Below are 57,671 nucleotides of genomic sequence, written 5' to 3'. Positions count from 1 at the left end.
GTCACTCAACACGCGGAGACTCCGGGACTGGGTGACAAAGTCGAGTCTCACTAAATCACCATGGATTTTAAGTTTCGCGAACACCACAATCACCGAAGAAAACGATCCTCAATTTAAAGTAAAACGCGATGGTGGAAATTTTGATCAGTTCACTGGCGCGACTATTACCCCGCGAGCAGTGGTGAATTCTGTGTCAGATGCAGGCTGGTTTGGTAAAACGAACTTCGACCGCTTATTCCATGCACCTAACGCCTGTAAAGGAGAATCGCATGAGTGATGTCAATTCCATTATCCGAGAAGGGCTTTGGAAAAATAACCCAGCCCTTGTACAACTTTTAGGTTTGTGTCCGTTACTGGCGGTTACCTCAACTGTAACCAATGCGTTAGGCCTTGGCTTTGCGACGATGTTAGTGCTAATTGGTTCTAACTTAACAGTGTCACTTGTGCGAAATTGGGTGCCTAAAGACATTCGTATTCCTGTTTTCGTCATGATCATTGCCGCTTTTGTTACCGTAATCCAACTGCTCATGAATGCCTACACGTTTGGCTTATATCAATCGTTAGGTATATTTATCCCACTGATCGTTACAAACTGCGTGATCATAGGCCGTGCTGAAGCGTTTGCATCCAAAAATACCGCGCCACTGTCCGCATTGGATGGCTTCATGATGGGGCTTGGGTTTACTGCCGTATTATTTGTACTCGGTGGCATGCGCGAGTTGATTGGGCAAGGCACCCTTTTTGATGGTGCAAACCTGTTATTAGGAGACTGGGCGACTGTTTTACGTATCGAAGTGCTGCATTTTGACAATCAGCTTCTTGTCGCCATTTTACCACCAGGTGCATTTTTGGGATTGGGTTTGTTAATCGCGCTTAAGAATATCTACGATGCTAAACAAAAAGCCCAAATAGCGAAAGCGGAAGTAGAAAAAGCACCAAGAGTCCGCGTGACAAGTTTAAGTTAAGGTAACGCCGTGAATAAAGACAAAAGAATCGAGATCCTAACGCGTCTCAGAGATGAAAACCCAAATCCTGAAACTGAGCTGGAATATACCTCGCCTTTTGAGTTACTTGTCGCCGTCACCTTATCTGCACAAGCAACGGACGTAAGCGTCAACAAAGCGACAAGAAAGCTCTTTCCTGTCGCAAATACACCTGAGGCAATCGTCGCGCTGGGTGTCGATGGCCTAAAAGAATACATCAAAACCATCGGTTTATTTAATTCGAAAGCCAACAATGTCGTGAAGCTCTCACAAATTCTTGTCGAGCAACACAACTCTGAAGTACCTGAAAATCGCGAAGCGCTCGAGGCGCTGCCTGGCGTTGGTCGTAAAACGGCCAATGTGGTCCTTAACTGCGCTTTCGGCTGGCCTACGATTGCTGTCGATACCCATATTTTCCGCGTATCCAACCGCACCAACTTTGCCAAGGGCAAAGACGTGGTGGAAGTCGAAAAGAAACTCGACAAAGTCGTGCCTAAAGAATTTAAAGTGGATGTCCATCACTGGCTTATCCTACATGGTCGCTACGTGTGTACCGCCCGCAAACCTAAATGCGGTAGCTGCTTAATTGAAGACTTGTGTGAGTTTAAAGAAAAAACAGATTGCTGATATTTTTCTTTCAAATACATTCATATAGCTAAATTTCAGTAAGCAATCACACCAAAGTTCCTGATGTAGTGGTTTTAACAATAGCAGACGATGGTCTCTTTAAACTATACATTGCGCAAGACCTGCCCCGATGAGTTCCTATTCGAAAGCGATTATCACCACAATTATGTCGCACACTCGAATCGAACTCGGGCACGATTCACAGCGCGTTATTCCCCTCTAACTTGGATTTTTTCTACATTCGTAAACTGCGACGTCGCGGGCGTATCTGTCAGTGCGAATTCAATCGCGGCATAATTGTTACGAATTTTTTGAGCCGGTTTTGTATAAAGCCATTTTTGAACGCCTAAAATTGCACTTGCGTCAAAAAGCCCATCTTGATCCGATGCTACGACCTGAATATCTGACACGTTACCATCTTGCTCGATACTGAAATTCACTAAAACCGTACCTTCTATCCGCTTTTTAATGGCGTATTTTGGGTAAAGTGGTACTGCTCTCTTAACTGGTGTGACCGCAGCATCCGTTTGATGTGCAATTGATTGAAAAGTAACAAAGCTAAATAGCAGCATTATAGTCATTGATATATAACGGGTAGCTGCTTTTTTAAAAAGGTTTACACATTGCATTATGTCTTTAATCCTATGTAATAATTGAAAATTTGTAATAAAACAGAGTTTCCGTAGTGAGCTGATTTGCACATTGAATCAATTAGATTACATGCGTAATCAAAATAATGATTACGTATGTAATCCTTATGGTCAAGTTAATTTTTTTAAAACACGGGTTGTTGCAGGATACGTAAACGAGATAATTGAGTAACGTTACGAGACCAGCACGTCGCTTTGATGAATACGTAAATCCGCTTTGCTAAGCAAATATGCAATGAATTGATTCAAGTATCTGTAATAATAAGAGGCAGAAATGAGGAAAACGCTCTATCAAACACCTTGATAACCAACCTAAAGCTGTTTTAAAACGTGTTGGAATAGATTTAGGCGATTTTACCTTAGTCAATGAGAAATTCCAGGTCACGAATTAGGTAGTCAAATGGTCAATCTTTTACCTACAATTTTGTATGCTTGCATGATTGGTATGACATTGCTGGCATTGTTAGATGTTGTTAGAAGACCGAAAGAAAAACAATATCAACGCCTGACTGGGTTGCTCACCTTGTTACTAATTCATTTGGCTGGCGAGCTCTTCATTTATTCCGGAGCATTTGTATACGCACCTAGCCTTGCGGGTTTTGAATTGCCGTTTAGATTACTGCTTGGCCCTGCTCTTTACTTTTATGCTCATGCAAGTATGTCCCCTAATGAAAAAATTGACCGCCGATTAATCTATTTTGCCCTTTCAGGGCCTTTGGTCGTTTGCATTAGCTTATTGCCATTTATTTTCATGCCAAGTCCTACTGAAAAATTAGCGTTAGCCAATCCCGAAACACGTAACCCTGACTTGTGGCAAATTGCTGTCTTCACCTGCGTTACCACAACCGCCATTTTCATTACCTATACCATGCTGTTTCTGAGGTTTACGTTCAACCTTCACAACAATCATATCCAACAGCTCATGGAACGCTATTCCGATATTGAAAAGCGCTCCTTGGACTGGCTAAAAAGCATGCTCTTTGTTTGGGGATTTATATGGTCAATGTACGCTATCCAATATTCATTAGGCGCGCTCGGCTGGACCTTATTAGGGTTTGAAAAAGTCTTGCCGCTTTGCGAAACTTTTGCGCTCGCGCTATTTATACAAAGTGCATTAAACCAAAAGCCGCTGAATGAATCTGAAAAAGGTTTACCTGAAACAAAACAAGCCCGAACTTCGTTACTGAGTACGAAACACATGGCGGACATCGCTGATAAGCTAACTCAAGCTATGCAAGAAGACAGACTGTATCTAAACGAAGATCTTTCACTAAATAAATTGTCTGAGCACATCTCGGAATCCGAAAATCACATATCAGAAACGCTTTCCCAATTTATGCACACGAACTTCTTTCAATTTGTTAATCGCTTTCGAATTGAAGAAGCGAAGATTGCACTCTCGGTATCGAAAAAACTCGTCACAGATATCGCTTTTGACGTCGGCTTCAATTCAAAATCAACATTTAATGCGGCTTTTAAAAAAGCGGTTGGAATGACGCCGAGTGCATATCGCAAAAATAACTAAAACATTTAGACGAATGGGCCTATTTGGACGATTGCACACGTAAAAACCGGTAATTTTCTCTTATCGAATAAGAATGATGAGGAATTCCCCATGTCTAACCAACTTGCCGCTCGGATCATCGGCATATTAATCCTGATATCGACCAGCTCTTACATGGTTGCGGATGATGTATTCGTCACCCCTATCTTAAGTGCGACTAATTACTTAGAACTGGCCTACCTAAACAAGAACTCGACGTTAGCAACTGCTGTGTCACTGTTCTTTATCAACTCAGTAGCCATCATTGCGGCAGCTATCGTCCTGTTCCCCTTAGTAAAACAAGTCAGTGAGCGTAGTGCACTCACTTACCTAACTTGTCGGGTAGTTGAAGGTATTTTATTGCTGCTCGCGGCCGCTGCGTTGCTGTCTATTGCAAACTTAGGCAAAGAAATGATGGAAGCGAGTTCTACCAACTCAGAATGGTTAAACTCGATGGCGATGGTTGCCCGTCGTGAACGCTATACCCTATTTCAATTCGCGATGCTTGCACTGGCCTTGGGTAGCATAGTGCTCAATTTAACTTTTTACCGCTACAAAATGATCCCAAAAGTACTCTCGGCCTTAGGCGTAATAGGTTACACGTTTTTGCTCGTAAAGATGGTAGGCGACTTGTTCGCGGTAAATTTAGGTGGAGGATACTTGTATGTTCCCGGTGCACTGTTCGAACTTTTACTACCTTTCTGGCTACTATTTAAGGGTATTCAACTACCGTCCAACGCGCAAAGCACGAATTAAGTAAGACAAATGGAGAGCGTTCGCTATTATCGATGCTCTCTATCCTACTTTCGTTAATAAACCGATACGGATTAAAACGAGTGCGCCCATTTATTGCCATAATGCGCTAAGCGCTTCAATGACGACATGATAGCGAGCTGGAAGCTGTCTATTTTTCTTCGTCACTTTGAAAAGGGTTTCCAAAACGACGTGATTTGACTGCATTATTTTAAGTTTATTCGCATGATGGAAGCTATCTAGCGCACTTTTTGGCAAAACTGTAAAACCAATCCCTTGTGCAACTGGTTCTAAAATTTGGCCAATTTGGTTAACGGCGCCAACAACCGGAATGGCATCGATATGGAGACGCTCAAGCCCTACTTCACCGCAGTTTGCAAAGTACAAAGACAAGTAATGTTCTGCATCGGGATGAGACACCAACCCCAAATGTTGGAGTAATTCCGACTTATTTTCAGACAGTTCGGTCTCGCTAGGTACAATCAGACAGAGTTCTTCCTGACCTAATATGCTCGAATCGAATAAATGGGGGGTGCTAATGTCAGTGACAATTCCTAAGTCGATATTTCCCTGTTTTACTTCGCTTAATATTTGATAGTTTGGTGCTGCTTTTAACTTCATGACCAACTTTGGATGTAGCGATTGGAGTTTCAGTAAAATGGGATAGAGTACTAGCGCGACAGAACCAGAACATGCAATCGAAATTTCACCGCCAAATGGGTCGTCACGCGAAAGCGCGTCAAGCATGCGCTCTTCGTTAAGTGCCAAGTTGACCGCATATTCATACACCAACAAGCCTTGTTCTGTAATTGAAAATGACTTCTTATCTCGCTTAATTAAACTATGGCCGCACGCTTGTTCTAATTTGCTGACATGTTGGCTAACGCCTGGCTGGGTCATAAACAATTTCTCAGCAGTTTGCGTAAAATGCCCTGTCTCAACAAGTGTTACAAAAGTCTGAAGCCAAATTGGGTTTAGCATGCGTCACCATAATCTTATATTATTAAATTGATTATTAATCATAATTTCAAATAATAATAGCATTTTCCTACACTCCTCTCTGTACCTGCATAGGTTAGATCCAATCAGCACGTTAGGAGCGAAATATGAAAATGAATCACGTCGGAATTATGGTCGGAGATATGGGAAAAGCGGTCGAATTTTACACTCACGTTCTCGGGCTTCGAATTGTAATGAACAACACAAAAGTTGTAGAAGAGCGGGAAACGGCAATTGGCCGCATGTGTATCGCCGTATTTGGTGAAGGGTTTGAAGGCTTCAACATTGCCCACCTAGTCACGACAGATGGTATTGGCGTGGAACTGTTTGAGATGAAAAACAGAGATGAACGTCATGATTTAAATTTTGCACGCTTGGGCATCTTCCATTTTTGTTTACAAACGGATGATTTCGAGCGTGTTATGCGTAAAACAGAAGAATTCGGTGGAAAGGTCAGAATGGACGTCATGCGCTATCACCCTGAAGATGAGAGCAAACCCGCCAAAATGGTGTATTTAGAAGACCCGTTTGGTAATTTGTTCGAGCTTTACTCACATAGTTACGAAGAAACGTATGCGTCTGAATATGAATAACGAGTCGCGTCTTTATTTGATGACAACGTAATAAGTTAAGTTCCTATCCCATTTTTGCATCGAGGTTGATGAACACCAGTAATTCGACCTCTTATTTTTGGTGTCTAGCGGTGAACCTTTTTGATCAATCTCTTAGACTGTATCTGACGTCACAGCCAGTATTGGGAAGTTAAGCACTATAAGATCAGACTGCTTCATGTTCTTAAATTAGCATTCGAAGCCACCCAAAAAACGATAAATTGAAGCAACTTATCGCGTTTCTATCCTACACATAATGCACGGTGCAAAGCGCGCCCCCCAAAGATTCATAAGTGGTGAAGCTTAAAATATCAGTGAAATGGAACGCTATGTAATGGACAAATACGGCTCGGTTATGCGGCAAAAACACATATCTATATGAAGTTAAAAGAAAAAATAAATTACATGGCGAGCCGAGTAAGGCTCGAATAAGTAAAGTCTCGTTTTTTCTGACTACTTTTTTGGTTGCCTGAAGAAAAAACAGTTGGTAACTTGTTGCTATTATTAGAAATAACAAATGATTAGTGAAATAAAATAGGGTTGTGGATAACTTCCTTAACCGAGAATCTCGCTAATACGCTGTTGAACTAAGCCGCTACGCGGAGATCGCCAACCTCACCATTTTCACCACACTTATCTTTGGGTATTCCAACTTATCCGGAGGTAAACATGGACCCATTGATAGAGCAAGTAAGAGTCGAAATCGGTTATTTAGGGTATTCAGAGTGCACCACAAAAAGCTACTGTGAACACGTGCAAAAACTGAGTCGTTATATCAATAAGCCATTGGCTCAAGTCACTGATGAAGAACTCAATGCGTTTTTTAGAACATCAGCGATACGTCGCTTGTCACGCGCCAGCCAAAAGCTACAGATAAACAGCATTTGGTTTTTGTTCAAACACATTCTAAAACGCCCACTAAACCTTGATATTGTGTTGCCTAAAGCTAAGCAGCAAGCGCCAAGTTATTTATCTCGAGAGGACGTTCGGCATTTGGTCGATAGTTGCCAGGATATGCGACTAAAAACACTGATTGTATTGTGTTACGGCTGTGGATTGCGAGCGGGCGAGGTCGTGCGGATTAAAGTGAAAGACATCAGTGGTGAACGTCACACGATTTTAATTGAGCATGGTAAAGGGGATAAATCGCGTTATGTCGTGGTGCCAGAAAGTGTGTTGCAGCTGCTACGACAGTATTGGCGGATGTATCATCCAAGTACGTGGCTTTTTTACTCACGCTGGGTGCGTGACCAAGCGATGTCGGTGTCTTGTTTCAGAAAAGCCTTACTAAAACACGCTAAAGCGGTAGGATTGGAGACACGTTGCCACCCTCATGCACTGCGTCATGCCTATGCGACTCACCAACTTGAATCAGGTATGCCACTGCACCAGTTACAACATCAATTAGGGCATAACAACATAAAAACCACCGAGGCTTATCTGCATTGGCTGCCGGAACTCGGGCATGGTGGTGTGGATTTACTCGCCAATTGGTTTACGTCATGAGCGAGTACCACATTGCCGATATTTTACATGAGGGGTTAGCATCCTACCGACAGCACCATACGATAAGTTACCAACAAATAAGAGCATGTCAGCATATTCAATCGTGTCGCACAGGTAAACTGGGGTATCAAGAGTGGCAATGCGACGACTGTGCCGAGGTTGAACGTATTGGATGCAGTTGTCGAGATAGACATTGTCCACGTTGTCAGGGCTATGCGACACAGCAATGGATAACGAAGCAACAAGCGAGGTTATTACCGTGTCGTTACTTCCACTTGGTGTTTACGCTGCCTCATGAACTGAATCCACTGGCTCAACATCAGCCTAGCATGGTGTACCAAAGCCTATTCCAAGCCGCTTGGGCGACATTGACCCAGTTCGCCGCCAAGAAAGGTCATGGTCAATTGGGCATGACCTGTGTGTTACACACATGGGGGCAAACGCTGAGTCAGCATATCCATTTACACTGTCTAATTCCGGCGGGGTCGATACGACAAGGACGCTGGTGCACGATAGACAACAACTACTTATATCCGGTCAAAGCACTCTCGCGTGTATTTAGAGGCAAAATGCTTGCGGCATTGTACGCTAGAAATAAGGATGTCGTGCACGTTAGCACGCCGACAGAATGGTGCGTTTATAGCAAAGCGTGCCTGACGTACAGTCCTTACTTAGTGAGCTATTTAGCGCGGTATACACGAAAAGGGATGATGTCGGAACATCGACTGGTTGCGGTGGATGAACAAGGGGTGAGCTTCAGTTATCGAGATTATAAGGATGAGGATAAGCGAAAAGTCATGCAGCTAAGCCGAGACGAGTTTATCCGGCGGTATTTATTGCATGTATTGCCAAAAGGCTTGATGCGAATACGGCACTATGGCTTTTTAGCCAACGCGAGCTATAAACGAGTACAACGCATAGTAAGGTCAATTGAACAAGAAGCCCAATCCTCACCCCAAAGAGAATCGCAACCACCGAGGTTACCGTGTTGGACATGTAAAGTCTGCGGACATGGGCGATTGAGTTTAAAATCGGTGGTCACCGCAAAAAGGCATAATCCAGACGACGTAACCGCGGATATCCGACAGAGTTAGCAGCGTCAACGAGCTGCCTAAATTCAATGAGTTACCCTAATTGAACGGATTGGGATGGGATGTGCTGCGCGGTTTATAAAAAGATTGCTTACAGCCCCTTAATTCGCTGTAATAGAAACATAAAAAACACGACTGAGCGATGCTAGGAAGCGCAAAGTAAGATAAAGGATTGAGCAAATCACCCACTTGCCCCTTAGGCTTAAAAAAGCAAATTCCCATAGCATAAACGATACCAAGCTACGTGCAGGTAGCGCCTCAGTTCAACAAGGGATTATGTGACACAAACAACGTGTCCCATAAATACTAATACGTTAGGGCAATCAGGAATTAGGAAGTTATGGCAACATTTTTGGCGATTTTTAGTATCTTGTCTGGAACAGCATCAATACTTGGCTTAGTCCATGTATTGAAGGGGGAAACAGAAATTGAATTCAAGAATATTACAATTGGAGCATTTCTTTTAGCTGGGGCGGTGTCGTTATATATTCTTTTTATCCCGGGAACATATTTCGAAAATTCGGTAAGCAGTAAATTGCAGCGTTATTCGAAAGAAGGAGCAGAATCAATACTTATTCAGCAAGGTGATTTTTCGTTTGACGGTATGAAAGAGTATGCGGTCAAATTTCCAGAGCCATTTAGTAAAACACCCTTAGTAGAGATTATTAATGTAAATGGTTATAAGTATGCTCCATACGTTGAGAGAGTGACTCAATTTCAAGTTGTCTTTAAAAGAAGTAGTGACGGACCTAGTTGGACACCTCAGTCTTTCCAGAATTTTATCTGGATTGCTAAAGGTGACCCTCTCAATAAATACGTGGCAGCAGGCTCTAACAAGTAGCGGCAACGGACTTGCAAAACTGTCACTCGTTTTGCCAAAAATCCGGCAAAACAAGCGCCAATTTTGCAATCCGTCGCGCTAGGCGTTATATGCACTTATGAATAATCGGGAATCGCTGTTAAACAAGTTAAGGCAGGCTGCTGAGCTGGTTCGAGAAAGTAGTGACGTACATTCAGACTATTTCACCAGTGCAGAATCTTTCGCAGTCGAAATTGAACGTCTAGCTGATTTAGTTTCTAAAAGTAATCACAGTCCCTTGGCGTATTTTCGTGCACTAATTGCAAGAAAGCGGGCTAAGTATACTTGGTGTGCTCCAACTTTTGATTTAGATGATTACTTAGTGGGTACACCACAAGCAGCAGAGTTTGGGAATTCTATCTATGCACTACTTTAATCGTGCATATAACAAGTTAAATCATCGGAAAACCACTCGTCGCGCTCGCGTTTTCCGCTGTTTAAAGCGTTATGTTCTTGGAGGTAAATTGAACATCAATTGGGAAAAAATTGAGAAAGTTTTCAGGTTGTTCTTTCCTGAGTTCTCAAACAAAGTAACTTGGGCTGTAGTCATTGCGGGTATCGGTCTAACTTCAACTTCGTTAGTGCAAAGTATTATCAATGCAGTCTTGGAAACTCAGTTTAATATTAGGATTCTAGGTCCATACGACTCTCTTATCGGTGTCGTCCTTATTGCCTTTGGATTGATTCACAATATATTGTTACAAAGAGAAAAAACTAAAATTGAAGTGAATGGTAAGAGTGAAGTTAATAAAAAAGCCATTGAGCACGACAAGGCTTTGTTCGAGCACCTCGATAGTATATTAGATGACGAGTACTTAATGGGGTTCTTTGAGGGGGTAGAAATAAATCACGCCTATTTTTATAGTAAAGTTAAGCCGCTAACGGATTTTATGTATGAAATTGAAAAGGTTAAAACAGAATTTGTACTTGATCCAATAGCATCGTCTCTCAATCAATTAAAGCCAGTAACACGTCAACTGGACGAGTTTTTTGTCTGTAATTTTGACGCATATGGTCCAGGCAGAGGTGATGACTTCTGGCTATGCCTACATCCTCAATGGAATTGTGACAGAGCTGGGCGTTGGGATGACTTCGAGGACTCAAAAAAATATGATGCAGCCATGAGGGATCTTTTTCAAATAATTGATAATTATAAAGAAATGTATAAATGTTATCGGCTTGCGGTGAAAAGAGAGTTATGCGTTTAGTACGAACATAACAAACGCTTCAAGACGGATTCGCAACGCGTGGCATTTTTTATCATGCGTGGAGTTTAGTGATTTAGGTGGTGTGCAGAAGCAACGTATTGCGTTGCTCACCACTTAAGCGGGCGTAAGGCAACAATTTAATGAGCGAGTTCTCGAAAAATACATAGAATGTTGTGAGCATGGAAAGCAGCAAGCAACCTATGTTTGTCAGCATACAGTGCAAAGCCTTAATGATAGTATTCCAAGAGGTTTCTGGTCAGCAGAAGCCAAGCCAGGGGATACGCGTCCTGATTCATGGTGTAACGATTGCGAAGAAATGGTTAATAAAACCGGTGGAGAATGGAACGATGAGTCCGAGTTATTTGCTGGTGTAAAACTAATATGTGGCGCGTGCTACGATCGGGTTAAGCAGCTAAATCGTAAAGGCCAGAGAAATTGGTGGCAGTTATGGAGGTAAAGCCTTATAACGCGCGCCTCAACAAAAGGACGCAAAACACTTGGCTTGTGCTCCTTCGTCGCTAATTTTAATTAAGCAATGAATACTCCATGATATAAAACACACGTTTTACTTCCGCTCATAACTGCCCCAGTCTAATTCCTTTCATTAATACTTACGGAGCAGATATGAGCTAAACCGTTTTATACGACCAAATACTTACTTAATGTATTTTGCGATAAACTGACCAACGAGTTTTCCTTGGTCGTTTAACAATGTATCCATTTGGTCAATCGACTTCATTGCGGAGACCGCCGTTTCCATCGAGTCATTCGCAAGTCCAGATATTGTCACGGCATTCCCATTGAGTTCATTAGAAACGTTAGACATTTGTTCCGTTGCCGTCGCGATTTGGTAATTAAGTCCAGAGATCTCACTGACGATGGTGTTTATTTCACTCAAACTCGATTTCGTCCCTTCTGAACGTGAAACACATTCCACTGATTTATCAACACCAAGTTGAATAGCCGAAACCGCTTTGTCCGCCTTTTGTTTGAGTCCCGCAATGATGTTGTCGATTTCTTTTGTCGAGTCCTGTGTTCGCTGAGCAAGCGCTCGAACTTCATCAGCAACTACCGCAAACCCTCTGCCCTGCTCTCCAGCCCTTGCAGCCTCAATAGCTGCATTTAATGCGAGTAAATTGGTTTGTTCTGAAATGCCGCGAATAACGTCAACGACGCTGCCGATTGTGACAGTCTGAGCGTTTAAGTCCGCAATGTCTTTTTGCGTTTTGGTAAGCTCATCCGATAATTGGTAATTCATTTCCATGTTGTCATTCACAGCCTGACTACCCTCTTTCACCCGTTTTAAAGCAAGTTCAGATTGTTCTGCAGCTTGCGTGGTGTTGTGAGCAATTTCAGAAATGGTTGCTGACATCTCATTAATAGCTGTTGCAAGCGATCCCGTTTGCGATTGCTGTTCGGCGAGATTAACCCGACTTTTATCACAATCATCAACGGCGCATTTTGCCAGTGTTGCAAGTTCATCACTCGAATCTTTTACACGACCCAGAACGGCTCTTAGCTCAGACTCACGAGCGATCAAGGCAAGCTCGATAGCGGCAATGTCATTGACTTTATTCAAATAGATTTTTTGCATCAGGGCATTGTCATAAACAGATTTGGCTTTTTCTGACAATCGTCTCACGGGTGACAATGCTTTGTATGCAAACGCTACCACCGCACCAAGCAGTGCTGTTTCGGCAATGATTGACCAAGGTTTATCCAGAAAACTAATGGCAATACTTAGAAAGTAGAAGGCAATCAAACTTGCCATAATCTGTGCGGCGAGCGACCAAGAAGCTCTGGTGATACTCTCAAGGCTTTTGCCCTGATTAAGCTGTTGATAGATAGATTCGCTTCGTTCGATTACGTCCCTAGTCGGCTTTGTACGTACAGATTGATATTCAACCGTTTTACCGGATTCGTCCTTAATTGGCGTAACAAAGGCATTAACCCAGTAATAATCTCCATTTTTACAACGGTTTTTTACCATCCCCATCCACGGTTTACCTGCTTGAATATAGTCCCAGAGGTTTTTAAATGCAGCTTTAGGCATTTCCGGATGACGAACAACATTATGTGGCTTCCCTTCTAACTCTTCGAGTGTAAATCCTGCCACCTTGCAAAAATCTGCATTGGCGTATTTTATTTGCCCTTTCGTATTTGTTGTCGACAGTAAGTTGTAGGAAGCTGGATAATCGTTTTCTTTATTCGTTACGGAATTTCTACTCAAAGCCATATTTATTTACTCAAGTTGAAAAGCACGATGATAACCACAAGCTAATCCAAAAGTATTAAAACATTCGTCGCCAAATTGACCAAAATCAAAGCATTAAAAGGATTGACTAGAAAATACACAGGAAGTAGCTATGAGATGAATAAATAAAATTTAGGATCTTTAAAGGGGAATGCAAGGAAGATTCAGAAATTACAAAAACGTTAGAAGGTGTTGAAGTGAGTGGCGTCCCCTAGGGGATTCGAACCCCTGTTACCGCCGTGAAAGGGCGGTGTCCTAGGCCTCTAGACGAAGGGGACAAAAAATCTGCTTAGTGAATTATAATTCACTGATTTTTTGTTAGCGGGAGAGCGAGCTCTGCGAGTTCGACCTTCTACTTTCAAAAAAAAGCGTTTTGTCACTAGGACTGGTTATTTAGACTCTAACCATACGAGTTAATTGGCTTGGCACTTCAAGGAAGTGGCGTCCCCTAGGGGATTCGAACCCCTGTTACCGCCGTGAAAGGGCGGTGTCCTAGGCCTCTAGACGAAGGGGACAACATAAGCTGTCACTAGGACTGGTTATTTAGACTCTGACCATACGAGTTTATTGGCTTGCACTTCAAGGAAGTGGCGTCCCCTAGGGGATTCGAACCCCTGTTACCGCCGTGAAAGGGCGGTGTCCTAGGCCTCTAGACGAAGGGGACAAAAAATCTGCTTAGTGAATTATAATTCACTGATTTTTTGTTAGCGGGAGAGCGAGCTCTGCGAGTTCGACCTTCTACTTTCAAAAAAAAGCGTTTTGTCACTAGGACTGGTTATTTAGACTCTGACCATACGAGTTTATTGGCTTGCACTTCAAGGAAGTGGCGTCCCCTAGGGGATTCGAACCCCTGTTACCGCCGTGAAAGGGCGGTGTCCTAGGCCTCTAGACGAAGGGGACAACATAAGCTGTCACTAGGACTGGTTATTTAGACTCTGACCATACGAGTTTATTGGCTTGGCACTTCAAGGAAGTGGCGTCCCCTAGGGGATTCGAACCCCTGTTACCGCCGTGAAAGGGCGGTGTCCTAGGCCTCTAGACGAAGGGGACAACATAAGCTGTCACTAGGACTGGTTATTTAGACTCTGACCATACGAGATTTTTTCGCTTTTAAGAACACGCTTAAGGACTCGAGCCTTACCGTATATAGCACTTCAAGGAAGTGGCGTCCCCTAGGGGATTCGAACCCCTGTTACCGCCGTGAAAGGGCGGTGTCCTAGGCCTCTAGACGAAGGGGACAACAAAAGCTGTCACTAGGACTGGTTATTTAAACTCTGACCATACGAGTACACTAAAGTGGTGGAGCTAGGCGGGATCGAACCGCCGACCTCTTGCATGCCATGCAAGCGCTCTCCCAGCTGAGCTATAGCCCCTTGCTCGATGTGATTTTTACATCACTTATCGCTGAGTGCGGGGCGCATTCTATGCACCACCACACGCAAAGTCAACAGTTTTTAGCAAACTTTTTGTCAACTGATTCTTCTTTAAACAAAGTGGATTAATTTCATCCTAAATCCCCCCTATTCTACTAACTAATATCAACAATTCAAATAGATAGTACAAAAAGAAAACAACAAAAACGTAAGTCTTTAAAGCAACTATTACGTCCGATTAGATCTATTGTTATTGCAGCAGTGAGTACCGCAATGCTCCTTCGTTTCATATCTCCAAAATCATCACTTAAATTTGCTAATTAGAAATCAAACTAAAAGAAGTAGGGTTTTAACACATCGAAAGTTAACCGACTTCCGCTAATTCTATACATTTATGGGAAAACTAAATTTGAGTTGGTTTTCCTGACCAAGGAGAACATCACAGTAAGTATATTGAAGTAGTGGCGATTCATTCGTTGGTCTTAAATCGGTATTTATGGTATCGCACTATATAGGTAGGCGTTGTGACTCTGCTTAGTTTAATAACGACTACATTAGGTAGTTGCTTCCACATTGCGTTCATCTATAGTGCGAGTAATACAAGAGGTACAATACTATCGAAGTTTAAGTAACCTATGTCGATTCATCTTTTTATAAGCTCCCGACTTAACTTCCCAGTTCATCGCGATGCTTATATAGAAGTGTAATAAAGCGCCGAGGAGCACATCGATAAACTGGTGCATAACATCCAAAGATCTTCGAAATAAATTTGCCCAGCATTACGGAAACCCTCTCCTTTATAAATACAAGTAAAAAGAAGCCCAATGTAAACGTTTATCAAGCTAGAGCGAAGATGGATTACGCTTTGTCGAGACGCAATCATACTCTGTTCCGATTAGCTGCAATTTACAAGCGGACAAACACATACCCTCCCCTTTGCTTTTCGTGGTTTAAAACCAGCCAATATTTCTATATTTCGTACAAGCTGGTCATAAAACCCTCATACGATTCATTTTTGCGAATGTAAGTATTGACACTCTTCGAACTCTCCCTATAATACCGCCCCACACGACGATGCAAATTGTCACAAAATGTGGGTTGTTAGCTCAGTTGGGAGAGCATCGCCCTTACAAGGCGAGGGTCACTGGTTCAAGTCCAGTACAACCCACCACATTTTGCTTTCGTTCGCTATCTAGATGGGTTGTTAGCTCAGTTGGGAGAGCATCGCCCTTACAAGGCGAGGGTCACTGGTTCAAGTCCAGTACAACCCACCAAATGTTTAGGTTAGTTTGGCCTGCATCGCCGCCTTTTACAAAAAAAGGCGAGCTAGTTCAAGCCTTATAAAACCCGACATCATCTAGATAAGTGTTGATCACTATAACTCACCCATTTCTAGATGGGTTGTTAGCTCAGTTGGGAGAGCATCGCCCTTACAAGGCGAGGGTCACTGGTTCAAGTCCAGTACAACCCACCATCATCTAGATAAGTGTTGATCACTATAATTCACCCATTTCTAGATGGGTTGTTAGCTCAGTTGGGAGAGCATCGCCCTTACAAGGCGAGGGTCACTGGTTCAAGTCCAGTACAACCCACCATCATCTAGATAAGTGTTGATCACTATAACTCACCCATTTCTAGATGGGTTGTTAGCTCAGTTGGGAGAGCATCGCCCTTACAAGGCGAGGGTCACTGGTTCAAGTCCAGTACAACCCACCATCATCTAGATAAGTGTTGATCACTATAACTCACCCATTTCTAGATGGGTTGTTAGCTCAGTTGGGAGAGCATCGCCCTTACAAGGCGAGGGTCACTGGTTCAAGTCCAGTACAACCCACCATCATCTAGGAAAAGTGCGAATCACTATAATTTCATCATCTTTTTAAGATGGGTTGTTAGCTCAGTTGGGAGAGCATCGCCCTTACAAGGCGAGGGTCACTGGTTCAAGTCCAGTACAACCCACCATCATCTAAATGCCAATCAGCAAGCATCGCCACTTCTTATAAGGGAAAGGCAAACTAGTACAAATTCAGAAAAACCTGCCATCCACTATATGCCATCCGGAAAGCATCGCTATTTTTTATCATCAAAATTATTCTCTCGTTTAACGTTCGAATGTTTGCTTTCATCTCGTTGTAGGTAATAACAATCACAACAGCTCTACTTTGTCAGAAAAAGAGATGCTGAATTGTCTATTGGTTAATCGAACTAAACGCAACTTCTCTTTTCTATTCCCAAAATCAAATATTGCGTCTAGACTGTTGATATTGTGCTTAAAACTCAGATGTAAGATGGCGTTAGTAAACCTGACTAGTTCGAAAATTTTAATTGTCGAGGAACAGCCTCTTGCACTTAATTACATTAAGCATTCCTTGGAGCGATTGGATTATCAGAATGTTCGCTTCGCGGAAAGTGCCCCAATCGCCAAAGAAATATGTCAGGTTGAAACCTTTGATCTCATTATTTGCTCCTTCGACCTTAGTAAAAAACAAGACGGCTATCAGCTCTACGAAGAACTAAAAGCAAAACGATTAGTTCGCAACATCACCGGTTTTATCTTTGTTTCGGCAGAAACCAGTGGCGCGCTTGTTCACAGCGTATTGGAATTACAACCAGATGACTTTTTGGTGAAACCCTTCACCATCAATGAACTAAAGGCACGAATTGAACGAGTGTTAAAGCGTAAACGGGCGCTTAAAAAAGTACTTACACTCATCGACGATGGCAACGATTCCAAAGCGCTTAAATTCATTAATTCAGAACTAGATAAAAACGATCAAGCCCACACTCCCCTCTTGCTTCGTTTAAAAGGGGATGTGCTCATTCGCTTAAAGCAGTACGAAGAAGCAAAGCAATTTTTCAAATCAGCCTTAGAGTTACAAAAATTTACATGGGCGAAAATTGGTCTTATTGAAGCATTAATTGCCAATAATGAGCACGTACTTGCGCATCGTATGCTTAAAACGCTACTTGAAAAAAGTGAGACTCGGCTGGTCGCGTTGGATTTACTTGGACAACTCGAAATCCGATTAAATCAGTTTGAACAAGCACAAGAGTTTTTAAGTCAAGCATCTGAAATGGCGCCTCGCAATATCACCAGGCAAAAGTCCCTAAGCCGTGTTGCTCAAATAAACCATGACTATGAGCGCAGTTACATTGCACATAAAGATATAGCTACCTACGCTAAAAACTCCATACATGACAGTCCAGAGGTTTATCTCAATGTGGTTCGGGCTGGTATTGATTTCGCGCTGAGCACAGATCAAAGCGAGCAAATCACTCGGATCACTCGGCAAACACAACAATATCTGCAAGATTTAAAGCACCAATTCCCACATGCTGACAATCAAGCACAAATCGATGTGTTAAATGCTCGGTTACATTATCTACGTGATGAAAACCAAAAAGCAAAACGCTTGATGGAACAATTGGAAGATGAAAAGTTTATCCGCTCTATCGATGGAGTCCTTGATAAAGCAAAAGCCTTACATGAACTGGGTTTTCATCACAAAGCACAAGCACTTTTCAATCAAATTATTGATCACTGCGAAAAGCATAATAAAGATGACGACGATGTAATGCTTCACTACATACATCAGCAACAGTCTGAGCGTAAAGACATTACCATGGGTCCTCGTGAGCTAAATAACCATGCGGTTAATCAATTTAATCGAGGCCAAATTGAAGTAGCATTGGAAGCATTTTCTCAAGCATTCCGTATCATGCCAAAGAATGCCAGCATCGCGTTGAACCTATTGCAATGTTTGCTTGATAGCAGTAGTCGTAAGGGTCAAACGTTCAACTCCAATTTAGCTGGACGCTGCGTTAAAACCCTGAAAGAGGCAAAACTAGAGCCAGAACAAGAATCACGCTTTGAAGCTCATCATGGAAAAACTTAAAGAGATGGGGCTTTCGTTAAATTAAGCTGAAAAAAGCGCGTTTAGCGCTTCATCATTCCACTTTGGTTAATGAGAGTGCGTTAACACAATAACGCAGTCCGCTGAGACTCAGGCCCATCTGGAAATACGTGCCCAAGATGGCTGTCGCAAACATTACACACAATTTCAACTCGCTGCATGCCATGCGAGTCATCGCCAATGTACGCCACCATTTCGGGTTTGATTGGCTGAGTAAACGAAGGCCACCCTGAGCGGCTGTCAAATTTTTCAGACGCATCAAACAATAGTTCACCGCAACACGCACATTGATACTGGCCTGGTGTGAAGATAGAGCAACTTTGAGAACTAAATGGGCGTTCAGTTCCCTTTTTCCGCGTGATATAAAACACTTCCGGCTCGAGTTCTCGTTGCCAATCGTCTTGTGTCTTAACTACTTTTCTTGGCGGCTCAGGATTACCATGTTTAATAAAAAGTAAAATCGAATTCCACGTCAGCATCACAGTTCCTTGAATAAACCTTGTTAACTATTTTTTCGGTGGCTCGTGTTCTGGCCAGTCATTAAAAAAGTAGGCCAAATACTGGCTCTTCAACAGATATAAAATCACCCACGCAACCATAACCAACTGTACAGCAATAAAGCCAGAAAATTGATAGTAGGAAAGCTGAGCTTTCCAAAGTAACCACCCTAAATCTAAACAGGCAGTCAGTAACATAGGGTAGCGCATAAACCGCCATAACGTCGCGATTTTCGGTGAACTACTCGGCCTTCTGAATGAATACACTACCGCTGAAATCAACGCGCCACTCGCAATGCCCATGGCAACAAAAAAGTCATGTTTACTATGATAAAAAATAGACATCAAATCGAGTCTCAGGCTGGCGAGAAACCGCAACTAACACCCAAATTAGGAAAGGACGAAGCAGCACAAGCAAACTGAGATTAAACGCAATTGGCGCTCGATAAACCCCGTATTTATCCCAATATTCTGGCCCGTACTGCTTAATCATTGTTTTTTAACCTTCGTGTTTCTGCAACAGCGCAATAAGCGCGTCCTCATCCATTACAGGTACATTTAACTCTTGCGCTTTAGCAAGCTTGGAGCCCGCTTTTTCACCGGCAAACACACCATCGCTATTCTTAGATACGCTGCCAGCAACTTTAGCACCCAACGCCTGTAAGCGCGCTTTGGCATCATTCCGATTCAATTGAGTTAACGTACCAGTTAGCACATACGTAAGCCCTGCAAGTGGCAACGCATCTGCCGATTTCTCTTCTATTTGAGGCCACTGAAGTCCAACTTCAAGTAGTTCATTCACAACTCTCAGATTGTGCGGCTCACTAAAAAAGGCAAATAGATGATTCGCGACCACGATCCCAACATCTGGCACCGTTTGAAAATCATCAATGGAGGCCTGTTGCAACGCATCCAACGTTTTGAAGTGGGTAGCCAAATTCTGCGCCGTCGCTTCGCCAACTTCACGAATACCGAGCGAATAAATAAACTTAGCAAGTGTGGTTGATTTCGCGTTTTCGAGCGCGTCAACGAGATTCTGAGCTGATTTTGGATCCATGCGCTCTAACGTTTCAAAATGTCCCTGACGCAGCTTAAATAGGTCAGCAGGCGTTTGTATAAGTTCACGTTCCACCAGCTGTTCGACAATTTTGTCACCCAGTCCGTCGACATTCAGAGCCTTGCGCGATGCAAAATGTTTAATTGCTTCTTTGCGTTGTGCCGAACACACTAATCCACCTGTACACCGAGCGACAGCCTCACCCTCAATGCGTTCAACGTGAGAACCACACACAGGACACGCGTCAGGGAATTGAATTTCTCGCGCATCACCTGGACGTCGCTCAAGTACAACTTGCGTTACTTGCGGAATAACATCGCCTGCACGACGGATGGTGACCGTATCACCAATCATGACACCCAAACGAGCGATTTCATCACCATTGTGCAACGTGGCGTTTGATACAGTTACACCACCCACAAAAACAGGTTCCAAACGTGCAACCGGTGTAATTGCTCCAGTTCTACCTACCTGAAATTCAACATCCAACAAAGTTGTGAGTTCTTCTTGAGCTGGGAATTTAAAAGCGATAGCCCAACGAGGTGCTCGGGCAACAAACCCCAATCTTGATTGATATTGTTTGTCGTTCACTTTAATCACGACACCATCAATTTCATAAGCCAATTGAGCACGTCGCGTGAGAATATCTTGGTAGTATGCTAAAGCGTCTTTTGCATTTTCCACTAATTTGATTTCTGGGCACACGGGCAAACCAAACTCTTTTAATTGCATCAATTGTGCATAATGTTCGGTATCGAGTTCCATGCCTTCTACTTGTCCCATCGAATAGGCGTAAAAGCTAAGCGGTCTATTGGCCGTTATTTTGGGGTCTAATTGACGGAGGCTACCCGCAGCAGCATTTCGAGGGTTAGCGAACGTTTTGTCGCCTTTTGCAAACGCGGTTTCATTTAGTCGATTAAAGCCCGCGACATCCATAAAAACTTCCCCGCGAACTTCAAGAACCGCAGGGATGTGTTGGCCTCGTAACTTAAGTGGAATGTTGCGAATGGTTTTTACGTTTTCTGTAATGTTTTCACCTACCTGCCCGTCACCGCGCGTGGCGGCTTGAACCAAAACACCCTTTTCGTAAATGATGGATACAGCAAGTCCATCTAATTTCGGTTCGCAGCAAAACGCAATATCATCCGAAATAACTAAACGCTCTTTAAGACGTCGATTGAACGAGGTAAAGTCGGCTTCATCAAACGCATTATCAAGGGAAAGCATTGGAATAGCATGCGTCACCTGATCGAATTTATTTAACGCTTGGCCTCCCACTTTTTGGGATGGTGAGTCAGCGGTTAAAAATTCTGGATGCTCAGCTTCAAGCTTTTTCAGCTCTTTCATTACTCGGTCGTATTCCGCGTCTGGCACCGTTGGATTATCAAGCACGTAATACTGGTAGTTAAAATCTTCTAATTTACTTCTTAGTGTTTGAATTTGTTCTAAAACGGTATTTGACATCTCAACCTCTAATGACAAAAAAGCCACTTGCTGTGCGCAAAGCGGCTTTTAAAATTTTCTATACTGCGCTGAAACTCAACGCGAATTCATACCTAAAGTGCAACAGCATCCAATCATGACACCATTACGCGGCGTATTCTCGAACCTTTTCAACGTAAGTACGAACCATGGCGACCGATAACGGCTCACGATTAGAATCCAGCACTTCTGCACCAAATTCTTCAGCCAATTTTTTAGCTGCACTATGAAGCATGTTAAACGCAGCTAAACTATCGCCTTCGCACGGCAAAGTCATAAATAAACTCACACCTGCAGTGCTAAATTGTTCCATATTATCAATATCAAACGTACCTGGATTAAAACTGTTCACCAAACGGAACATAACAGGTCCATTTCCTGATGGTTCAACATGGCGATTAAAGAAACCTTCTTCAGAGTACTTAAACCCTAGGCTAAGTACGCACGGCAGCAATTTAGAGCCAGCCATCGTTAAGCCTTCTGGCATGCTGATGTGGAGAATAATGAAATCACTTGGCTCAGCGACAGGCTCAGACTCGCTTTCATTTTTTTCAGGTTCAGCCTTGTCTTCGACTTCACTTTCGTGAACCGCAACAGGCTCTTCGTCTACAGCAGTTAGATTTATCTCACCAATTTCTGGCTCGTCATCTCTCGCTGTACTCGTTGTCGAATTAGTTTCAGACGCGATAGCTGGATCGCTCTTTGACGTGCTTTCGCTACGCTCTTTACGACGAACTGACCATAATCCATGGATTAGTAACCCGCCAATGACTAGAGCACTGATAATCAAAAGCGCCCATCTTAACTCTGTAGCCATTACTCACCTTTTGTTGTTGCTTTTGTCTAAGTTTGTGCCATTTGCACAGCTTGTTCAATATCTACAGCCACCATTCTCGATACACCTGGCTCTGCCATAGTCACCCCTGTGAGACGACCCGCCATTTCCATTGCGACCTTATTATGACTGATATAAATAAATTGCACCGATTGAGACATTTCCTCAACTAAACGACAAAAACGTCCGACGTTCGCATCATCCAGTGGCGCATCAACTTCATCCAGCATACAAAACGGTGCAGGATTAAGCCTAAATATTGAAAACACTAATGATAATGCGGTCAGCGCTTTTTCTCCACCACTTAAGAGGTGAATTGTCGAGTTTTTCTTGCCGGGCGGTCTCGCCATGATGGTTACACCGCTTTCCAACATATCATCTGATGTTAATTCTAGATACGCGCTACCACCACCAAACACCTTAGGAAACAGCTCACTGAGGTCGTTGTTAACTTGCTCAAAGGTTTGTTTAAAGCGACTTTTTGTTTCTCTGTCGATTTTCTTAATGGCGTTTTCAAGCATGTCTAGTGCCGCATTTAAGTCATCAAGCTGCGCATCTAAATATTGTTGTCTCGCAAGCGCTTCTTGATGTTCTTCAATCGCCGCGAGGTTCACCGCACCAAGTTCATCTAATTGACTGACCACGTGCGATAGTTGCGTTTGATGCTTAGCTGCATCCGCATCACTTTGGAGCGTCTCTAATACTGCCTTTAACGTCGTATTAAGTTCTGCCAACGGTTCTAGCGCGGCCTGTGCTTTAAGCAGTAACCCTTGCTCTTCGAGTTGTAGGGCTTGGCGCTTGGTTTGAAGCGTCATTTGTTGTTTGGATACATCTTTTAGGCTCGCTTGTTTTTCATCAAGCGTTTGTTTGGCTGAGGTAACTGCTTCGTTGTGCGCTGCAATTTCCTCATCACATTGCTGATGAAGCGCGAGAAGTGCTTCAATTTCAACATCGAGTTCAAGTAACGGTTCGGCGTTCAGTGCTTGCTCTTCAAACACACTTTCAATACGTTCAGCAGCGGTTTGCTGAGCCTCATCCAGATGCGCCAACTTAGATTTCGCTAATGCTAAGTCACTGCTAACTCGTTGTTCTTGTAATTTGCATTCGTGAAGTTGCGCTTGGGCGTCCTGAATTCGTCGCTGTAGGGCATGTTGAGTCGTTTTGACTTCAAGAAACTGCTCTTCTTCTTTTTGCACCGAACCAGTTTGCGATGTCACTTTTTCTTCCGCATCAAAAATGAGTTGTTCAGCCTCAACCAAACTTTCATCGAGCACTTGAAGCTGAGACTCTAAGTCAAGCACTTGTGTATTTAATACGGATCGACGACTCTGAAATTGCGTGACCTGCTCTTGAACCATTGAGATCCGAGAATTATTTGCAGCTATCCACTGAGACACTTCATGCACCGCGGATTTTTCAAGCTCCAAAAGAGCGCATATCTCGTCAATTCGCAGATTGCATGTTGAAACAGACTCAATTAATACCTCTACATCTGATTGCAAAGATGGTTCAAGTGATTGTAACTGGCGCAATGATGCATATTGCGTAAGCCGCCCTTCACCCGTTTTGGGCGCCGCGGTAAAATTCTCACCAAATAATACGCCGTCTGCATTGATAGCTAAAACCCAGTGTTTATCAACGTGCTCTCGACCGCCGTCCGCTAACCATTGCACATCGTTCAAAAGAGACGGAAAAATTCCCGCCTCAATTAAGGTTGCCACAGAACCTTCTTTGGTAGTCTCTTTCAATGGCCAAACGTGATTTAATTCAACATCTGTCGCGACACCAAGATGGTCCAAACCGAGTAACGCGTGTTCAACCACGGATTCATACCCCTGCTTGACGACTAACTGCGCTAAAAAAGATTCACTCCCTTCTTTCGGTTCATCACCGAGCACTTGAATAAGCGTCGCAACTTGAGTTTGCACTTGGTGACGTTGTTGCTCAGCCTTTTGTAGCTGCGCTTCAAGCTCCCCTCTTCGCGCCTGTTCACTCTGCAATTGTTCTTTTAATACTTGCGATTGGCGTTGGTGCTTTGCTAACACTTCCGTTTGTTGTTTATGGCTTTGTTTTAATGCGTCCAACTGTTCGCTGGGATCTTGTTGAGACTGTGTGTATTGCTCCGCTTGCAGCTGCGTTAGACGCTCTTCAAGGAGGTGGTACTTCTGCCCGTTGCTTTGTTTATTGAAGTGAAGTTGTTGCAGCATTTCTTTGCTTTTTTGGAGTGCGGACTTAGCATCAAGAATGCTTGACTCTTGTTCAACAAAAAGGACTTGCTGCTGTTCATATTCAAGTTGCAACTCATCCAGCGCCGCTTCTTGAATTAGGCGCGTCTCGAGTGCTTCTTCCACTTGTTCAACCAAAATTTCAACGTGTTCTTGTTGTGCTCTCGTCAGTTCGGTTGTTTCTTGGGTGGATTGCGTCAATTGAGCAAGCTGAGATTGAAGATTTCGCTGCTTCTCTTGTAAATGGAGTTTTTGCTGCTCAGCACGCGCTAAATCCATCTGCGTTTTATGTTGCTGATTCTTGGCCTGAGTTAATGCATCGTTTGCGATGTTAACCTGCGCTTCTAGCGCGCCCAATACGTCTTCATGGCCACCATGAGCGGATTCAAGAAACGCCAATTCAGCTTCTAGCTTCGCAAGTTGATTCGCTTTCTCAAGTTGTTTTGCATGCAGCGATTGCCACCTCAACACAGCCAATTCGCCTTTTAGCAATCGCTCTTGCGTTTTCAAAAGACGATATTGAGTCGCAGCTTCAGCTTGGCTAGACAGGCGAGTCAACTGAGTATTTAACTCTTGGCGCACATCCAATAGACGCTCTAAGTTATCACGCGTACTTTTGATGCGAGTTTGCGTTTCACGTCGACGTTCTTTGTACTTCGATACGCCCGCTGCTTCTTCGATAAAAATACGTAAATCTTGAGGCTTACTTTCAATAAGCCTTGAAATCATGCCCTGCTCGATAATCGCATAGCTGCGAGTACCAGTCCCGTGCCCAAAAATATATCTGTAATGTCACGACGGCGGCATTTGCTGCCATTGAGATAATAGAGAGATTGCCCGTCTCGTGTTACTACCCGCTTTATAGCAATTTGATTGCGCTCAGCAAACGTACCCGGCAAACGACCTTGGGTATTGTCAAAAGTGAGTTCAACTGAGGCTTGAGAAACAGGCTTACGATGCGTTGAGCCATTGAAAATGACATCGGTCATGGCGTCACCACGTAAGTTCTTCGCAGAACTTTCACCGAGCACCCAACGTACGGCATCAATCACGTTTGATTTGCCACAGCCATTTGGCCCGACAACACACGTCATTTGATCTGGGAATGGGATTTTCGTCGCTTCGACAAACGACTTAAATCCAGCAAGTTTTATACTGCTCAGGCGCATCAGCTATCGTAATCTAGGTTGCGATTATTGTTATTATGGAGGCTCTTACCTTAACTGTGTCGTTTGATATTGTCCACAATGATCCCCGTTGCCATTGCGACATTCAACGATTCCGCGCCACCAAAAGCAGGAATGGTGATTTTATGTGTTACAAGTGCTTCAATTTCAGGACTGATCCCATGAGATTCACTCCCCATCACTAGCACCCCTTTATCAGTGAACACCGTTCTATGAACATTTTCTCCGTTCAGAAACGCACCATAAACAGGCCCATTATAGTGGCTGAGTAGCCCATGCAAGTTGGTTCGAAGTGAATTGACGCGCACGAAACTCCCCATCGTTGCGCTGATGGTCTTTGGATTAAATTGATCCGCACACGTTTCACTTAGCACGATTTGCTTAAACCCGTACCAATCGGCAACGCGGATAATGGTGCCCAAATTACCCGGATCTGATACCCCATCAAGCGCTAGAACCCAACCAGATAAGTCAATTTTTGCTTCTTCAGGAATAGGCACGATGGCTATCGCTGCGTTGTTGCTAACTAACGTGCTGACTTTAGTTAGTTCCTCTTCTTGTGTTTCGATGACATCGATGTGTTTGAGTGCGCTTTGGTTTTGTTCAATAAATTGTGGTGTCGCAAATAACGCATCCAATTTGATCCCCGCAACGAGCAGTTCTAAGACGTTTTTTTCTCCCTGTACGAGATATTGTCCGTATTGTTTACGATACTTTTTTTGCCCTAGAGCGCGAATCAGTTTCAATTGATTTTTCGATGCCATTAATTACTTCTCCGTTTAACCGCACAAGTATAACGTCAACCACTTAATATGCGAAACACAACCTGAAAAGTAACGCTTTTTACCGATGCCATTATTGCAAAATTGTCCCCAATTCGGTAAATTTATGCGCCTATAGCATAGGGAATTTTATAAAATGGATTCAACTACTCACTCTCAACCGGAATCAACACTTGTTGGTGCGAAGTTCACGGGCGATTCAAAAACCTATTTCAATATTTGGATAGTGAATATCTTTCTAACGATAATCACTCTCGGGATTTATTCCGCGTGGGCAACCGTGCGTAACCGTCGTTACTTCTATGGCAATACCTCAATCGCGAATCACCGATTTGAGTATCACGGTAAGCCGATTCAAATCTTGAAAGGTCGTGCGATCGCGTTCGTGCTTTTTGCAATTTACATGGTCTGTAGCGTTTATTTACCACTTGTGGCTGCGCTAATCGCGCTCGTTATCATGATTGCAACACCTTGGTTGGTGAATCAAAGTTTGCGATTTAATCTTGGAATGACGAGTTATCGCAATGTCCGTTTTTCATTTAAAGGGACATACGGCGGGGCGTTCACTAATTTTATTGTTTTCCCATTTCTGAGTGTATTCACGCTCCACTTAATGCTTCCTTACGTAATAAAACGTATCGACATGTATATCCACAATAACATTAGTTATGGGAATCAAGCTGCGCAGGTTGAGCTGTCTACAAAGGAATACTATAAAACCGTGTTAATTTGTGTGATTGCTGGTCTTGGCATGGTGTTGGTTCTGATGCTTATAGGCTTTTTAATGTCTTTAGCTTTAGCGTCTACGGCTGTATTAATACCGGTAGGCTTTGTTGCGCTAAACTTAGTATTTGTTTCCTTTATCGCTGCGCTTTACCAAGGACGTATTCGTAACCACATTTTCAATCATGCCAATATTGGTCAGGTCGCGGAATTGCATTCAAACGTTGACGAATTTGCGTACGCTAAACTACTCGTTGTAAACGCCTTTGCCATTGTATTTTCCTTTGGTTTAGCGTTTCCATGGGCGAAAGTGCGTAAAGCCGAATTCCTTGCACAAGCAACAGGCGTCACCTTTACAAGCGATATCGACCACGTTGTAAACACCATGGTTGAAGAGCAAAGTGCCTTTGGTGAAGAAGCATCTAATTTCTTAGATGTCGACTTATCGATCGGATAAATTTATGACTCCGATATTTGGACGACTATATTTAGTGCGTGGCGGGCAACCGCGACGCGCTGTTGCAACTCTCCAAGGTAAGACGCTCATTCTTAACGTTGATGACGTTGAGACAGATCATTACCCACTAGAGTTCGTCGTATTTGATGACCCGCTACCAGGGGTTCCTGCAAATGTTGTGCTGCCGAGCGGCGATAAATTCGAGCCAGAGGACCACGCATTTCGCTGGCCTACACAAACAACACAAAATGCGCTCGAACGGCTCGAACAAAACAAGCGGTGGATTATTGCATCGCTGATTGGCGTGCCTCTGCTTTTGTGGCTGATTATTGCTTATCTTTTACCCTCATTAGCGCTGTATACTGCCAAACATATGCCCGACCCCATCATTGAGCAAATGGGCATACAGTCGCACGCCATGTTAAAGCGTACCATGCTTGATGAATCAACATTGAGTGCGGACGAGAAAGATGACATTACCGCCCTATGGACATCCACAGTAAAGCGTCTTCAGTATCAACATCAAGCTTTAGGCATCAATCGCTCATATGCGTTGTATTTTTATGATTCTGAAATACTGGGTGCAAATGCATTAGCGTTGCCGAATGGCGATGTTGTGGTGACTGATAAGCTGGTGAGAAGGCTTAAAGAGAATAAAAATGCGCTCGTTGCCGTATTGCTTCATGAGATTGGACATGTTGAACAGCTACATAGTGCTCGTATGGCGTCACAGTCGGCACTCACCGCAATCGCCGCTGCAACCTTGTTTGGTGATTTAGAAAGTCTTGCCGAAGTACTAGTGGGTACAGGCATCACGGTTGCACAGCAACAGTTTTCACAGCAAATGGAATGGGAAGCCGATGCCTTTGCTCTTGAGAATCTCGCGCGCTTAAATATGCCGAAAAGTGCTCTGGGTGATGCACTTGAAACGATTGTTGCAAGTAAAAAAGATGAACACAATTCTATGGAACATTCAGTTTTGGATTCTTACCTATCGTCTCATCCAGATACCTTGGAACGAATAGCAGCATCTCGGCGCTGAGATCGCTTGTCATTTGAGGAGTTCAATCGTAGAGTCTTGGGCAAATTCATATTTAAGGAAAAAGAATGAAACAAGCCGTTACGATTGGACTTGCACAACTCCCTGTTGTTAGAGGGAACATTTCAGAAAACCTCTCGAATCATCTCAATCTAATTGAAACTGCTGCGAAACGAGGCTGTGATCTCCTTGTTTTTCCGGAGCTTTCGTTGACGGGGTATGAACTCGACTTAGCAGAGTCATTAGCACTTGCAGTTGATTCACCTCACCTTAATTCGCTATCAGAAGCTGCTACTAACAACAATATTAACGTACTTGTAGGTGCACCTCTTTGGCAAGATGACCGTCGTAAATCGACGATTGGCGCGGTAGTCTGCTTCTCCGATGGACACCGAGAGTTCTATTCTAAGCAATACCTTCATGATGGTGAAGAACACTATTGCTCATCCGGTGACCAAGACTACGCATTTACACTGAATGGGTTCAATATGGCCGTGGCTGTTTGCGCGGATTTCTGTGCCTCGGAACATTCGGCACGAGCGAAAGCACAGGGAGCTGATTTGTATCTTGTCAGTGCGCTCATTTCAGAAAAAGGCTTTTCAGTTGACTCTGAATTACTCTCTGCCATTGCTGAGCGTAACAAAATGCCGACATTGTTGTGTAATCACATCTCAAAAACCGGCGGCTGGCAAGCTAATGGGCATAATTCAATCTGGAATGCTGAGGGCACAATGGTGTTCAGTTCAAATAATAAAGACAGCGGTATTGTGTGCTGTACAATCACGAGGAATGAACCCAATTCTGACTTTGTGCTAGAAAGTTACTGGTCTTAGGTGATTGCCGTTTCGTGAAAGTCAGTTGAATTAAGCCACCTTTGCCGTAACATAGTCGTTGTCTTTAGCAACAATTCCGCAAATAGGAAAAACCATGTCGCCCGAAATAGCGATTATTTTACTGACATTGATTGTATTGGTGTTTTGCTACGGTGTGGTCAACCCACGCTTTGCAGGATCGAATTTTAATAAAATTTCACTGCAAGATTTGCTCGCATCTATCGTGGTATTTTCGGTGGTCGGGAGTGTTTACTACGGGTCAGGTAAAACGTTTTCTCTCTTTATTACTGAGGTAAACTGGTTTTGGTTTACTTTAGTTGTATATGCGGCAATTGAACTCCCCTGCTTCCTTTGGTATCGCAGACAGTACGGTATCTCTTTCCCTTAATAAGTAAAAAGCCGAGCTTAGCTCGGCTTTTCAATTATTCTGGCTTGTGTTTTACTGCCCACAGATGCAGCAGTTCATGGCCAATCGTTGCTGCAGCAAGACTTGTTAACTCACTTTGGTCGTAGGCTGGGGATACTTCTACCACGTCCATTCCTACGATGTTAATTCCTTCTAGTGCGCGAAGCACTTTAAGAATTTTATCGCTCGTTAAACCACCACACACAGGTGTCCCTGTACCTGGCGCAAACGCAGGATCTAAACAATCAATATCAAAGGTAAGATAAACTGGCAAATCACCAACGCGAGCCTTAATGCGTTCTGCAATTTGGCTACCAGTTAGGTCATTTCCTTCCATACCATTGATCACTTCAAAACCGTGATCTTCTTCGTTGTACTCTGTACGAATACCGATCTGGATTGAATGCTCAAGACTGATGATGCCTTCTTTAGGTGCATGATAGAACATCGTGCCATGGTCATAGCTTGAACCATTGCTGTATGTATCCGTATGCGCATCAAAATGCACAAGCGCCATTTTACCGTGGTGTTTATGGTGAGACTCGCAGTAAAGGCAGCGTAACAAAGTGGTCGCCACCAAGGCTTAGCAATGTTGTGCCTTGTGCTAAAAGCTTATCCGCAGCTTCTTCTAGCTTCGCAGTGAAATAGGCCGCATCACCACATGGGTAAGTAAAATCACCCGCATCATTAACCGTAATACGGTCAAATAGACTAAATTTCCAAGGAAACTTTTTGTCTTCCCATGCAAGGTTTGTCGACGCGCGACGAATTGCATCAGGGCCTAGGCGCGCGCCAGGACGACCAGAGGTCGCCATGTCGAACGGTAAACCAAGCACAACAACATCGCTTTGGATATTGTTAATATCGCGAACCATAGGTTGACGTAAGAACGTCATACCGTTGGAGTACAATGAATGATCTGGATGATCAAAAAGTGGCGTCATGGATTATACGTCTTCCAAATAAGTGTAGCCTTCAATACCCATCTCTAGCTCTGCTAGTGATTGAGCTTGCTCGTGCTCTGGCAGCTTGCTCTTCACAAGTTCTGCATAGCGCTGTTTAAACTCTTCAACGTCAAGATGAACATAGCGCATCATATCCGCTACGCTGTCACCTTCGTGTACATCACCTAATGTTAAATCGCCATTGTCTTCAATGCGCGCTTCAACGCTGTGAGTATCACCAAACAAATTGTGCATGTCACCTAGGATTTCTTGGTAAGCACCAACGAGGAAGAAGCCCATCAAATATGGTTTGTCCGCATTGAACTCAGGCACAGGCAATGTCATTTCAATACCTTGGCCATCAACATAGTGCTCAACGGTGCCATCAGAGTCACACGTAATATCGAGTAATACCGCGCGACGTTGTGGTGCTTCTGTTAAACCACTTAGCGGTAACACTGGGAATACTTGCTCAATACCCCATGCATCCGGTAACGATTGGAAAAGCGAGAAGTTCACAAAAAACTTGTCCGCTAATTTCGCACTTAATTCGTCAATAATAGGACGATGGAAACGGTTTTTGTTATCCATTCGTTGTTGTAATTCATAACAAACACGTAGGTTAACTTGCTCTGCCCATGCGCGCTGTTCAAGGCTCAATAACCCCATCGCAAACAAGTTATGCGCTTCAGATAAATCGCCTTGCGTATCATGATAAATTTCAATCAATGCACGGTCATCACTTTGTTTTGCAAGTGCGAGCCAAGATTCCCACATGTTGTATAACAAAATAGGGTCTTCTTCTTGCGGCGCATTTACCGACTCTGGAATATAACTTTCAGTACCAATTACGTCCGTTACCAAAACAGCGTGATGTGCCGTAAGTGCACGACCCGACTCAGAAATGATGCGAGGCATCGGTTGGTCGTACTGCTGACACGTGTCACCTACTGTGTAAACGATGTTGTTCGCATACTCAGCTAAGCTGTAGTTCATCGAGTTGTGAGATTGGCTACGTGTACCATCATAATCAACCGCTAAACCACCACCTACGTCCAAACACTTAAGGTTTGCACCAAGACGACGCAATTCGCAGTAGAAGCGCGCTGCTTCACCCACACCAACACGTACATCACGAATATTCGCCATTTGCGAACCTAAGTGGAAATGCACGAGTTGCAGTGAATCTAGCATGTCCGCAGTCTTAAGCTTTTCGATTACGTTTAGTACTTGAGACGCAGATAGACCAAACTTCGACTTTTCGCCGCCACTTGCTTGCCATTTGCCTTTACCTTGAGATGCTAAACGAACACGAATACCTAAACGCGGTGTTACGTTTAGATCTTTCGCTTCTGCCATAACAAGATCAAGCTCAGAGCGTTTTTCAAGTACGATATAAACTTTGTGGCCAAGCTTTTCACCTAGCAACGCTAAGCGAATATATTCTTTATCTTTATAACCATTACAAACGATTACTGCAGACGTTTTTTCTGCAAGTGCCAATACCGTCAGTAATTCCGCTTTACTACCTGCTTCCAGACCTAGCTGTTTCTTTTCAGCGGCTGATTGGCTTGCAATGATCCCTTCGATTACTTCACGTTGTTGGTTTACTTTAATCGGATAAACCAATAGGTAATCTTCTGGATACTCATACGTTTGAATTGCTTGATTAAACGCATTACAAATGTTGTTTACACGTTGTTCCAAAATTTGAGGAAAACGTACAAGTGCAGGCAAGCTGTAGCCTTGAGATTTAATTTGCTCGGCGATATTCACCAAAGTCACGGCATGCTCGGGATGTGCTAAATTAGGCATAGCCGTAACCTCTCCCTGCTCATTGATGCCAAAATAGCCTTGGCTCCAGTGACGCACGTTGTAACAAGCTAACGCTTGCTCAGAAGAGGAGGTGTTGGTCATTAAAGTTCCTTATCTTATGGTCGTTAAAAAGCGAGTGTACGCGGATTAAAGTTCGCGCATTAGACGGAAAAGCGCAAGTTCAGTCCAACAAGTTTTTCTTATCGTAACAATAAATATAAATCATAGCAAAGCATTCAAAACTGGCACGAAAAAGGCGCTGTTAAGCGCCTGAAATTTCATTACTTTTTGATTATCCATTCACGTGAATCGGAGACAAATGCTCAGGTGAAATGAAACAGGTTAAATTTCGTTATGGTGCCATAACGAGTCGACGATTTCGGTAAACGACTTCGCGAGTTTAAATTGAGAAAGAGGACGACCAACCATTTTTGCCATGTCGATTAAATCGAAATAACCGATGACCGTTTTTGATTGTGCGTTAACAACAAGTAGATGTTCGTGCCCTTCACTTTCGAGCATTTTCAGCACATCGACAACTCGAGCACTTTTTATTGAAGTATCCGTTACACATTTAAGGTTTGCTTTTGAGATCATCAAATCGCCAACCGTCAAATCTTTGCGAGACAATCCTGTTTTCGCGACGGCTTTTAAAACATAGCTACTTGTTAGACGTGCTTTTGAAATCAAACCTAACATGTTGTTGTAACTATCAACGACCACGCTAGTACGATTGTGGGTTCTTTTTAGTATTAGAAGTGCTTCATCGATACTCGTTTCGACATCTAACATATGCGGCGCTTGGACATTAAGCGCGTGCATGGCGTCAATCGCAAGGTTATCTAACGAAACGGTTGTTGGTTCAATTTGTAAATTTGTTGGCATTTCAGCCACGCTTTGAATAGCAAATGCATTGTATACAGACATAACTCACCTATAATATTTTAATTAATCAGAATTTTTTTTGATTAAATAGAATAAGGTGGAGTCCTGGCGTGGAATGAAGCAAGAGTTGGTGATGCAAAATTGTGTGATGCCGTTGAGATTTGGGTGTCGACAAACACCATTCCCACAGACGTGTGACTAACCGCGATAATATCGCCATTGTCATCAACATTTTGATCATCAAGATTCGGAGAAAAACAGTGAAGTTCAGAATGAGGCTGCTCAACGCCTGCTTGCACAGTTTCGCTTTGCGCTAAACCTAATAGCACAATCGCAACAAAACTTGTAACAAACCAGCGCACTAACTGCATTGACACTCCAAACTTCGACAAAATAGAGCTTTTTGGTTGCTCTATACTCAGAGTATGATCTAGATCATATTTTTTCAATAGTTAAGTTAAGGAATATTTCCATTTAGATCGTCAAGATCAGTTCGTGTCACCAGCAGCTGTTCTACTCGCATCCCTTCCATATCGATTGCTTCAAACTTAAAACCATTGCAAATAATGAAATCGGTCCGTTTAGGAATGCGTTTGAGACGGAAAATAAGAAAACCGGCAACCGTTTCATAGTTACCTGGATCCGGTGCATCTTCCCAACCCAACGTACGACATAAATCAACGATTGGGGTACTCCCATCCACAAGCCAACTATTCGCATCGCGCGCGACAATTTGTTCTTCCCAAGTGTGCGGGGCTAAGTCACCCATAAAGCTAGTCATAATGTCTTTGACGGTAATAATGCCGACAACCAACGCATATTCGTTGATCACCACAGCAAACTGAATCGCTGCTTTTCTAAAGGCGTTCAGCGCTTCCGTTAAGGTTAACGTATCTGGTAAATAAAAAAGCTCTTTTTCCAAGATGGTTTGATTGAGCTGCACTTTATTGCCAGACAATAACTGTTTAAGAATTTGCTTGGACTCGACATACCCTACTAACTTATCTAAACCACCATCACAAACGAGGAAATGGTTATGTGGATTTTCCATAATTTTCGTTGTAATCGTTTCTGAATCGTCATTAATATCAAAATAAACAATCACTTCTCGTGTCGTCATTATCGTTGGCAAGGTACGCCCTTCCAACTCAAATACGTTGCCAATCAACTGATATTCTTGTGCTTGCAAAGAGCCGCTTTCAGCACCCGCATCAACCATGGCTACAATTTCTTCCGCGGTTACAGAATCTTGTCTTTCCGCTGGCAACCCAAGTAAACGAATAAAGAAATTGGTTAAGCCGTTAAAACACGCCACTAAAGGTGAAAAGGCAAAGGTAATCATATTCATCAGATGCACAACTTTCAGCGCAACGGCTTCTGGCACTATCATCGCGATACGTTTAGGCAGCAAATCGGCAAAAAGAATAAACGTCGAAGTAATGATGAAAAACGAAATGACAAAGCCCACTTCTTCAGCCCAAGGTCCATCATATCGCTCTGTAATCGCATGGGTAATTTTATCAGTAAGTGCCTGCTCACCCAAAATCCCCCCTAGAATAGCGATGGCATTCAACGCGATTTGAACCATCGCAAAAAATGCGCCGGGATTCTCTTGTAGTGCAAGTACAGCGTGTGCACCTGGCACGCCCTCATCTTTCAAAACTTTGAGTTTGATTTTGCGTGAAGCTGCAATGGCGATTTCCGACATCGCGAACAGCGCGCTCAGCATGATAAGTGCTGCTATAGCAAGAAGATCCGACATGTTCACTACCTTGGATAGGTCTATAAATTGGTTGCGATTGTAGACCTAATTTCTGGTTACACAATCACGAATGATGAATATTTGGACAAAATAAATTCATCCATACAAACAACTTTTCCTATTGATATCTTAAGTTTAGTGCATAAATACTTTGTTACCTAAAAGCTGGGCGTTAAGACCCCCTTTCGGGTATAGTTTGGCTATTAACGAGTGTCAAAATAGAGGTATATCGTGCAAATTGGACAAGGCATGGAATATTTTTTCTCGGGTTTCTCCCTGATCACACAAAAAGGGTTAAAGCGTTTTGTGTTCATTCCACTGTTGATTAACATCACCCTATTCGGTGGTTCATTGTTTTTCTTGTATGATTGGCTAACACAGGGCTTTGCCTATTTAAACGATTTGCTACCGGACTGGCTTTCTTGGCTAGAATGGCTCATGTGGCCTATTGCCATTTTGGTGATCCTCTTTTCGTATAGCATGGTGTTTTCTGTCATAACCAATTTTATTGCCGCGCCATTTAATGGTTTACTGTCTGAGAAAGTCGAACTGTATTTGACTGGACAGAAAATTAATGACGACAGTCTTTTTGACACACTTAAAGATGTGCCGAGGATGCTTGGACGTGAATGGACAAAACTCTGGTATTACTTGCCGCGCGCCATTGGCTTTTTCATCCTGTTGTGGATTTTACCCATCTTTGGGCAAATTCTGTGGATCCTATTTACCTGTTGGATGTATACCGTCCAATATAACGATTACCCCTTTGATAACCACAAAATAAATTTCAACCAGATGAAGAAAGATCTCAAATCTAAACAAGGCCTTTCCTATGGCTTTGGTTTTGCTGTAATGCTCCTAACATCCATTCCTTTGGTGAATTTAATCGTGATGCCTGTTGCGGTATGTGGTGCAACCCGTTTATGGGTTGAGCACTATCGGAGCCAATATAGATAATCGTCCTATCAACAATAAAAAGAGCGGCTGAGCCGCTCTTTTTATTTAAAATCAACGTACAATACCACTATGAGTAAACGTTTTGCGGAACGTGTTTCACGCGAATGTGCACCGTGATTTCTTCACGATCATGGAACAAGTGTTTGGCTTGCAGCTCATAGTCCACATTGTACTTTTCAAGTTCTTCATGGATCAGAGTCAAACATTCGAGAACACTTTCAAAACGCTTTTTCATCGGTAGTTTTAAGTTAAAAATCAATTCTCTTGCGAACGCGTTCACTATCCAATCAATCATTAAGTTAGTTACACGTATCGGCTTTTCCACCATATCGCATACAAGCCAATCAATATTGCGACGATCTGGACGATATTTAAACCCGTCTTCACGGTAATGTTTAACTTGACCCGTTTCCATAAGATCATCGTTCATCGGACCATTATCGATTGCGGCAACAAACATACCTCGTCGTACCAATTGGTATGTCCAACCGCCAGGACACGCGCCTAAATCCACCGCTCGCATTCCTGAACGAACGCGTTTCTCGTATTCGTCTTTTGGAACGAAAACATGGAATGCCTCGTCCAACTTCAATGTTGAACGACTTGGTCCGTCTGATGGCATTTTAAGACGCAAAATACCCATTGGGTAAGGTGAATTATTGTTGCTAAAAGAAAAGCCAACATACGCCGTATCTGTTGAGATAAATAATGCGTGTAATACAGGTTTGTTTGTCATCAACTCACGAGACAAAACGCCACGCTTTTCAAGCGCTTTGGCAAGCGGTGTGCTGAACTTTTTACAGAATTTAGACAGCTCTTTGCCGGTATTGGTATCTGGTGTTTCGACACGAAGTTCGCCACACTCTGGTAAATCGTCAACATGCTCTAAAATTGCACCCACGCGGTCATCAACAGGCATTTTGTTAACTAAACGACCGAAGAACCATTGTCTTGCGAAAACCAAGTTTGAAAACGGCAGTTTTTTCACCAAGCGAATACCAAGTTCTGGGTCAAAACATTCATAAACCACGTAGCCCGAATCAGGCTTGGCTTTAACGTACCCTGCAACTTCAGCTTCTGCAGCTAAATAGGTGATCTCCGCTGCGGCATCATTTTCAAATCCGCTACGACAATAAATTACAATACTCGACATGTGCTTCGAATTCCGACTAAATAGATTCGTTTGAACGAACAACTTGGGCGATTAGATAAATCCACCCGATAATAAATAGCATTCCACCAAGGGGTGTAATTGGGCCAAACCATTTGATTTCTGTTAACGCTAGAGCATACAAGCTGCCACTAAACAGTAGACAACCTGCGGTAAAACACCAAACTGTCACGCGCAAACGATACCCAATGTGGACTAAAATACCCACTAAAATCAGTGCTAAACCGTGATACATTTGGTAGGTAACGCCAGTTGTAAATACGCCAAGTGAGTAAGCACTCAGTTTCGTTTTGAGCGCGTGCGCTGCAAACGCGCCTAAAATAACGGCTAACAGAGCGAATAATCCACCCAGTGATATCGCAACTTTTTTCATAGTAAAACTCGGTTAATGAAATCAGAAATAGCATTCGCCGCGGTTACGCGGTGTCCTGACTCGCTATAGCCGCTGGACTTGCGCGGTTTAAAAGAATGATCACCATCTTGCAACCACTCAAATTTGATGGTTTGTGGTATTGGTAGTCCAAGCACTTCATCTTTTGTTCCAAATGTATCACGCTCACCCTGTACGATTAGGAACGGTACTGTGACGTCACCAAAATGCTCGGTCCGCAGTTTCTCTGGTTTACCGGGAGGATGAAACGGATAACCGAGAGCAATTACACCATAAACATCCACTTCATTTTGTGCCGCTAACAAGGTAGCCATCCGACCACCCATTGATTTTCCAGCAATAAACAGAGGCAAATCAGAGTTAACACGGTGTATATTTTCTAAAAAACAATCAAGTAATTTGGGGAGCTCTGTCTGGAGGGCGACGTTTATTTAATGCCTTTGCTTGCTGCATATACTCAAAATCAAACCGTGCCACGTTTACCCCTCGCGCAGCAAGTAACTTAGCTATTTCAACCATAAAGTCACTATCCAGTCCGGCACCCGCTCCGTGCGCAAGCAGTAAATTCGCTATTGGGTTTTCTGCGTAATTCCAAACTAAAGACATTAAACCCACTCTTGTTCTTGCTCTACCATTGAAAGCATCCAATCTTTAAAGGCAACAATTTTGCCTAACTCTGTTTGCGATTCACGCAGCACAAGATAGTAGGCGTTTTTACTTTCTAGATGGTGACTAAATGGGATAACCAGTCGACCCGCATCTAATTCTGGTCGAGCGAGTACACTGTTACCAAGCGCAACGCCTTGACCATGAGCTGCAGCTTGCAACACCATAGACGAATGACTAAAAATTGGCCCTGTATTCACTTGCACATTTCGCACACCAGCGGTTTTCATCCACAGTTTCCAAGGTCGGCGAGTTGTGTCATGAAGAAGCGTATGCAATGCCAAATCACTCGGTTGATTCAATGGCCTTGAAGTCCGTTAGCAACATCGGACTACATAGGGGCACTAAGTACTCAGTGTGTAGCTTATGAGTTTGTACGCCACTCCAATGGCCGCGGCCATAATAAATCGCCACATCAACATCATCGGTCAGCGAGTTCTCATCGTGATCTTGTGCTTTTATTCGCACGTCGATTTCTGGGTGCGCCTCATGGAACAAGCTCAGGCGTGGCACTAACCATTGAATTGCAAAGCTCGGAGTCAAGCTTACGGTGAGTGAACCTTTGGCACCGCGTGCAAGCAACTTGTCCGTTGCATCAATGAGCTGAGAAAATATCTCTTTGATATCGAGAAAGTATGCCTGACCTTCTTCTGTGAGCAGCAACGAGCGGTTTTTACGTAAAAACAACTTCAAGCCAAGATGCTCTTCAAGCGTTTTTATTTGGTGACTTACTGCCGCCTGTGTTACGTAAAGCTCTTCAGCCGCCTTTGTAAAACTCAAATGGCGTGCTGCTGCTTCAAATGCCTTTAAGGCATTTAATGGAGGAAGTCTTCTAGACATACCTAACTCTCAATGGGACTCGTGGACCGAGCCTCTTTATTAAAGGTCTGCAGCGCTAGTATCTAATGCAGGAAAACTTTTCACTAAGTCATCCACTGCTTTCATTTGCTGCAAGTAAGCTTCTAGCTTAGCAAGAGGAAGTGCACATGGGCCATCACATTTTGCTTCATTTGGATTTGGGTGTGCTTCAATGAATAAGCCTGCAATCCCCAATGCCATGCCCGAACGAGCAAGTTCTGCAGCCTGAGCGCGACGACCATCTGCTGAGTCAGAACGGCCACCAGGACGTTGTAGTGCATGAGTGGCATCAAAAATAACAGGTGCCATTTGCTTCATGTCGTCCATGCCTAGCATATCAACAACTAAGTTATTGTAGCCAAAGCAGCTTCCGCGTTCACATAGGATTACTTGGTCATTACCACCTTCGTTAATCTTGCTAATGATATGACGCATCTCATGTGGGGCTAAAAACTGTGGCTTTTTCACATTGATCACCGCACCTGTTTTTGCCATAGCAACAACAAGATCAGTTTGACGAGCCAAAAATGCCGGCAGTTGGATTACATCAACAACTTCGGCGACAGGCGCTGCTTGATGTGGCTCATGCACATCTGTGATTAGTGGCACATTGAATGTTCGTTTGATTTCTTCAAAAATTTTCAAACCTTCTTCCATACCAGGGCCACGAAACGAGTTAATTGACGAGCGGTTCGCTTTGTCAAACGAGGCTTTAAAGACGTATGGAATATTGAGCTTTGAGGTTACTTCCACGTAATGTTCTGCGATACGCATCGCCAAATCACGTGATTCTAAAACGTTCATACCACCAAATAAAACGAATGGCTTGTCGTTAGCGACTTCTACGTTTCCAACTTTAATCATTTGTGTATTCATTATGCTCTCTCTTTAAGCTGAAACCATTCGCAGCAACTGACCGCAAATCCACGCCATATAAGTACCCAGCGCATAGCCGATGACAGCAAGCAGCACGCCAACAGGCGCCAATGCTGGGTGAAAAGCTGAAGCAACAACAGGCGCTGATGCTGCGGCACCAATGTTTGCTTTGCTGCCGACAGCTAGATAAAAAATAGGTGCTTTAATTATTTTCGCAACGATAAACATCAGCAGAACGTGGATTGCCATCCAAATAACGCCTATCACAACGTATTTTGGCGCTTCAACAATCTTGGTGATATCCATGTGCAAACCGATTGTCGCAACCAAAATGTAGAGAAATGTAGACCCTACTTTTGATGCACCAACCGCTTCTAAATTACGTGCTTTTGTAAAAGACAACGCCAAACCAATCGTTGTAACCAATACAATGATCCAGAACAGTTTGCTATGCAGCGAGAATTTATTCAGCCCCGGATAGTGTTCAATAAAGAATGGAACTGCAATGTCAGCAACCAAGTGTGCAAGCCCTGTTGCGCCAAATGCAAAGGCGATTAGGATCATCAAATCATTCAATTCCGGCTTTCTTGAATGTTCAGATTCAAAATGCTGAACACGTTCGATTAAACGATCGATTGAGCTGGTATCAGCACCTGAGCGCGCATCTATTTCTTTGTGTCGCGCAGCCATGTAGAGCAATACAGCCATCCAAATATTCGCAACAACAATATCGACGGTCACCATGATGGTAAAGATATCACCACCAGCACCATAGATTTCTTTCATTGCCACCATATTCGCGCCGCCGCCAATCCAGCTACCGGCTAAAGCTGCCATACCACGCCAAACGGCTTCAGGGCCAGTGACATCAAGTAACTCAGGCATAACAGCAGCCGTGATCAAAAGCGCAAGCGGGCCGCCAATGACAACCCCTATTGTGCCCGTAAAGAACATGATGATGGCTTTCTTGCCAAGACCCATCACAGACTTAATGTCGATACTTAAAGTGAGCAACACCAAACAAGCTGGCAATAGGTAGTACTTTGCAACGGTGTATACATCATTATTGCTACCATCAATAATGCCGAAGGTATTGAGTAACGAAGGTAAGAAATAACACATCAACAGTGCAGGTACGTAACTATAAAACTTCCCCCAAAACCCGCGTTTTAAGTTCGATGTGTAGAATACGAAACCAAGTATTGTGGCTAATACGCCAAGGATCACCGCGTTGTTGGTGATTAAGGCCTGTGAAGTCTCCATGGGCTTCCTCTAATTAGTGCAGAATATTATTGTAATCCGATAATTCAGCGATCTGCATTTGAATTAATTCGATCGTGGGGTCGTCTGGACATTCGTCGACGAAAAATTGTAGATCTTCTTTGGCCATCTTTGGGCAATCAAGTTGATTGAGCAGATAACCTCGGTCGCGACGCTCGTATGGGTCGTTCCCCAAAAGACTCATGAGCATATCGACACAACTTAGCGCATGGCCAAATTTTTCTGCACCGATAAACGCCCATTTTTGCTGAGCCAAAAACAGTTTTAAGATTTCTTCACCAATCACTAACTCAAGTGGTTCACTATCCTCTTCTTTGGCATTTTCTGGCATGATGTACCAAGACTGTTGACCATTTGTTGGGTCAATCATATAGCCTTCTTCATCACTGATACCAACGTGAACCATAACGTCACCTTGAGTGAGGCATAGATTACCACCGAGTTCGGCCACTTCGAGCAAATGAACTAACAGAATGGCCAATGACGTAGGACTACCACTGTGCATTTGCAACAGATAGCACAAACTATTTAATTGGAAATCAGGCACATCTTGGCTTGTACCACTGAACAACCACTCGGTATAAAACAAATCGAGTAATTTATCGACTCGTTTGTGAGGATCGGGTAGTTCAATCACAAGCGCCATAATGCGCTGCTCTAGGTTCGCCAGTAATGAACAGACCTCATTGACTTTTGCCTGCGCGTCCCATTGCAATTCAGCTTGAATACAACGGTAAATCGGTGTCGGGTAATAGTCTTCGGTGTAATCCTGTTCGTCGAACCACGGTTCTGTCATTGTTACTCTACAGCTCAAAAAAATCTAGAAAGGCTAGTTTACCTATTTTTAAGCTTGATACCAATGGGGGGATTAAAAGAAACAGGGCAAGTATTCCCTCGCCCTGCGTTTGTAACCGAATTTGTAATGGATTGGTTTACAGTAAAAATGCCGTTTTACTTACTGCAAGCTTGCCAATGAGAGCAAACAGGCCAGTAATTACAACAACCAAACCAATGCGTGTAGCCTGACTCGATGTCTTGGCTGCAACCACACCTAAACCAATATACGCGACAACGAGTGCGATTTTTTCCATTAACCATGGCTGAGTAACCGACATCCCACTCGATACAATTAACGCAATTGCTGACAGCAATAGAAAGGTGTCAGTCGCATGAGAAGAGATAAATAACACTTTATTTTTAGCTAACTTACTATCAAAAATGCGTGTCGCTGAACGCGTGTAAAAAAGTAAGATACTCAAAACAACAAATAATAAATGGGTGTGTTTAATTGCAATATACGACATTGATTTAGTGGTCCGGGTAAAGTTCTAATATTTTTTCTAATTCATCAACAATACTGTTGAAGATGGAAACAAGTTTAGGGTCAAAATGTTTACCACTTTGGTTTGAAATTTCCGCTTGTACTTCAGAAATTTCCCAAGCTGGTTTATAACACCGATTATGTCTAAGTGCATCATAGACATCTGCAAGCGCTACAATGCGACCAAACACATGGATTTCTTCGCCTTTTTTGCCTTTTGGATAACCGCTACCATCCCATTTCTCATGATGGTCACGCGCAATGATTGCACCTGCATTGACGATTTCACGACGAGAATCTTTTAGTATTTGGAAACCCTTGTCGGTGTGGGTCTTCATCACATTCCATTCGCCATCATCGAGTTTGGCAGGCTTATTTAAAATCGCGTCAGGAATACCGACTTTGCCTACGTCATGTAACGGTGCGGCAATACGAATTAAGTCACACTCGCGATTTGACAAACCATAGCCTTTTGCCAATGCGTAACAGATGTGTGAAACACGTTTAACGTGATTACCCGTTTCCGTAGAGCGCTGTTCTAGCGCTTCACTGAGTCGATAAACCAGCTCCTGCTGAGTGTCTTCAATTTCAGCTTGAAGCTGCACGTTTTCGTATGCTAATTGAACATTTTGAGCAAAAATTTCAATGAGATGTTTTTGAGTCTCAGTCAAAAACTCAGGGATACCAGATACGAACAACATTGAGCTGTGGTTGTACTCACTTGAACAATATGCAAAGAGGTAATTGTCTTTATAAACGATACCTTTTTGCTTTAACGCTTCTTGGCAAGCATTTAACTGCTCTTCGGTAAGCACTTCGCTTATCGGCTTACCTTCGCTTTTCTCAAACTCACCACGGCCTGTAAAGACGACTAATTGACTGTTTTGAGTTGTAGTGGCATTACTCGCGACTAATGACGTGGCGTACATTGCTTCATCAACTGTACCCAACAATGACGTCAACTGTTGCAACACACCTTGAATGAAATGTTCGATAGAATGCGCTGCAAAAATATCACGCGATGCGCAAATAATTTTCTCAAGACCCTGCCGTGATTGTTCGATAGCGAGAATATCGCGATAGGAGCGTAGACTCGACATGACGACAGTGAATAATTTTTGTGCCGTTAGTTCAGTTTTCGATTTGTAGTCGTTAATGTCGTAATTGACAATGACTTGACGCTCCGGTGCTTGTCCTGGCTGACCGGTACGCAAGATGATGCGAATGTGATTATTTTTTGCCGTTTCTCGAATAAATCGCGCGACCTGTAAACCTGCATCGTCGCTTTCCATCACAACGTCTAGCAGAACAATTGCCGCATCGGCATGTTCTACAATCACTTTTTTTGCTTCTTCACCAGAATAAGCAGATATAAACTCCAGTTTCTTTTTTTGGAACTCAAAATCGCTCAGCGCTAATTTGGTCACCGCATGGACTTCAGGTTCATCATCTACGATGATCACTTTCCATCTGCCTACTTCTTGTGGCTCGGCAACATCATGTGGCTCATCAGAGAATAAAAAGTCATCCATTCTAGGTTCCTTACTGGAGTAAGCTTGTCGCTAGTTAGTAAATCATGGCCATGTTGCAACCGTTATTCTGTCACACCCTGCCATATCTTTTATTGTAAGTATATTAATATACGCCAATTGTGCAAAAAAGTTGTGTATTACAGCAGCTTGATTGTAACCGTGTTCAAGGGCCATAAATCCACCAGGAAGAAGATGTTTTCGTCCTTCAGAAATAATGTGAAACAGATCCGCATAGCCCTCGTCTTCAGCCACCAAAGCACTGCGAGGTTCAAAGCGCACATCACCTTGCTCTAAATGCGGATCTTCTGGGTCAATATACGGAGGATTGCTTACAATCACATTAAACTGTTCACCCTTGAGGGGTTCATACCAACTGCCTTGAAGAATGTTTACATGCTCAAGTGCCAAAGCCTGACGATTGCGTTTTGCAAGCTCAACCGCGTCGCTTGAATAGTCGATGGCGGTCACTCGCCAACTTGGGTGCTCATTCGCAAGAGAAAGTGCGATTGCACCCGTGCCCGTGCCTAAATCCAGCAGCTTTGTATCTTCAGGCAATGCTTGCGCTAGAACTGTTTCGACTAACGTCTCGGTATCCGGTCTTGGGATCAATGTACTGGCATTAACGTAAAACGGTAAACTCCAAAACTCACGAGTCCCAGTAATGTGCGCAATAGGTTCCCCTTGCTTTCGTCTCGCAACCAATCGTTCTAAATGCGACTGTTGTGCTTCAAGCAACTGCGCATCAGACCATCCGTATAAATAGCTCTTTGGTTTTTCGATAACGTGTAAAAGCAGGACTTGAGCGTCTAATTTTGGCGAGTCAGAAATAGCGGAAAATTCAGAAGTAGCCCAAGCGAGTGCTTGGGCTATTGATTGGGTGCTCACGACTATTCGTCGCCCATTGCCGCAAGCATGTCCGCTTGGTGTTCGACAAGCAATGGGGAGATAACACAGTTAAGGTCACCTTCCATCACTTCATTTAAGCGATACAACGTTAAACCAATACGGTGATCTGTTAAACGACCTTGTGGGAAGTTGTAAGTACGAATACGCTCTGAACGGTCACCACTACCAACTAAGTTGCGGCGCTCAGATGCCTCAGCTGCTGCGCGTTTCTCGTCTTCAGCCTGTTGCAGACGTGCTGAAAGAACTGAAAGCGCTTTGGCACGGTTTTTATGCTGTGAACGTTCGTCCTGACATTCTACTACTACACCGGTTGGTAAGTGAGTAATACGAATTGCAGAATCCGTTTTGTTAACGTGCTGACCACCCGCACCTGACGCGCGGAATGTATCAATTTTCAAATCTGAAGGGTTAATTTCAATGGCTTCCGCTTCAGGTAATTCCGCCATCACCGCGACAGTACATGCTGATGTATGAACGCGACCTTGAGATTCAGTTTCTGGAACACGTTGAACTCGGTGTGCACCAGATTCGAATTTCAGCTTACCAAATACGCCTTCACCGGAAATGTTTGCAATAACCTCTTTAAAGCCACCATGCTCACCTTCGTTAGCGGAAATAATTTCCACTTTCCATTTTTGTGTTTCAGCGTAACGTGAATACATACGGAATAAATCACCTGCGAAAATAGCCGCTTCGTCACCACCGGTGCCTGCACGCACTTCGAGGAAAACGTTGTTGTTATCACGAGGGTCTTTCGGGATCATTAGGATTTGCAATTCGCCGTCAAGTTCTTCAACGCGCGCCTTGGCTTCTTTGTATTCTTCTTGTGCCATCTCACGCATGTCAGGATCTGAATCCTTCAACATTTCTTCTGCCGTTGAGATGTCTTCTTGTGCAACTTGGTATGCTGCAAACGTTTTTACGACGTCTTCGAGTTCTGAATACTCTTTCGACAGGTCACGGAAACGGTTTTGATCACCAATGACTTCAGGATCGCTTAATAGCGCTTGTACTTCTTCGTAACGTTCCGCAAGCGATTCCAGCTTTCGGTAAACCGAGTCTTTCATAGATATGTTATTCCTGCTCTAATCCCAAGGAGTGTTTGAGTTGTGCAACCATAGCAATATCACCTTGCTTAGCCGCCTCTTGAATAGCCCGTGTAGGCGCATGTGTGAGGCGATTGGTTAGTTTATTCGCCAACTCAATAATAATACTTTCGGCGTCTTTGCCTGATGAGAGCTGGTTCAAGGCTTTCTCAACCAGCTCATTTTTTACTTGCTCCGATGCGGAGCGGTATTCTCGAATCACATCAACCGATTGCATTGAACGTTGCCACTGTGCAAATTCAATGGTTCTTTGATCGATGATTTCTTCTGCTTGTTTTGCAGCTTGTTCACGATTGGCCATATTTTCACTGACAATCGCTTGTAAGTCATCAACAGAATACAAATAGGCATCATCTAATTCACCCACTTGCGCTTCGATGTCACGTGGAACGGCGATATCAACAAACAGCATCGGTTTATGTTTTCTGCGTTTCAGGGCTTGCTCAACCATTCCCTTGCCGATGATGGGCAAAGTACTCGCAGTCGAACTAATGACGATGTCAGCTTGATGAAGCGTATCCGGCAGTTGGGCAAGTGCAATCACATCTCCGCCAATTTCTGCGGCGAGTCCCTCTGCACGCTCAATTGTTCGATTCGCAACCGTAATTTTTTTCGGTGAATGTTGAGCAAGGTGTTTTGCCACTAATTCGATTGTTTCACCCGCGCCAATAAGCAACACATTGGTTTTGTCTAATTGGCCATAAATATGACGGGCCAAATTTACCGCTGCATACGCGACCGATACAGCACTTGCACCAATGTCTGTTTCGGTACGCACTTGCTTTGCCACTGAAAACGTTTTTTGAAACAAGCGTTCAAAATGCAAACGAATACCACCATGTTGCTTCGCGCTATTGTATGCTTGTTTAATTTGCCCAAGAATTTGCGGCTCGCCCAAAACCAATGAATCAAGTCCACAAGCAACGCGCATTAGGTGGTTTACCGCATCGTGGTTTTGGTGAATGTAGACGTTATCATTCAGGGCATTTTCAGTTAGGCCGTGGAAACTGGCAAGCCAAGACAACAAGGCTTGGGAATTTGCTTCCTCAACGTTACAATACATTTCCGTGCGGTTACAGGTAGACACAATAACCGATTCTTTAATCACGGGATGATGCTTAAGCTCTTGCAAAGCCGTCGACAATTGCTCTGGCGAAAACGCGACTTTTTCACGTAATTCTACAGACGCTGTTTTGTGATTGATGCCTAGTGCGATAATGGTCATAGGTGCCAGTAATATCTTAGCTTTGCTTTAAAGCTGGCAATTTTACCAAAAATCAAACGAATATGGAAAGTAAGGAACTGAGATTGAAACGATTTCATTTGATTTTGCTCATATTTTTAATGTTTATGGGCGGTTGCGCTCAGAAAATTCCTACGCAAAGCGCAGCTTCTCGAAACTGGAAAGGCGAGTTAAATCAGCTTAGTCATTGGCAATTGAAAGGTAAAGTGGCCTTTTTAACAGAAAAGAAAAAGCAATCAGCCAACTTGAATTGGCAATTTGACCATCCTCACCACAAGATTAAATTAACCAGCTTTATTGGCACTCAAATTTTAAGCCTCGAAGAAAACGACAATGGCGTTGTTATCGACATGGGTGATGAACGTTTCGCAGGATTCCAAACCGATGTTCTGTTGCAGCAACTGACGGGCTTCTTACTTCCAGTGGACCAAGCTCATTTGTGGCTGACTGCGCAAATGCCCCTTCGTGACGCCATGTTTGATGAACAATCTCGATTAAAAAGTGGTGATTGGTACGATACGACAGGTAACCAATGGCATATTGTTTACGATAAGTACCAAATGACGAACGGACTGTGGTTGCCCTCACGACTTTCGTTAAAAACCGAACAAATGACCATCAAACTACAAATTAATGAGTGGACGTTATAATGGCTGTATTAACTTTGTTGGCTCCAGCAAAACTGAACTTGTTTCTACACATTAACGGTAAGCGCGCAGACGGTTATCATGAATTGGAAACCTTATTCACGCTACTCGACTTTGGTGATGAGCTTACGTTTGAAGCCAATGAAAAAGGCTCTGTGACGATTGAAGGTGCTCCGAGTGACATCAACTTAGCAGACAATTTAATTTTTAAAGCCGCGCAAATGTTACGCCCATATACGGCGCAAACTACTGGCGCTCACATTGTGCTGAACAAGCGTCTGCCAATGGGAGGCGGTGTCGGTGGTGGTTCATCGGATGCTGCAACGACGCTTTTGGCACTTAACGAGCTTTGGAATTGCCAATTAAATGTTTCTGAATTGGCAAATCTCGGGGTAAAGCTCGGTGCCGACGTTCCCGTGTTTGTTCGAGGTGTGAGCGCGCATGCACAAGGAATTGGTGAGAACCTACTACCCGTTTCACTTTCTGAAAAGTTTTATTTAGTGGTCAGTCCTGGCGTCCATGTAAGTACGGCCGCCATATTTGGACACCCCGACTTACCTAGAGATACACCGAAACTCAGCGACGGTTGGAGTATGGAAAATACCCGCAATGATTGTGAGGTATTGGTCAAAAAGCTTTACCCCGAGGTTGAAAAGACACTGGAGTGGTTGCTAAAATATGCACCGTCCAAAATGACAGGAACTGGAGCGTGTTGTTTTGCGGAATTTACATCTCGTGAAGCAGCCGAGCGTGTACTCCAAACTCTTCCTGAAAATTGGCAGGGCTTTGTAGCCAAGAGTGTTAACTGTTCCCCTGTCCATAAGCAGTTGAATATACCACTCTAAAGATGAAGTAAATGTTTAAGTTAGCCTGTTTTGACTCTGTCATTGCATGTTAGTCCAAAAATTCAGTGCCTGAGGAACCCTACCGTGCCTGACATGAAGCTCTTCGCTGGTAATGCAACACCTGAACTTGCCAAAAAGATTGCAAAACGTTTGTTTATTGAATTGGGTGACGCAGTAGTCGGTCGTTTTAGCGACGGCGAGATCAGCGTTCAAATCAATGAAAACGTGCGTGGTTCAGATGTTTTCATAATCCAATCTACGTGTGCCCCTACAAATGATAACCTAATGGAATTAATCGTAATGGTTGACGCCCTGCGCCGTGCATCTGCAGGTCGTATTACCGCGGTTATCCCTTATTTTGGTTATGCTCGTCAAGATCGTCGCGTACGTTCTGCTCGTGTACCAATCACCGCTAAAGTGGTTGCTGATTTTCTATCAAGCGTTGGTGTAGACCGCGTATTGACCGTTGATCTTCACGCTGAACAAATCCAAGGTTTCTTCGATGTACCTGTTGATAACGTTTTCGGCAGCCCTGTACTTATCGAAGATATGCGCGAACGCAATTTTGAAGACGCCGTTGTTGTTTCACCTGATATCGGTGGTGTTGTGCGAGACTCGTGCAATTGCTAAGCTACTTAACGACACTGATTTGGCTATTATCGACAAGCGTCGTCCGCAAGCGAACGTATCACAAGTCATGCATATCATCGGTGACGTTGCAGGTCGCGACTGTATCATCGTAGACGATATGATTGATACCGGCGGTACACTATGTAAAGCAGCTGAAGCGCTTAAAGAACACGGTGCAAAACGCGTGTTTGCTTATGCGACTCACCCAGTGCTTTCAGGCAGTGCAGCAGAAAATCTGAAAAACTCCGTAATTGATGAAGTCATTGTAACCGATTCAATTCCGCTTTCAGACGAATTGAAAGCTATCGACAAAATCAAAGTACTTACGCTTGCAGATATGCTGGCTGAGACTGTACGTCGTATCAGCAACGAAGAGTCTATCTCGGCGATGTTCCAACACTAATCGCAACGTTAAATCGACTCTCCAAAAGCACCTATTCGGTGCTTTTTTGTTTTTTAAGTTTTGTTTTCGTACCACTAGTGGTATAGTAGCGCGCCTTAAAAAGGTGAAGCATTTGGTCGCGAATGTTTCAAATTTAATTAAACTATTGATTTTGGAGACATTATGTCTAACGAATTATACACTTTGAATGCAGAAGTACGCGCTGATTTAGGTACTGGTGCGAGCCGCCGCCTACGCCGCGAAGAGAAAGTTCCTGCAATCCTTTACGGTGCAGAGAAAGAGGCGCTAGCACTTACTCTTGATCACAACAAAGTAATCAAAGCACAAGAAGACGAAGGTTTCTACTCACACATTCTTACACTAAACATTGGTGGTGAGTCTGTAGAAGCAATCCTTAAAGATATCCAACGTCACCCATACAAGCCTAAAGTAACTCACTTAGACTTCCAACGTGTTGACCCTAGCCACAAAATCCACACTAAAGTGCCAGTACACTTCCTAAACGAAGAGAAAGCAACTAAAGGTGGCAATACTGTAGCTCACCACGTAACTGAGATCGAGATTGTATGTCTTCCTAAGAACCTTCCTGAGTTCGTAGAAGTTGACTTAGCTGGTATCGAAGTTGGTCAAACAATCCACCTTACTGACGTTAAACTTCCAGCAGGCGTTGTTTCTGTTGAGTTAGCGAAAGGTGCTGATCACGACCAAGCAGTTGTTACTCTTAACGCTCCTAAAGGCGGCGCTTCAGAAGAAACAACAGAAGCAGCTGAGTAATTTTAAGGTGTTAACACCTTGAATGCATTTCAATTGCTAGTGGGCCTGGCTAATCCAGGCCCCGAATACGCCAACACCCGTCATAATGCAGGCGCATGGTTCATCGAAGAACTTGCAAAGCGCTACAACTGCATCCTAAAACCCGACAGCAAACACCATGGATTAGTCGGCAAAGTCGTGATCCAGAACCAAGAATTCAAACTTCTCATCCCTACAACTTATATGAATTTAAGTGGTAAAGCCGTAAGCAGTCTCGCGAACTTTTATAAGATCCCACCCGAAGAAATTTTAGTCGCTCATGACGAAATGGACCTCGAACCGGGTATCGCTAAACTAAAGAAAGGCGGCGGCCACGGCGGACACAACGGTTTGAAAGACATTATTGCAAAACTCGGCAATAACAAAGAATTTATGCGTTTGCGGATAGGCATAGGACATCCTGGTCACAAAGACAAAGTGACAGGCTGGGTTCTAGGTAAAGCTCCCGCGAATGAACAAGCTCACATCGACGCAGCCGTTGATGAAGCCGTTCGCTGTATGGAAATTTTAGCAAAGGATGGTGTGTTAAAAGCACAAAACAGACTACATTCATTTAAGCCATAGTGATTGGCTCAACTGAATAAACTTTAGGGTTCAAAATTATGGGTTTTAAATGTGGTATCGTTGGTCTACCAAACGTTGGTAAGTCAACTCTATTCAACGCACTGACAAAAGCGGGTATCGAAGCGGCTAACTTTCCGTTTTGTACAATTGAACCAAATACCGGTGTTGTGCCAGTTCCCGATCCACGCATGGAAAAACTTGCTGAAATCGTAAAACCTGAGCGTATCGTGCCTACTTCAATGGAATTCGTGGACATCGCGGGTCTTGTTAAAGGTGCGTCAAAAGGCGAAGGTCTTGGTAACCAATTCCTAGCAAACATTCGCGAAACCGATGCAATCGGTCACGTCGTACGTTGTTTTGAAAATGATAATATCGTTCACGTTGCGGGCCAAGTAAACCCAGCTGACGACATTGACGTAATCAATACTGAACTTGTTCTTTCTGATATGGAAAGCTGCGACAAGGCATTGCTACGTGTTGCGAAGAAAGCGAAAGGCGGCGATAAAGACGCTAAGTTCGAAATCGAAGTGCTAGAGAAAGTTAAAGCTCACCTTGATGAAGGCTTAACTCTTCGCTCATTAAAACTTGCGAAAGAAGAACATGCGGCAATTTCGTACATGAACTTCCTAACGATTAAGCCGACGATGTACATCGCTAACGTAAACGAAGATGGTTTTGAAAATAACCCATACCTTGATCAAGTGCGTGAAATTGCAGCGAATGAGAATGCGGTAGTCGTAGCCGTTTGTGCAGCTATCGAAGCTGAACTTTCTGAGCTGGATGATGAAGACAAAGCGGTGTTTATGGAAGATTTGGGCCTAGAAGAGCCTGGTCTAAATCGCGTGATTCGTGCCGGTTATGAACTTCTAAATCTTCAAACATATTTCACGGCTGGCGTAAAAGAAGTCAGAGCTTGGACAATCCCTGTAGGTGCAACGGCACCACAAGCAGCAGGTAAAATCCACACAGACTTTGAACGTGGCTTTATCCGTGCTCAAACCATCGCATTTGACGACTACATTCAATACCGTGGCGAAGCTGGTTCTAAAGAAGCAGGTAAAATGCGCCAGGAAGGTAAAGATTACATCGTTAAAGATGGCGATGTAATGAACTTCTTATTCAATGTTTAAACGTTGGTTTTGAACTAAATTTGAAAGGCTCACTTCGCTGAGCCTTTTTTATTTCATACTTTTACTCCCTGATTTGTTGAATATTTCGCTCAATCGTTTAATAAATCTTCAAACAAACTCAAGTTACCGTTTTTTTGAAAAAAAGGTATTGACGTCATTGGGTCATATACGCATAATACGCCCCGCATCAGCGATGATGAACAAACAAAATGAAATGGCTACGTAGCTCAGCTGGTTAGAGCACATCACTCATAATGATGGGGTCACAGGTTCGAATCCCGTCGTAGCCACCACTTGTTTAATTCAAATTTTCTGATAGCATCTTCAAACATTTTGCGCGGAAGTGGCGAAATTGGTAGACGCGCTGGATTTAGGTTCCAGTATCTATGATGTGAGAGTTCAAGTCTCTCCTTCCGCACCATAAATGTTTGAAAAATCGTTGGAGTATCGCCAAGCGGTAAGGCAGCGGGTTTTGATCCCGCCATTCCCAGGTTCAAATCCTGGTACTCCAGCCATGCGGAAGTGGCGAAATTGGTAGACGCGCTGGATTTAGGTTCCAGTATCTATGATGTGAGAGTTCAAGTCTCTCCTTCCGCACCATCTCTCTTAGATGTAAAACAAGAAAATTTTCGTTGGAGTATCGCCAAGCGGTAAGGCAGCGGGTTTTGATCCCGCCATTCCCAGGTTCAAATCCTGGTACTCCAGCCATGCGGAAGTGGCGAAATTGGTAGACGCGCTGGATTTAGGTTCCAGTATCTATGATGTGAGAGTTCAAGTCTCTCCTTCCGCACCATCTTTGACTGATGTAAAAAGTCAACTGTTTGACGTTGGAGTATCGCCAAGCGGTAAGGCAGCGGGTTTTGATCCCGCCATTCCCAGGTTCAAATCCTGGTACTCCAGCCATTCTTTCTAAGGTTCACCTTAAAAAGATAAAACGCGGAAGTGGCGAAATTGGTAGACGCGCTGGATTTAGGTTCCAGTATCTATGATGTGAGAGTTCAAGTCTCTCCTTCCGCACCATCTCTCTTAGATGTAAAACAAGAAAATTTTCGTTGGAGTATCGCCAAGCGGTAAGGCAGCGGGTTTTGATCCCGCCATTCCCAGGTTCAAATCCTGGTACTCCAGCCATGGCTACGTAGCTCAGCTGGTTAGAGCACATCACTCATAATGATGGGGTCACAGGTTCGAATCCCGTCGTAGCCACCATTCCTTTCCTAGGAATTTAAAAGCTCTTCAATGCGGAAGTGGCGAAATTGGTAGACGCGCTGGATTTAGGTTCCAGTATCTATGATGTGAGAGTTCAAGTCTCTCCTTCCGCACCATTTACTCTCTCATGTTCTAAATCAACATTTCTCATAAAAACCAAATAATCAATTTTTTCATAAGAAGCTTTTGTCAAATAGCCGATCTTAAGCTATGCGATTAATCACGCTGATTTATCTGACCTTATTCATATCAAGTATTGCACGCAATAAGCCACCCTAATAGATAATTAACTCAGGCCTTGGAATTCAGCATAATGCTCTGTAAGCCTAAAATAATTCGATAATCTAACTAAAAATGTTTGCTGCAATTGCCTCCCTGTTTAGCATTAGCACATCGTATAATCTCATATCCCGTTAACCTACTACTTAATACCAATCTTACTTTAGAGATCTACTACACTCGGGCTATCGATAAACTATTAACTCATGTCGATATAGCTTCTTGGTTGATTTTAACATGACAACGTATTACCTATCGATGAAGTGAAGAATTTGAGAAGTGTTTTACTCAGTGACAATTAGGGTACGAGTATAACAAAGCCACTTCAATGAGTGAGAAGTGGCTAGGTACGATTAGTAAGGCGTTACGATATCAACCTTAGACTTGAAATCTTCCTTAATGAAGTTTGCAATTTTAGCCTCGTCTGATGTTTTAAACGCGTTCATTTCGTCTGCTGTTAGACCAAATTGAGCCATAGTAGCGTCAGGCGCTGAACGGAAATCTTCTCTAATATCCGCGTTTGTCGCATAGTGAAAAACGAAACTCAAAAAGCCTTGTGTATATGACATGATTTTTCCTTCTTTTTCATAAAATTAATCCTACTCGCTTTCTCTCAAATTGCGATAGGGTTTGATAACGAAAGTCAATTGACCACCGAATTTTGTTTGATAAGTTTGCTCTCGCGGTATGGAACATATGATGGTGGAACATCACACAATCACCCGGCTCCAATTCCAACGAAATCTCACCGTCTAAATAGTTATCAAGGATTGCATTTTTAACATGATAAAATGGTGGCGTATCTGAATGTTCAACAACACCTAAACGATGCGATTTTGGAATGATTTTCAATCCTCCGGTTTCAGCCCCTGAAATGGGCGCCCAAAAGATAACCATCTCCAAATCTGGATTTTTATCAGAGGCGTCTTGATGCCATCCTGTAATGTTTTCACTGAATGAATGAGGTACTACTGAACGGATCGAGTATTCTTGGAATAAAACGAGTTCATCCTCGCTACTGAGCACTTTCTTGGCAAAACTATAAAACCTCGTTTCATAGAACAGATTTTTGATTACATCTAAATCAATATCTTTACGATTCGCCCGAGGGCAGTAATTTCTATTATTATTAAAAAAGTCGAGCAGTTTGAAGTCCTTCGTTTCTCTCAGCGAGCGGCTGGAACAACTTACAATATTTGAATACTTTTCCATATAAAGATCAGTGAGCTGCTCACACTGTTGATTTAATTTATTTAACAGGTCAGCATTCAGCGCATTTTTAAAAACAACATATCCTTCATCGTGGAACTGCTGAAAGAGTTTATTTTCAGTACTCATATACATCGACTTTCCAATAACCCTTTTGCTTTCTCGAAATAATAACTTGCACTTTCATCTTTGAGTTTTTCATATACCTCCCCAAGACGAGCTAAGCGGTTCTGAGTAGGGAAAAACTCAACAAGTTCAATAACACAATTAAACTCTTTAAATGTTGCTTGCTGTTCTTGAGCTTGCATCGCAGCCTGAACATAAAGAGCTTCCGCAAGCGCTGGGTCATGCCCTTCAAGTGCGATTGATTTAGCTAAATATCGCTTTAGGAGCGGTACAGCATAGACTTCATCTAACGATTCAACTCGTGCTATCGCGTCTTCCATTAAGACTCTAGCTTTTTCAAATTCGCCACGCGTAATCAACGTGTCAGCGATGGAAGTCTCATAGACACCCAACGCGAAAGATTGCCCGCTTTCTAACATTGCCTTTCTAATTGAGAGCGCCGTGTCGTATTGGTTATTTGCCCAGTCATGCAGTATGTCCAAAAATGCTTTTGCCCATACATCATGCTCTACATCTTTACTGTATCGTTGATACGTTTCTAAGACGCCATATTTGTCATTTAGGCAGAAATAGTGGAGTGCAATAAAGATATAGGCAAAGGTTATCGAAATATCATGCTTTGAATGCAGCGAAACCGTTAGACCCAATTCAGCACGACAAAACGATTGCTTAATGTTTCCAATCATTAATTCAACAATTGAACACATAGTTAAGCCTTGGGAATAAGGCTCTGAGCCAAATTTAGTTACCACATCTGGTATATTTTCAATACGTGTCGCATTATTAACGACTACGTCATATGCTTCTTTTGATTGAAGATAATCCCCATCAAAGGCATATGCTTGGGCCAAATGAACAAGAGTACAGCATGTTTTTGGGAGATTATTTTGACAATCTGCTAATATAGTTTCGCCTAATTCTCGGGCTGCTTTTCTCTGTGAACTATAGTGAAAAGCTAAAAATTGTGCCCATTGTACTTGTTCAAGTACGTTTAAAATATGCTCTTCTTGCTGTCTACTGACTTCAATTTTATCTAAGGATTTTTGAATGTCGCTTGCAAGTGCTATCGTTTCTAGACCAGCATATCCGTATAACGACATGTATGCCGTTAATACAAATGTGAGCGACTCAAGATATGAAGGACTCAGCTCTACCTGGTTAGGAAACTCGTCTGCAATTCCTTTTACGATACTGTAAACCTCATTCGTCTTCGAGTTCAAAGAGTGACTTACGTAAAACTTCAGCACCGAATTGTACGAATCAAGTGCTCGTATTGGTTCCTTCGCTTGCACAAAATGCCACCCCGCGGATAAATGTCTGTCTTGCAGTGGAAGCTTTTTGAGCGAGCATAGTGTGCCTGCGATGTTTATATGAGTATGAATTTTATCTTCACTTACCATACTGTCGTAGGCGGCATCTCTTACCAACGCGTGTTTGAATATATAGCTGTCGTTGCTGACATGACGCTGATGAACAATTAAGTCTTTAGATACCAATTCATTCAAATCATTTTGAATCTGGTTTTCACTGAGTGACGATGCGGCGACGAGCAAATCGTATTCGAACTCTCGGCCTATGGTTGCGGCAAGCTGTGCCGTTTCTTTGGCATAAACGAGGCTATCAAGCTTTTGCTGTAATGATTCGCGTAGGCTTGATGGGACTTGCTCAAGTTTGTCTGGGCTAGCAAAGTTAATTTCCCCCGCTATTACACTGACTAACTCTTTTTGTTTAATCATGTCTACCAATTCTTCGATAAACAGCGGTATACCATCTGTGCGGTTTATAAGTACATCGAGCACATTGCGAGCAACAGGCCGCTCATCAAACAATTTAACGATAAAGTCTTCCGTAGCTTGCTCAGTCAATTTTTTCAGACCAACTTCTAAAAGCGTTAAGTCGTTTAGTTGACTTGGCAGCGCTTGGCGCGAAGTACTGAGTAGTACATCGCCTTGCTTGAGCGTTTTCGCGAAGTGTTGAACAAATTCTAATGTCGTCGTGTCGGCCCAGTGTATATCCTCAACGATATACAGCTTTTTCTCGCTGATGCTGTGATATTTACTCGATAACAATGCCGTTAAACTAGTAAATAGAATCGACTTTTGTTGATCTGGCGCTAGGGTCGAGGCTGTTAACTCTTCTCCAAATTCAATATTTAACCAGATCATTAAAATTGGTAATGCGTTTTCTACGTCTAAGCTTGGCGTATTCTCG

At 43.3% G+C, this 57,671-nt stretch carries 46 protein-coding genes, 25 tRNA genes and 7 pseudogenes (2 of these 78 running past the window's edge); 41 read left to right on the top strand and 37 right to left on the bottom strand.

Features of this window, described 5'->3' with window-relative positions:
- The 3 genes and pseudogenes from rsxG to nth form a co-directional block, all read left to right on the top strand.
- A pseudogene (rsxG, locus tag J5O05_RS15185) lies at window positions 1-277 on the top strand (electron transport complex subunit RsxG); it begins 366 nt to the left of the window's first position.
- A complete protein-coding gene (locus J5O05_RS15180; protein ID WP_208842784.1) occupies window positions 270-965 on the top strand; it encodes an electron transport complex subunit E in 696 nt (231 codons plus the stop codon). Before rsxG ends, J5O05_RS15180 begins: the two are co-directional and overlap by 8 nt.
- 9 nt (window positions 966-974) lie before the next feature.
- Entirely contained in the window at window positions 975-1,610 is a 636-nt protein-coding gene (gene nth, locus J5O05_RS15175; protein ID WP_208842783.1) for an endonuclease III, read from the top strand.
- Window positions 1,611-1,819: 209 nt separating this feature from the next.
- On the opposite strand, the gene J5O05_RS15170 is transcribed toward nth, so the two are convergent.
- Window positions 1,820-2,182, bottom strand: a complete 363-nt coding sequence (locus J5O05_RS15170; RefSeq protein ID WP_208842782.1) for an energy transducer TonB — start codon at window positions 2,180-2,182, stop codon at window positions 1,820-1,822.
- A gap of 478 nt (window positions 2,183-2,660) precedes the next feature.
- Between J5O05_RS15170 and J5O05_RS15165 the strand changes: the two genes are divergently transcribed.
- Together J5O05_RS15165 and J5O05_RS15160 are read left to right on the top strand one after the other, a co-directional pair.
- Entirely contained in the window at window positions 2,661-3,785 is a 1,125-nt protein-coding gene (locus tag J5O05_RS15165; protein ID WP_208842781.1) for a helix-turn-helix domain-containing protein, read from the top strand.
- A 90-nt stretch (window positions 3,786-3,875) separates the two neighbouring features.
- The gene (locus J5O05_RS15160; protein WP_208842780.1) at window positions 3,876-4,559 is read left to right on the top strand and encodes a DUF4386 domain-containing protein; all 684 of its coding nucleotides are present in this window, start codon (window positions 3,876-3,878) and stop codon (window positions 4,557-4,559) included.
- A gap of 90 nt (window positions 4,560-4,649) precedes the next feature.
- Here J5O05_RS15160 and J5O05_RS15155 read toward each other — a convergent pair whose 3' ends face one another.
- Window positions 4,650-5,537 carry a LysR family transcriptional regulator gene (locus tag J5O05_RS15155; RefSeq protein WP_208842779.1) on the bottom strand — a complete coding sequence of 296 codons (888 nt, stop codon included), beginning with the start codon at window positions 5,535-5,537 and terminating at the stop codon, window positions 4,650-4,652.
- Between the two features lie 125 nt (window positions 5,538-5,662).
- Between J5O05_RS15155 and J5O05_RS15150 the strand changes: the two genes are divergently transcribed.
- The 6 genes from J5O05_RS15150 (at window position 5,663) to J5O05_RS15125 (ending at window position 10,830) form a co-directional block, all read left to right on the top strand.
- On the top strand, window positions 5,663-6,148 hold the full coding sequence (locus J5O05_RS15150) for a VOC family protein (RefSeq protein WP_208842778.1): 486 nt from the start codon (window positions 5,663-5,665) through the stop codon (window positions 6,146-6,148).
- Between the two features lie 687 nt (window positions 6,149-6,835).
- Complete coding sequence (locus J5O05_RS15145) at window positions 6,836-7,672, top strand: tyrosine-type recombinase/integrase (protein ID WP_208842777.1); 837 nt, start codon at window positions 6,836-6,838, stop codon at window positions 7,670-7,672.
- Window positions 7,669-8,766 carry an IS91 family transposase gene (locus J5O05_RS15140; protein ID WP_244369652.1) on the top strand — a complete coding sequence of 366 codons (1,098 nt, stop codon included), beginning with the start codon at window positions 7,669-7,671 and terminating at the stop codon, window positions 8,764-8,766. The genes J5O05_RS15145 and J5O05_RS15140 overlap by 4 nt, the downstream gene beginning before the upstream one ends.
- Window positions 8,767-9,103: 337 nt before the next feature.
- Entirely contained in the window at window positions 9,104-9,604 is a 501-nt protein-coding gene (locus tag J5O05_RS15135; protein WP_208842776.1) for a hypothetical protein, read from the top strand.
- A 97-nt stretch (window positions 9,605-9,701) separates the two neighbouring features.
- Window positions 9,702-9,998 carry a hypothetical protein gene (locus J5O05_RS15130; RefSeq protein ID WP_208842775.1) on the top strand — a complete coding sequence of 99 codons (297 nt, stop codon included), beginning with the start codon at window positions 9,702-9,704 and terminating at the stop codon, window positions 9,996-9,998.
- Window positions 9,985-10,830: a hypothetical protein gene (locus J5O05_RS15125; protein ID WP_208842774.1), complete on the top strand. Its 846-nt coding sequence runs from the start codon at window positions 9,985-9,987 to the stop codon at window positions 10,828-10,830. The genes J5O05_RS15130 and J5O05_RS15125 overlap by 14 nt, the downstream gene beginning before the upstream one ends.
- Before the next feature lie 655 nt (window positions 10,831-11,485).
- Here J5O05_RS15125 and J5O05_RS15115 read toward each other — a convergent pair.
- The 8 genes from J5O05_RS15115 to J5O05_RS15080 all read right to left on the bottom strand — a co-directional run bounded on the left by J5O05_RS15115 (window position 11,486) and on the right by J5O05_RS15080 (window position 14,457).
- A complete protein-coding gene (locus tag J5O05_RS15115; RefSeq protein WP_208842773.1) occupies window positions 11,486-13,066 on the bottom strand; it encodes a methyl-accepting chemotaxis protein in 1,581 nt (526 codons plus the stop codon).
- Window positions 13,067-13,286: 220 nt separating this feature from the next.
- A tRNA-Glu gene (locus tag J5O05_RS15110) sits at window positions 13,287-13,362 on the bottom strand.
- Between the two features lie 161 nt (window positions 13,363-13,523).
- A tRNA-Glu gene (locus tag J5O05_RS15105) sits at window positions 13,524-13,599 on the bottom strand.
- 73 nt (window positions 13,600-13,672) lie between these two features.
- A tRNA-Glu gene (locus J5O05_RS15100) sits at window positions 13,673-13,748 on the bottom strand.
- Between the two features lie 160 nt (window positions 13,749-13,908).
- A tRNA-Glu gene (locus J5O05_RS15095) sits at window positions 13,909-13,984 on the bottom strand.
- 74 nt (window positions 13,985-14,058) lie between these two features.
- A tRNA-Glu gene (locus J5O05_RS15090) sits at window positions 14,059-14,134 on the bottom strand.
- Between the two features lie 113 nt (window positions 14,135-14,247).
- Window positions 14,248-14,323: transfer RNA gene (locus J5O05_RS15085), tRNA-Glu, on the bottom strand.
- Between the two features lie 58 nt (window positions 14,324-14,381).
- A tRNA-Ala gene (locus J5O05_RS15080) sits at window positions 14,382-14,457 on the bottom strand.
- 1,095 nt (window positions 14,458-15,552) lie between these two features.
- On the opposite strand from J5O05_RS15080, the gene J5O05_RS15075 reads away from it, so the two are divergent.
- The 8 genes from J5O05_RS15075 (at window position 15,553) to J5O05_RS15040 (ending at window position 18,353) form a co-directional block, all read left to right on the top strand.
- Window positions 15,553-15,628 (top strand) — tRNA-Val (locus J5O05_RS15075).
- Between the two features lie 27 nt (window positions 15,629-15,655).
- Window positions 15,656-15,731 (top strand) — tRNA-Val (locus tag J5O05_RS15070).
- Window positions 15,732-15,855: 124 nt separating this feature from the next.
- Window positions 15,856-15,931: transfer RNA gene (locus J5O05_RS15065), tRNA-Val, on the top strand.
- 45 nt (window positions 15,932-15,976) lie between these two features.
- A tRNA-Val gene (locus J5O05_RS15060) sits at window positions 15,977-16,052 on the top strand.
- A 45-nt stretch (window positions 16,053-16,097) separates the two neighbouring features.
- Window positions 16,098-16,173 (top strand) — tRNA-Val (locus J5O05_RS15055).
- Window positions 16,174-16,218: 45 nt separating this feature from the next.
- Window positions 16,219-16,294: transfer RNA gene (locus J5O05_RS15050), tRNA-Val, on the top strand.
- Window positions 16,295-16,343: 49 nt separating this feature from the next.
- Window positions 16,344-16,419 (top strand) — tRNA-Val (locus tag J5O05_RS15045).
- A 326-nt stretch (window positions 16,420-16,745) separates the two neighbouring features.
- Window positions 16,746-18,353, top strand: a complete 1,608-nt coding sequence (locus J5O05_RS15040) for a response regulator (RefSeq protein ID WP_208842772.1) — start codon at window positions 16,746-16,748, stop codon at window positions 18,351-18,353.
- Between the two features lie 52 nt (window positions 18,354-18,405).
- Here the strand turns inward: J5O05_RS15040 and msrB are convergent.
- The 7 genes and pseudogenes from msrB to J5O05_RS15010 all read right to left on the bottom strand — a co-directional run bounded on the left by msrB (window position 18,406) and on the right by J5O05_RS15010 (window position 26,418).
- Window positions 18,406-18,850: pseudogene (gene msrB / locus J5O05_RS15035) on the bottom strand (peptide-methionine (R)-S-oxide reductase MsrB).
- A 27-nt stretch (window positions 18,851-18,877) separates the two neighbouring features.
- Window positions 18,878-19,358: pseudogene (locus J5O05_RS15030) on the bottom strand (DUF2919 domain-containing protein).
- 9 nt (window positions 19,359-19,367) lie between these two features.
- Window positions 19,368-21,389, bottom strand: coding sequence for an NAD-dependent DNA ligase LigA (gene ligA / locus J5O05_RS15025; RefSeq protein ID WP_208842771.1), 2,022 nt, complete (start codon window positions 21,387-21,389; stop codon window positions 19,368-19,370).
- Window positions 21,390-21,513: 124 nt separating this feature from the next.
- The gene (locus J5O05_RS15020; RefSeq protein WP_208842770.1) at window positions 21,514-22,224 is read right to left on the bottom strand and encodes a cell division protein ZipA; all 711 of its coding nucleotides are present in this window, start codon (window positions 22,222-22,224) and stop codon (window positions 21,514-21,516) included.
- A 26-nt stretch (window positions 22,225-22,250) separates the two neighbouring features.
- A complete protein-coding gene (locus J5O05_RS15015) occupies window positions 22,251-25,196 on the bottom strand; it encodes a chromosome segregation SMC family protein (protein ID WP_425281502.1) in 2,946 nt (981 codons plus the stop codon).
- Window positions 25,193-25,636: an AAA family ATPase gene (locus tag J5O05_RS22895; protein WP_425281501.1), complete on the bottom strand. Its 444-nt coding sequence runs from the start codon at window positions 25,634-25,636 to the stop codon at window positions 25,193-25,195. Before J5O05_RS22895 ends, J5O05_RS15015 begins: the two co-directional genes overlap by 4 nt.
- A 50-nt stretch (window positions 25,637-25,686) precedes the next feature.
- Window positions 25,687-26,418, bottom strand: coding sequence for a TrmH family RNA methyltransferase (locus J5O05_RS15010; RefSeq protein WP_208842769.1), 732 nt, complete (start codon window positions 26,416-26,418; stop codon window positions 25,687-25,689).
- 154 nt (window positions 26,419-26,572) lie between these two features.
- Between J5O05_RS15010 and J5O05_RS15005 the strand changes: the two genes are divergently transcribed.
- The 4 genes from J5O05_RS15005 (at window position 26,573) to J5O05_RS14990 (ending at window position 29,876) form a co-directional block, all read left to right on the top strand.
- The gene (locus J5O05_RS15005; protein WP_208842768.1) at window positions 26,573-27,616 is read left to right on the top strand and encodes a YjgN family protein; all 1,044 of its coding nucleotides are present in this window, start codon (window positions 26,573-26,575) and stop codon (window positions 27,614-27,616) included.
- A 4-nt stretch (window positions 27,617-27,620) separates the two neighbouring features.
- Window positions 27,621-28,658: a M48 family metallopeptidase gene (locus J5O05_RS15000; RefSeq protein ID WP_208842767.1), complete on the top strand. Its 1,038-nt coding sequence runs from the start codon at window positions 27,621-27,623 to the stop codon at window positions 28,656-28,658.
- A 65-nt stretch (window positions 28,659-28,723) separates the two neighbouring features.
- Complete coding sequence (locus J5O05_RS14995; RefSeq protein ID WP_208842766.1) at window positions 28,724-29,488, top strand: carbon-nitrogen hydrolase family protein; 765 nt, start codon at window positions 28,724-28,726, stop codon at window positions 29,486-29,488.
- Window positions 29,489-29,582: 94 nt separating this feature from the next.
- Complete coding sequence (locus J5O05_RS14990; protein WP_208842765.1) at window positions 29,583-29,876, top strand: hypothetical protein; 294 nt, start codon at window positions 29,583-29,585, stop codon at window positions 29,874-29,876.
- A 34-nt stretch (window positions 29,877-29,910) separates the two neighbouring features.
- Here the strand turns inward: J5O05_RS14990 and speB are convergent.
- The 5 genes and pseudogenes from speB to paeA form a co-directional block, all read right to left on the bottom strand.
- Window positions 29,911-30,838, bottom strand: a pseudogene (gene speB, locus J5O05_RS14985) (agmatinase).
- 3 nt (window positions 30,839-30,841) lie between these two features.
- Window positions 30,842-32,755, bottom strand: coding sequence for a biosynthetic arginine decarboxylase (gene speA / locus J5O05_RS14980; protein WP_208842764.1), 1,914 nt, complete (start codon window positions 32,753-32,755; stop codon window positions 30,842-30,844).
- Window positions 32,756-32,995: 240 nt separating this feature from the next.
- The gene (locus J5O05_RS14975) at window positions 32,996-33,580 is read right to left on the bottom strand and encodes a CBS domain-containing protein (RefSeq protein ID WP_208842763.1); all 585 of its coding nucleotides are present in this window, start codon (window positions 33,578-33,580) and stop codon (window positions 32,996-32,998) included.
- A 41-nt stretch (window positions 33,581-33,621) separates the two neighbouring features.
- On the bottom strand, window positions 33,622-33,909 hold the full coding sequence (locus tag J5O05_RS14970) for a hypothetical protein (RefSeq protein WP_208842762.1): 288 nt from the start codon (window positions 33,907-33,909) through the stop codon (window positions 33,622-33,624).
- Window positions 33,910-33,995: 86 nt separating this feature from the next.
- A complete protein-coding gene (gene paeA, locus J5O05_RS14965) occupies window positions 33,996-35,300 on the bottom strand; it encodes a polyamine export protein PaeA (protein ID WP_208842761.1) in 1,305 nt (434 codons plus the stop codon).
- Between the two features lie 249 nt (window positions 35,301-35,549).
- On the opposite strand from paeA, the gene cysZ reads away from it, so the two are divergent.
- Window positions 35,550-36,257 (top strand): sulfate transporter CysZ, encoded by a 708-nt coding sequence (gene cysZ / locus J5O05_RS14960; protein WP_377095401.1) that lies wholly within the window; start codon window positions 35,550-35,552, stop codon window positions 36,255-36,257.
- 67 nt (window positions 36,258-36,324) lie between these two features.
- Here the strand turns inward: cysZ and rlmM are convergent, their stop codons facing one another.
- The 12 genes and pseudogenes from rlmM to hemA all read right to left on the bottom strand — a co-directional run bounded on the left by rlmM (window position 36,325) and on the right by hemA (window position 47,590).
- Entirely contained in the window at window positions 36,325-37,410 is a 1,086-nt protein-coding gene (rlmM, locus tag J5O05_RS14955; RefSeq protein WP_208842759.1) for a 23S rRNA (cytidine(2498)-2'-O)-methyltransferase RlmM, read from the bottom strand.
- A gap of 16 nt (window positions 37,411-37,426) precedes the next feature.
- Window positions 37,427-37,801, bottom strand: a complete 375-nt coding sequence (locus tag J5O05_RS14950) for a DUF423 domain-containing protein (protein WP_208842758.1) — start codon at window positions 37,799-37,801, stop codon at window positions 37,427-37,429.
- A pseudogene (locus J5O05_RS14945) lies at window positions 37,798-38,425 on the bottom strand (alpha/beta family hydrolase). The gene J5O05_RS14950 and the pseudogene J5O05_RS14945 overlap by 4 nt, the downstream one beginning before the upstream one ends.
- Window positions 38,425-39,325 (bottom strand): annotated as a pseudogene (locus J5O05_RS14940) (transcriptional regulator GcvA). Before J5O05_RS14940 ends, J5O05_RS14945 begins: the two co-directional pseudogenes overlap by 1 nt.
- 39 nt (window positions 39,326-39,364) lie before the next feature.
- Complete coding sequence (gene kdsA, locus J5O05_RS14935; protein WP_208842757.1) at window positions 39,365-40,219, bottom strand: 3-deoxy-8-phosphooctulonate synthase; 855 nt, start codon at window positions 40,217-40,219, stop codon at window positions 39,365-39,367.
- A gap of 12 nt (window positions 40,220-40,231) precedes the next feature.
- A complete protein-coding gene (locus J5O05_RS14930) occupies window positions 40,232-41,482 on the bottom strand; it encodes a DUF819 family protein (protein ID WP_208842756.1) in 1,251 nt (416 codons plus the stop codon).
- Between the two features lie 13 nt (window positions 41,483-41,495).
- Window positions 41,496-42,296 (bottom strand): tetratricopeptide repeat protein, encoded by an 801-nt coding sequence (locus J5O05_RS14925; protein ID WP_208842755.1) that lies wholly within the window; start codon window positions 42,294-42,296, stop codon window positions 41,496-41,498.
- Between the two features lie 136 nt (window positions 42,297-42,432).
- The gene (locus J5O05_RS14920; protein WP_208842754.1) at window positions 42,433-42,804 is read right to left on the bottom strand and encodes a SirB2 family protein; all 372 of its coding nucleotides are present in this window, start codon (window positions 42,802-42,804) and stop codon (window positions 42,433-42,435) included.
- Between the two features lie 4 nt (window positions 42,805-42,808).
- Entirely contained in the window at window positions 42,809-44,353 is a 1,545-nt protein-coding gene (locus tag J5O05_RS14915; protein WP_208842753.1) for a DUF3369 domain-containing protein, read from the bottom strand.
- A 42-nt stretch (window positions 44,354-44,395) separates the two neighbouring features.
- Window positions 44,396-45,238, bottom strand: coding sequence for a peptide chain release factor N(5)-glutamine methyltransferase (gene prmC / locus J5O05_RS14910; protein WP_208842752.1), 843 nt, complete (start codon window positions 45,236-45,238; stop codon window positions 44,396-44,398).
- Window positions 45,239-45,240: 2 nt separating this feature from the next.
- Window positions 45,241-46,326: a peptide chain release factor 1 gene (prfA, locus tag J5O05_RS14905; RefSeq protein WP_208842751.1), complete on the bottom strand. Its 1,086-nt coding sequence runs from the start codon at window positions 46,324-46,326 to the stop codon at window positions 45,241-45,243.
- A 7-nt stretch (window positions 46,327-46,333) separates the two neighbouring features.
- Window positions 46,334-47,590 carry a glutamyl-tRNA reductase gene (gene hemA / locus J5O05_RS14900; RefSeq protein WP_208842750.1) on the bottom strand — a complete coding sequence of 419 codons (1,257 nt, stop codon included), beginning with the start codon at window positions 47,588-47,590 and terminating at the stop codon, window positions 46,334-46,336.
- Between the two features lie 83 nt (window positions 47,591-47,673).
- Here hemA and lolB point away from each other — a divergent pair, with 83 nt between their 5' ends.
- The 17 genes and pseudogenes from lolB (at window position 47,674) to J5O05_RS14815 (ending at window position 53,962) form a co-directional block, all read left to right on the top strand.
- Entirely contained in the window at window positions 47,674-48,258 is a 585-nt protein-coding gene (gene lolB, locus J5O05_RS14895) for a lipoprotein insertase outer membrane protein LolB (protein ID WP_208842749.1), read from the top strand.
- Window positions 48,258-49,100, top strand: coding sequence for a 4-(cytidine 5'-diphospho)-2-C-methyl-D-erythritol kinase (ispE, locus tag J5O05_RS14890; RefSeq protein WP_208842748.1), 843 nt, complete (start codon window positions 48,258-48,260; stop codon window positions 49,098-49,100). Before lolB ends, ispE begins: the two co-directional genes overlap by 1 nt.
- A gap of 84 nt (window positions 49,101-49,184) precedes the next feature.
- A pseudogene (locus J5O05_RS14885) lies at window positions 49,185-50,133 on the top strand (ribose-phosphate pyrophosphokinase).
- Window positions 50,134-50,295: 162 nt separating this feature from the next.
- Window positions 50,296-50,907 carry a 50S ribosomal protein L25/general stress protein Ctc gene (locus J5O05_RS14880; RefSeq protein ID WP_208842747.1) on the top strand — a complete coding sequence of 204 codons (612 nt, stop codon included), beginning with the start codon at window positions 50,296-50,298 and terminating at the stop codon, window positions 50,905-50,907.
- 18 nt (window positions 50,908-50,925) lie between these two features.
- Window positions 50,926-51,510, top strand: a complete 585-nt coding sequence (gene pth / locus J5O05_RS14875) for an aminoacyl-tRNA hydrolase (RefSeq protein ID WP_208842746.1) — start codon at window positions 50,926-50,928, stop codon at window positions 51,508-51,510.
- Between the two features lie 38 nt (window positions 51,511-51,548).
- Entirely contained in the window at window positions 51,549-52,640 is a 1,092-nt protein-coding gene (ychF, locus tag J5O05_RS14870; protein ID WP_208842745.1) for a redox-regulated ATPase YchF, read from the top strand.
- A gap of 216 nt (window positions 52,641-52,856) precedes the next feature.
- Window positions 52,857-52,933, top strand: a tRNA-Met gene (locus J5O05_RS14865).
- 44 nt (window positions 52,934-52,977) lie between these two features.
- Window positions 52,978-53,061, top strand: a tRNA-Leu gene (locus J5O05_RS14860).
- 19 nt (window positions 53,062-53,080) lie between these two features.
- A tRNA-Gln gene (locus J5O05_RS14855) sits at window positions 53,081-53,155 on the top strand.
- Window position 53,156: 1 nt separating this feature from the next.
- Window positions 53,157-53,240, top strand: a tRNA-Leu gene (locus tag J5O05_RS14850).
- A 33-nt stretch (window positions 53,241-53,273) separates the two neighbouring features.
- Window positions 53,274-53,348 (top strand) — tRNA-Gln (locus J5O05_RS14845).
- Window position 53,349: 1 nt separating this feature from the next.
- Window positions 53,350-53,433, top strand: a tRNA-Leu gene (locus J5O05_RS14840).
- A gap of 35 nt (window positions 53,434-53,468) precedes the next feature.
- A tRNA-Gln gene (locus J5O05_RS14835) sits at window positions 53,469-53,543 on the top strand.
- A gap of 33 nt (window positions 53,544-53,576) precedes the next feature.
- A tRNA-Leu gene (locus J5O05_RS14830) sits at window positions 53,577-53,660 on the top strand.
- Between the two features lie 33 nt (window positions 53,661-53,693).
- Window positions 53,694-53,768, top strand: a tRNA-Gln gene (locus J5O05_RS14825).
- A 1-nt stretch (window position 53,769) separates the two neighbouring features.
- Window positions 53,770-53,846, top strand: a tRNA-Met gene (locus J5O05_RS14820).
- A 32-nt stretch (window positions 53,847-53,878) separates the two neighbouring features.
- A tRNA-Leu gene (locus tag J5O05_RS14815) sits at window positions 53,879-53,962 on the top strand.
- A 516-nt stretch (window positions 53,963-54,478) separates the two neighbouring features.
- Here the strand turns inward: J5O05_RS14815 and J5O05_RS14810 are convergent.
- The 3 genes in view from J5O05_RS14810 to J5O05_RS14800 are tightly spaced (at most 16 nt apart) and all read right to left on the bottom strand, a layout consistent with a single transcriptional unit that may run on beyond the window.
- Window positions 54,479-54,694 (bottom strand): hypothetical protein, encoded by a 216-nt coding sequence (locus tag J5O05_RS14810; RefSeq protein WP_208842744.1) that lies wholly within the window; start codon window positions 54,692-54,694, stop codon window positions 54,479-54,481.
- 16 nt (window positions 54,695-54,710) lie between these two features.
- Window positions 54,711-55,469, bottom strand: a complete 759-nt coding sequence (locus J5O05_RS14805; protein WP_208842743.1) for a phytanoyl-CoA dioxygenase family protein — start codon at window positions 55,467-55,469, stop codon at window positions 54,711-54,713.
- Window positions 55,460-57,671, bottom strand: the 3' portion of a protein-coding gene (locus J5O05_RS14800; protein ID WP_208842742.1) for a TOMM system kinase/cyclase fusion protein. 1,868 nt of this gene lie beyond the right edge of the window; the window shows 2,212 of its 4,080 coding nt (coding positions 1,869-4,080); its start codon lies beyond the right edge, outside the window — the gene reads right to left on this strand; its stop codon occupies window positions 55,460-55,462. Before J5O05_RS14800 ends, J5O05_RS14805 begins: the two co-directional genes overlap by 10 nt.

Origin of the sequence: Pseudoalteromonas xiamenensis (assembly GCF_017638925.1) — a bacterium.
Lineage (GTDB): Bacteria > Pseudomonadota > Gammaproteobacteria > Enterobacterales > Alteromonadaceae > Pseudoalteromonas > Pseudoalteromonas xiamenensis.
The sequence above is the reverse complement of the archived record's forward strand: the minus strand, read 5'-3'. Positions and strand labels throughout refer to the sequence as shown.

What these genes read in the sequence shown, in the direction of transcription:
- J5O05_RS15010 (WP_208842769.1), bottom strand. Translation starts at nt 26,418, where the DNA reads ATGGCATCGAAAAATCAATTGAAACTGATTCGCGCTCTAGGGCAAAAA.
- J5O05_RS15000 (WP_208842767.1), top strand. Translation starts at nt 27,621, where the DNA reads ATGACTCCGATATTTGGACGACTATATTTAGTGCGTGGCGGGCAACCG.
- J5O05_RS14930 (WP_208842756.1), bottom strand. Translation starts at nt 41,482, where the DNA reads ATGGAGACTTCACAGGCCTTAATCACCAACAACGCGGTGATCCTTGGC.
- J5O05_RS15155 (WP_208842779.1), bottom strand. Translation starts at nt 5,537, where the DNA reads ATGCTAAACCCAATTTGGCTTCAGACTTTTGTAACACTTGTTGAGACA.
- J5O05_RS14950 (WP_208842758.1), bottom strand. Translation starts at nt 37,801, where the DNA reads ATGAAAAAAGTTGCGATATCACTGGGTGGATTATTCGCTCTGTTAGCC.
- J5O05_RS15015 (WP_425281502.1), bottom strand. Translation starts at nt 25,196, where the DNA reads ATGATTTCAAGGCTTATTGAAAGTAAGCCTCAAGATTTACGTATTTTT.
- J5O05_RS14975 (WP_208842763.1), bottom strand. Translation starts at nt 33,580, where the DNA reads ATGTCTGTATACAATGCATTTGCTATTCAAAGCGTGGCTGAAATGCCA.
- J5O05_RS15020 (WP_208842770.1), bottom strand. Translation starts at nt 22,224, where the DNA reads ATGGCTACAGAGTTAAGATGGGCGCTTTTGATTATCAGTGCTCTAGTC.
- J5O05_RS14915 (WP_208842753.1), bottom strand. Translation starts at nt 44,353, where the DNA reads ATGGATGACTTTTTATTCTCTGATGAGCCACATGATGTTGCCGAGCCA.
- J5O05_RS15125 (WP_208842774.1), top strand. Translation starts at nt 9,985, where the DNA reads ATGCACTACTTTAATCGTGCATATAACAAGTTAAATCATCGGAAAACC.
- kdsA (WP_208842757.1), bottom strand. Translation starts at nt 40,219, where the DNA reads ATGAATACACAAATGATTAAAGTTGGAAACGTAGAAGTCGCTAACGAC.
- ligA (WP_208842771.1), bottom strand. Translation starts at nt 21,389, where the DNA reads ATGTCAAATACCGTTTTAGAACAAATTCAAACACTAAGAAGTAAATTA.
- J5O05_RS15005 (WP_208842768.1), top strand. Translation starts at nt 26,573, where the DNA reads ATGGATTCAACTACTCACTCTCAACCGGAATCAACACTTGTTGGTGCG.
- J5O05_RS14925 (WP_208842755.1), bottom strand. Translation starts at nt 42,296, where the DNA reads ATGACAGAACCGTGGTTCGACGAACAGGATTACACCGAAGACTATTAC.
- J5O05_RS15180 (WP_208842784.1), top strand. Translation starts at nt 270, where the DNA reads ATGAGTGATGTCAATTCCATTATCCGAGAAGGGCTTTGGAAAAATAAC.
- prfA (WP_208842751.1), bottom strand. Translation starts at nt 46,326, where the DNA reads ATGAAAGACTCGGTTTACCGAAAGCTGGAATCGCTTGCGGAACGTTAC.
- J5O05_RS15135 (WP_208842776.1), top strand. Translation starts at nt 9,104, where the DNA reads ATGGCAACATTTTTGGCGATTTTTAGTATCTTGTCTGGAACAGCATCA.
- J5O05_RS22895 (WP_425281501.1), bottom strand. Translation starts at nt 25,636, where the DNA reads ATGCGCCTGAGCAGTATAAAACTTGCTGGATTTAAGTCGTTTGTCGAA.
- hemA (WP_208842750.1), bottom strand. Translation starts at nt 47,590, where the DNA reads ATGACCATTATCGCACTAGGCATCAATCACAAAACAGCGTCTGTAGAA.
- J5O05_RS14920 (WP_208842754.1), bottom strand. Translation starts at nt 42,804, where the DNA reads ATGTCGTATATTGCAATTAAACACACCCATTTATTATTTGTTGTTTTG.
- J5O05_RS14995 (WP_208842766.1), top strand. Translation starts at nt 28,724, where the DNA reads ATGAAACAAGCCGTTACGATTGGACTTGCACAACTCCCTGTTGTTAGA.
- J5O05_RS14880 (WP_208842747.1), top strand. Translation starts at nt 50,296, where the DNA reads ATGTCTAACGAATTATACACTTTGAATGCAGAAGTACGCGCTGATTTA.
- J5O05_RS14970 (WP_208842762.1), bottom strand. Translation starts at nt 33,909, where the DNA reads ATGCAGTTAGTGCGCTGGTTTGTTACAAGTTTTGTTGCGATTGTGCTA.
- J5O05_RS15040 (WP_208842772.1), top strand. Translation starts at nt 16,746, where the DNA reads ATGGCGTTAGTAAACCTGACTAGTTCGAAAATTTTAATTGTCGAGGAA.
- rlmM (WP_208842759.1), bottom strand. Translation starts at nt 37,410, where the DNA reads ATGTCGAGTATTGTAATTTATTGTCGTAGCGGATTTGAAAATGATGCC.
- J5O05_RS15165 (WP_208842781.1), top strand. Translation starts at nt 2,661, where the DNA reads ATGGTCAATCTTTTACCTACAATTTTGTATGCTTGCATGATTGGTATG.
- J5O05_RS15150 (WP_208842778.1), top strand. Translation starts at nt 5,663, where the DNA reads ATGAAAATGAATCACGTCGGAATTATGGTCGGAGATATGGGAAAAGCG.
- cysZ (WP_377095401.1), top strand. Translation starts at nt 35,550, where the DNA reads ATGGAATATTTTTTCTCGGGTTTCTCCCTGATCACACAAAAAGGGTTA.
- paeA (WP_208842761.1), bottom strand. Translation starts at nt 35,300, where the DNA reads ATGTCGGATCTTCTTGCTATAGCAGCACTTATCATGCTGAGCGCGCTG.
- speA (WP_208842764.1), bottom strand. Translation starts at nt 32,755, where the DNA reads ATGACCAACACCTCCTCTTCTGAGCAAGCGTTAGCTTGTTACAACGTG.
- J5O05_RS15130 (WP_208842775.1), top strand. Translation starts at nt 9,702, where the DNA reads ATGAATAATCGGGAATCGCTGTTAAACAAGTTAAGGCAGGCTGCTGAG.
- J5O05_RS15115 (WP_208842773.1), bottom strand. Translation starts at nt 13,066, where the DNA reads ATGGCTTTGAGTAGAAATTCCGTAACGAATAAAGAAAACGATTATCCA.
- J5O05_RS15145 (WP_208842777.1), top strand. Translation starts at nt 6,836, where the DNA reads ATGGACCCATTGATAGAGCAAGTAAGAGTCGAAATCGGTTATTTAGGG.
- ispE (WP_208842748.1), top strand. Translation starts at nt 48,258, where the DNA reads ATGGCTGTATTAACTTTGTTGGCTCCAGCAAAACTGAACTTGTTTCTA.
- J5O05_RS15170 (WP_208842782.1), bottom strand. Translation starts at nt 2,182, where the DNA reads ATGCTGCTATTTAGCTTTGTTACTTTTCAATCAATTGCACATCAAACG.
- J5O05_RS14805 (WP_208842743.1), bottom strand. Translation starts at nt 55,469, where the DNA reads ATGTATATGAGTACTGAAAATAAACTCTTTCAGCAGTTCCACGATGAA.
- J5O05_RS15140 (WP_244369652.1), top strand. Translation starts at nt 7,669, where the DNA reads ATGAGCGAGTACCACATTGCCGATATTTTACATGAGGGGTTAGCATCC.
- J5O05_RS15160 (WP_208842780.1), top strand. Translation starts at nt 3,876, where the DNA reads ATGTCTAACCAACTTGCCGCTCGGATCATCGGCATATTAATCCTGATA.
- J5O05_RS14990 (WP_208842765.1), top strand. Translation starts at nt 29,583, where the DNA reads ATGTCGCCCGAAATAGCGATTATTTTACTGACATTGATTGTATTGGTG.
- ychF (WP_208842745.1), top strand. Translation starts at nt 51,549, where the DNA reads ATGGGTTTTAAATGTGGTATCGTTGGTCTACCAAACGTTGGTAAGTCA.
- J5O05_RS14810 (WP_208842744.1), bottom strand. Translation starts at nt 54,694, where the DNA reads ATGTCATATACACAAGGCTTTTTGAGTTTCGTTTTTCACTATGCGACA.